Source organism: Constrictibacter sp. MBR-5 (assembly GCF_040549485.1).
GTDB lineage: Bacteria > Pseudomonadota > Alphaproteobacteria > JAJUGE01 > JAJUGE01 > Constrictibacter.
Genome location: NZ_JBEPTK010000014.1, coordinates 1 through 55,959, shown reverse-complemented (window position 1 = coordinate 55,959; position 55,959 = coordinate 1). Strand labels below are relative to the sequence as shown.

The 55,959-nt window shown below is 68.7% G+C and carries 54 protein-coding genes and 1 pseudogene (1 of these 55 only partly in view); 24 read left to right on the top strand and 31 right to left on the bottom strand.

Annotation, left to right across the window (positions count from 1 at the left end):
- Positions 1–7 carry the final stretch of an SDR family NAD(P)-dependent oxidoreductase gene (locus ABIE65_RS22355; protein ID WP_354080808.1) on the top strand. The gene continues 785 nt to the left of window position 1, outside the view, so only the last 7 of its 792 coding nucleotides appear in the window; the start codon falls outside the window, past its left edge; it ends in the stop codon at positions 5–7.
- Between the two features lie 21 nt (positions 8–28).
- Here the strand turns inward: ABIE65_RS22355 and ABIE65_RS22350 are convergent.
- A pseudogene (locus ABIE65_RS22350) lies at positions 29–235 on the bottom strand (NAD(P)/FAD-dependent oxidoreductase); the annotation flags it as partial.
- 47 nt (positions 236–282) lie between these two features.
- On the opposite strand from ABIE65_RS22350, the gene ABIE65_RS22345 reads away from it, so the two are divergent.
- The 4 genes from ABIE65_RS22345 to ABIE65_RS22330 all read left to right on the top strand — a co-directional run bounded on the left by ABIE65_RS22345 (position 283) and on the right by ABIE65_RS22330 (position 3,058).
- Positions 283–432, top strand: a complete 150-nt coding sequence (locus tag ABIE65_RS22345; protein ID WP_354080807.1) for a hypothetical protein — start codon at positions 283–285, stop codon at positions 430–432.
- 148 nt (positions 433–580) lie between these two features.
- Positions 581–865: a PqqD family protein gene (locus ABIE65_RS22340; RefSeq protein ID WP_354080806.1), complete on the top strand. Its 285-nt coding sequence runs from the start codon at positions 581–583 to the stop codon at positions 863–865.
- Between the two features lie 64 nt (positions 866–929).
- Positions 930–1,805, top strand: coding sequence for a hypothetical protein (locus ABIE65_RS22335; protein ID WP_354080805.1), 876 nt, complete (start codon positions 930–932; stop codon positions 1,803–1,805).
- Complete coding sequence (locus tag ABIE65_RS22330) at positions 1,802–3,058, top strand: hypothetical protein (protein ID WP_354080804.1); 1,257 nt, start codon at positions 1,802–1,804, stop codon at positions 3,056–3,058. Before ABIE65_RS22335 ends, ABIE65_RS22330 begins: the two co-directional genes overlap by 4 nt.
- 123 nt (positions 3,059–3,181) lie before the next feature.
- Here ABIE65_RS22330 and ABIE65_RS22325 read toward each other — a convergent pair whose 3' ends face one another.
- The 4 genes from ABIE65_RS22325 to ABIE65_RS22310 form a co-directional block, all read right to left on the bottom strand.
- Positions 3,182–4,006, bottom strand: coding sequence for an N-acyl homoserine lactonase family protein (locus ABIE65_RS22325; protein WP_354080803.1), 825 nt, complete (start codon positions 4,004–4,006; stop codon positions 3,182–3,184).
- A gap of 112 nt (positions 4,007–4,118) precedes the next feature.
- Positions 4,119–5,264: an osmoprotectant NAGGN system M42 family peptidase gene (locus ABIE65_RS22320; protein ID WP_354080802.1), complete on the bottom strand. Its 1,146-nt coding sequence runs from the start codon at positions 5,262–5,264 to the stop codon at positions 4,119–4,121.
- A 17-nt stretch (positions 5,265–5,281) separates the two neighbouring features.
- On the bottom strand, positions 5,282–7,036 hold the full coding sequence (gene ngg / locus ABIE65_RS22315) for an N-acetylglutaminylglutamine synthetase (RefSeq protein ID WP_354080801.1): 1,755 nt from the start codon (positions 7,034–7,036) through the stop codon (positions 5,282–5,284).
- 10 nt (positions 7,037–7,046) lie between these two features.
- A complete protein-coding gene (locus ABIE65_RS22310) occupies positions 7,047–8,834 on the bottom strand; it encodes an N-acetylglutaminylglutamine amidotransferase (protein ID WP_354080800.1) in 1,788 nt (595 codons plus the stop codon).
- Positions 8,835–9,195: 361 nt separating this feature from the next.
- Between ABIE65_RS22310 and ABIE65_RS22305 the strand changes: the two genes are divergently transcribed.
- Positions 9,196–11,031, top strand: coding sequence for a potassium/proton antiporter (locus ABIE65_RS22305; protein ID WP_354080799.1), 1,836 nt, complete (start codon positions 9,196–9,198; stop codon positions 11,029–11,031).
- A 21-nt stretch (positions 11,032–11,052) separates the two neighbouring features.
- Here ABIE65_RS22305 and ABIE65_RS22300 read toward each other — a convergent pair whose 3' ends face one another.
- On the bottom strand, positions 11,053–11,496 hold the full coding sequence (locus tag ABIE65_RS22300; RefSeq protein ID WP_354080798.1) for a response regulator: 444 nt from the start codon (positions 11,494–11,496) through the stop codon (positions 11,053–11,055).
- A 203-nt stretch (positions 11,497–11,699) separates the two neighbouring features.
- On the opposite strand from ABIE65_RS22300, the gene ABIE65_RS22295 reads away from it, so the two are divergent.
- Positions 11,700–13,328 carry a sensor histidine kinase gene (locus ABIE65_RS22295; protein ID WP_354080797.1) on the top strand — a complete coding sequence of 543 codons (1,629 nt, stop codon included), beginning with the start codon at positions 11,700–11,702 and terminating at the stop codon, positions 13,326–13,328.
- Positions 13,329–13,345: 17 nt separating this feature from the next.
- On the opposite strand, the gene purH is transcribed toward ABIE65_RS22295, so the two are convergent.
- From purH to rpe, 3 genes are read right to left on the bottom strand one after another with little or no spacing between them, the layout of a single operon-like run.
- On the bottom strand, positions 13,346–14,944 hold the full coding sequence (gene purH, locus ABIE65_RS22290) for a bifunctional phosphoribosylaminoimidazolecarboxamide formyltransferase/IMP cyclohydrolase (protein WP_354080796.1): 1,599 nt from the start codon (positions 14,942–14,944) through the stop codon (positions 13,346–13,348).
- A 31-nt stretch (positions 14,945–14,975) separates the two neighbouring features.
- Complete coding sequence (locus ABIE65_RS22285; protein WP_354080907.1) at positions 14,976–16,592, bottom strand: heparinase II/III family protein; 1,617 nt, start codon at positions 16,590–16,592, stop codon at positions 14,976–14,978.
- A gap of 2 nt (positions 16,593–16,594) precedes the next feature.
- On the bottom strand, positions 16,595–17,263 hold the full coding sequence (rpe, locus tag ABIE65_RS22280; RefSeq protein WP_354080795.1) for a ribulose-phosphate 3-epimerase: 669 nt from the start codon (positions 17,261–17,263) through the stop codon (positions 16,595–16,597).
- 217 nt (positions 17,264–17,480) lie between these two features.
- Here rpe and ABIE65_RS22275 point away from each other — a divergent pair, with 217 nt between their 5' ends.
- The 3 genes from ABIE65_RS22275 to ABIE65_RS22265 all read left to right on the top strand — a co-directional run bounded on the left by ABIE65_RS22275 (position 17,481) and on the right by ABIE65_RS22265 (position 18,693).
- Entirely contained in the window at positions 17,481–17,882 is a 402-nt protein-coding gene (locus ABIE65_RS22275) for a hypothetical protein (RefSeq protein ID WP_354080793.1), read from the top strand.
- 212 nt (positions 17,883–18,094) lie between these two features.
- The gene (locus ABIE65_RS22270; RefSeq protein WP_354080791.1) at positions 18,095–18,475 is read left to right on the top strand and encodes a hypothetical protein; all 381 of its coding nucleotides are present in this window, start codon (positions 18,095–18,097) and stop codon (positions 18,473–18,475) included.
- Positions 18,472–18,693, top strand: a complete 222-nt coding sequence (locus ABIE65_RS22265) for a hypothetical protein (protein ID WP_354080790.1) — start codon at positions 18,472–18,474, stop codon at positions 18,691–18,693. Before ABIE65_RS22270 ends, ABIE65_RS22265 begins: the two co-directional genes overlap by 4 nt.
- A gap of 28 nt (positions 18,694–18,721) precedes the next feature.
- Here the strand turns inward: ABIE65_RS22265 and ABIE65_RS22260 are convergent, their stop codons facing one another.
- The 4 genes from ABIE65_RS22260 to ABIE65_RS22245 form a co-directional block, all read right to left on the bottom strand.
- Positions 18,722–19,831 carry a COX15/CtaA family protein gene (locus ABIE65_RS22260; protein WP_354080788.1) on the bottom strand — a complete coding sequence of 370 codons (1,110 nt, stop codon included), beginning with the start codon at positions 19,829–19,831 and terminating at the stop codon, positions 18,722–18,724.
- Between the two features lie 108 nt (positions 19,832–19,939).
- Positions 19,940–20,824: an MBL fold metallo-hydrolase gene (locus ABIE65_RS22255; protein WP_354080786.1), complete on the bottom strand. Its 885-nt coding sequence runs from the start codon at positions 20,822–20,824 to the stop codon at positions 19,940–19,942.
- Positions 20,825–20,898: 74 nt separating this feature from the next.
- Positions 20,899–21,762, bottom strand: a complete 864-nt coding sequence (bla, locus tag ABIE65_RS22250; protein ID WP_502918561.1) for a class A beta-lactamase — start codon at positions 21,760–21,762, stop codon at positions 20,899–20,901.
- A gap of 88 nt (positions 21,763–21,850) precedes the next feature.
- Positions 21,851–24,148, bottom strand: coding sequence for a molybdopterin guanine dinucleotide-containing S/N-oxide reductase (locus ABIE65_RS22245; protein WP_354080782.1), 2,298 nt, complete (start codon positions 24,146–24,148; stop codon positions 21,851–21,853).
- 154 nt (positions 24,149–24,302) lie between these two features.
- Between ABIE65_RS22245 and ABIE65_RS22240 the strand changes: the two genes are divergently transcribed.
- Together ABIE65_RS22240 and ABIE65_RS22235 are read left to right on the top strand one after the other, a co-directional pair.
- Complete coding sequence (locus tag ABIE65_RS22240; RefSeq protein ID WP_354080780.1) at positions 24,303–25,073, top strand: adenylyl-sulfate kinase; 771 nt, start codon at positions 24,303–24,305, stop codon at positions 25,071–25,073.
- A 24-nt stretch (positions 25,074–25,097) separates the two neighbouring features.
- Positions 25,098–25,583, top strand: coding sequence for a YajQ family cyclic di-GMP-binding protein (locus ABIE65_RS22235; protein ID WP_354080778.1), 486 nt, complete (start codon positions 25,098–25,100; stop codon positions 25,581–25,583).
- A gap of 34 nt (positions 25,584–25,617) precedes the next feature.
- Here ABIE65_RS22235 and ABIE65_RS22230 read toward each other — a convergent pair whose 3' ends face one another.
- The gene (locus ABIE65_RS22230; RefSeq protein ID WP_354080776.1) at positions 25,618–25,860 is read right to left on the bottom strand and encodes an HP1242/YdcH family protein; all 243 of its coding nucleotides are present in this window, start codon (positions 25,858–25,860) and stop codon (positions 25,618–25,620) included.
- A 135-nt stretch (positions 25,861–25,995) separates the two neighbouring features.
- On the opposite strand from ABIE65_RS22230, the gene ABIE65_RS22225 reads away from it, so the two are divergent.
- Together ABIE65_RS22225 and ABIE65_RS22220 are read left to right on the top strand one after the other, a co-directional pair.
- Complete coding sequence (locus tag ABIE65_RS22225) at positions 25,996–26,316, top strand: TraR/DksA family transcriptional regulator (RefSeq protein ID WP_354080774.1); 321 nt, start codon at positions 25,996–25,998, stop codon at positions 26,314–26,316.
- Between the two features lie 86 nt (positions 26,317–26,402).
- Positions 26,403–27,389 (top strand): DMT family transporter, encoded by a 987-nt coding sequence (locus ABIE65_RS22220; RefSeq protein WP_354080772.1) that lies wholly within the window; start codon positions 26,403–26,405, stop codon positions 27,387–27,389.
- A gap of 19 nt (positions 27,390–27,408) precedes the next feature.
- On the opposite strand, the gene mntR is transcribed toward ABIE65_RS22220, so the two are convergent.
- A complete protein-coding gene (gene mntR, locus ABIE65_RS22215) occupies positions 27,409–27,873 on the bottom strand; it encodes a manganese-binding transcriptional regulator MntR (protein WP_354080770.1) in 465 nt (154 codons plus the stop codon).
- 235 nt (positions 27,874–28,108) lie between these two features.
- Here mntR and ABIE65_RS22210 point away from each other — a divergent pair, with 235 nt between their 5' ends.
- From ABIE65_RS22210 to ABIE65_RS22195, 4 genes are all read left to right on the top strand, one after another.
- Complete coding sequence (locus tag ABIE65_RS22210; RefSeq protein ID WP_354080768.1) at positions 28,109–29,032, top strand: metal ABC transporter substrate-binding protein; 924 nt, start codon at positions 28,109–28,111, stop codon at positions 29,030–29,032.
- Between the two features lie 91 nt (positions 29,033–29,123).
- Complete coding sequence (locus ABIE65_RS22205) at positions 29,124–30,053, top strand: manganese/iron ABC transporter ATP-binding protein (RefSeq protein ID WP_354080767.1); 930 nt, start codon at positions 29,124–29,126, stop codon at positions 30,051–30,053.
- Positions 30,050–30,943, top strand: coding sequence for a metal ABC transporter permease (locus ABIE65_RS22200; RefSeq protein WP_354080766.1), 894 nt, complete (start codon positions 30,050–30,052; stop codon positions 30,941–30,943). The genes ABIE65_RS22205 and ABIE65_RS22200 overlap by 4 nt, the downstream gene beginning before the upstream one ends.
- Positions 30,940–31,800 (top strand): metal ABC transporter permease, encoded by an 861-nt coding sequence (locus tag ABIE65_RS22195; protein ID WP_354080765.1) that lies wholly within the window; start codon positions 30,940–30,942, stop codon positions 31,798–31,800. The genes ABIE65_RS22200 and ABIE65_RS22195 overlap by 4 nt, the downstream gene beginning before the upstream one ends.
- 42 nt (positions 31,801–31,842) lie before the next feature.
- Here ABIE65_RS22195 and ABIE65_RS22190 read toward each other — a convergent pair whose 3' ends face one another.
- The 4 genes from ABIE65_RS22190 to ABIE65_RS22175 all read right to left on the bottom strand — a co-directional run bounded on the left by ABIE65_RS22190 (position 31,843) and on the right by ABIE65_RS22175 (position 36,763).
- Positions 31,843–32,499, bottom strand: a complete 657-nt coding sequence (locus ABIE65_RS22190; RefSeq protein WP_354080764.1) for a hypothetical protein — start codon at positions 32,497–32,499, stop codon at positions 31,843–31,845.
- 53 nt (positions 32,500–32,552) lie between these two features.
- Positions 32,553–34,940 (bottom strand): TonB-dependent siderophore receptor, encoded by a 2,388-nt coding sequence (locus tag ABIE65_RS22185; protein WP_354080762.1) that lies wholly within the window; start codon positions 34,938–34,940, stop codon positions 32,553–32,555.
- 197 nt (positions 34,941–35,137) lie between these two features.
- The gene (locus tag ABIE65_RS22180) at positions 35,138–36,157 is read right to left on the bottom strand and encodes a FecR family protein (RefSeq protein ID WP_354080761.1); all 1,020 of its coding nucleotides are present in this window, start codon (positions 36,155–36,157) and stop codon (positions 35,138–35,140) included.
- Positions 36,158–36,256: 99 nt separating this feature from the next.
- Positions 36,257–36,763 carry an RNA polymerase sigma factor gene (locus tag ABIE65_RS22175; RefSeq protein WP_354080760.1) on the bottom strand — a complete coding sequence of 169 codons (507 nt, stop codon included), beginning with the start codon at positions 36,761–36,763 and terminating at the stop codon, positions 36,257–36,259.
- 198 nt (positions 36,764–36,961) lie between these two features.
- Between ABIE65_RS22175 and ABIE65_RS22170 the strand changes: the two genes are divergently transcribed.
- The 3 genes from ABIE65_RS22170 to ABIE65_RS22160 all read left to right on the top strand — a co-directional run bounded on the left by ABIE65_RS22170 (position 36,962) and on the right by ABIE65_RS22160 (position 39,507).
- Positions 36,962–37,810, top strand: coding sequence for an SDR family NAD(P)-dependent oxidoreductase (locus tag ABIE65_RS22170; protein WP_354080759.1), 849 nt, complete (start codon positions 36,962–36,964; stop codon positions 37,808–37,810).
- 105 nt (positions 37,811–37,915) lie between these two features.
- Entirely contained in the window at positions 37,916–39,202 is a 1,287-nt protein-coding gene (locus ABIE65_RS22165) for an HlyC/CorC family transporter (protein ID WP_354080757.1), read from the top strand.
- A 119-nt stretch (positions 39,203–39,321) separates the two neighbouring features.
- On the top strand, positions 39,322–39,507 hold the full coding sequence (locus ABIE65_RS22160; protein ID WP_354080756.1) for a hypothetical protein: 186 nt from the start codon (positions 39,322–39,324) through the stop codon (positions 39,505–39,507).
- A 3-nt stretch (positions 39,508–39,510) separates the two neighbouring features.
- On the opposite strand, the gene ABIE65_RS22155 is transcribed toward ABIE65_RS22160, so the two are convergent.
- The 10 genes from ABIE65_RS22155 to ABIE65_RS22110 form a co-directional block, all read right to left on the bottom strand.
- Positions 39,511–40,179, bottom strand: coding sequence for a Crp/Fnr family transcriptional regulator (locus ABIE65_RS22155; protein ID WP_354080755.1), 669 nt, complete (start codon positions 40,177–40,179; stop codon positions 39,511–39,513).
- A gap of 205 nt (positions 40,180–40,384) precedes the next feature.
- Positions 40,385–41,131, bottom strand: coding sequence for a 2-amino-5-chloromuconate deaminase CnbZ (gene cnbZ, locus ABIE65_RS22150; RefSeq protein WP_354080753.1), 747 nt, complete (start codon positions 41,129–41,131; stop codon positions 40,385–40,387).
- A 137-nt stretch (positions 41,132–41,268) separates the two neighbouring features.
- Positions 41,269–42,366, bottom strand: a complete 1,098-nt coding sequence (arsB, locus tag ABIE65_RS22145; protein WP_354080752.1) for an ACR3 family arsenite efflux transporter — start codon at positions 42,364–42,366, stop codon at positions 41,269–41,271.
- A complete protein-coding gene (locus tag ABIE65_RS22140) occupies positions 42,363–42,887 on the bottom strand; it encodes an ArsI/CadI family heavy metal resistance metalloenzyme (protein WP_354080751.1) in 525 nt (174 codons plus the stop codon). Before ABIE65_RS22140 ends, arsB begins: the two co-directional genes overlap by 4 nt.
- Positions 42,884–43,258, bottom strand: a complete 375-nt coding sequence (locus ABIE65_RS22135; RefSeq protein ID WP_354080749.1) for an ArsR/SmtB family transcription factor — start codon at positions 43,256–43,258, stop codon at positions 42,884–42,886. The genes ABIE65_RS22140 and ABIE65_RS22135 overlap by 4 nt, the downstream gene beginning before the upstream one ends.
- A gap of 51 nt (positions 43,259–43,309) precedes the next feature.
- Positions 43,310–43,819 (bottom strand): GNAT family N-acetyltransferase, encoded by a 510-nt coding sequence (locus tag ABIE65_RS22130; protein ID WP_354080748.1) that lies wholly within the window; start codon positions 43,817–43,819, stop codon positions 43,310–43,312.
- Between the two features lie 3 nt (positions 43,820–43,822).
- Entirely contained in the window at positions 43,823–44,125 is a 303-nt protein-coding gene (locus ABIE65_RS22125) for a type II toxin-antitoxin system TacA family antitoxin (protein WP_354080747.1), read from the bottom strand.
- A gap of 148 nt (positions 44,126–44,273) precedes the next feature.
- Positions 44,274–44,801: a DUF4844 domain-containing protein gene (locus ABIE65_RS22120; protein ID WP_354080746.1), complete on the bottom strand. Its 528-nt coding sequence runs from the start codon at positions 44,799–44,801 to the stop codon at positions 44,274–44,276.
- Positions 44,802–44,898: 97 nt separating this feature from the next.
- A complete protein-coding gene (locus ABIE65_RS22115; protein ID WP_354080744.1) occupies positions 44,899–46,254 on the bottom strand; it encodes an LLM class flavin-dependent oxidoreductase in 1,356 nt (451 codons plus the stop codon).
- A gap of 87 nt (positions 46,255–46,341) precedes the next feature.
- The gene (locus tag ABIE65_RS22110) at positions 46,342–47,658 is read right to left on the bottom strand and encodes a methyltransferase domain-containing protein (protein ID WP_354080742.1); all 1,317 of its coding nucleotides are present in this window, start codon (positions 47,656–47,658) and stop codon (positions 46,342–46,344) included.
- Between the two features lie 108 nt (positions 47,659–47,766).
- Between ABIE65_RS22110 and ABIE65_RS22105 the strand changes: the two genes are divergently transcribed.
- Positions 47,767–48,720, top strand: coding sequence for a glycine/sarcosine/betaine reductase selenoprotein B family protein (locus tag ABIE65_RS22105; RefSeq protein WP_354080741.1), 954 nt, complete (start codon positions 47,767–47,769; stop codon positions 48,718–48,720).
- Between the two features lie 10 nt (positions 48,721–48,730).
- Here ABIE65_RS22105 and ABIE65_RS22100 read toward each other — a convergent pair whose 3' ends face one another.
- Both ABIE65_RS22100 and ABIE65_RS22095 read right to left on the bottom strand, forming a co-directional pair.
- A complete protein-coding gene (locus ABIE65_RS22100) occupies positions 48,731–51,379 on the bottom strand; it encodes an AMP-binding protein (protein WP_354080739.1) in 2,649 nt (882 codons plus the stop codon).
- Positions 51,380–51,734: 355 nt separating this feature from the next.
- Positions 51,735–52,481 (bottom strand): aldolase, encoded by a 747-nt coding sequence (locus tag ABIE65_RS22095; RefSeq protein WP_354080738.1) that lies wholly within the window; start codon positions 52,479–52,481, stop codon positions 51,735–51,737.
- A 174-nt stretch (positions 52,482–52,655) separates the two neighbouring features.
- On the opposite strand from ABIE65_RS22095, the gene ABIE65_RS22090 reads away from it, so the two are divergent.
- Together ABIE65_RS22090 and ABIE65_RS22085 are read left to right on the top strand one after the other, a co-directional pair.
- Positions 52,656–53,510 (top strand): HEPN domain-containing protein, encoded by an 855-nt coding sequence (locus ABIE65_RS22090; RefSeq protein WP_354080737.1) that lies wholly within the window; start codon positions 52,656–52,658, stop codon positions 53,508–53,510.
- A 351-nt stretch (positions 53,511–53,861) separates the two neighbouring features.
- Positions 53,862–55,959: hypothetical protein (locus ABIE65_RS22085; protein WP_354080736.1), on the top strand; the 2,098-nt coding region annotated here is incomplete at its 3' end.

Here is a 55,959-nt window from a genome sequence, read left to right as displayed (position 1 = left end):
CGCCTGATACGGCGCCGGAGCGACGCCCTTCGTTCCGCCGGAGGCCGACGCTGCGCGCGGTGATGCCGGCCGGACCGTCCGCCCCGATCACGAAGGCCGCGTCGAAGGTGCGGCCGGGATCGGCGCATTCGACCAGGACGCGTTCGCCCGCCGGTCGGACCGCCGTTACGCGCACGCCCTGATGCAGATCCACCCGGCCGCTCGCCACGGCGGATTGTCGTTCGAGCGGGGTCACGCTACAGTGCGTGAGCGACACAAATGTAGCGAGGGTTGGAGTCCGATATGATGGACGTGGCGAACGCAGCCGATCGAAATACCGCGCACGAAACGGTTGCGTTCGAGCCTCCCGTCATCGTGGATTATGGCGACGTGGCGAAAGAAACACGCAGCGATCAAGGCGCTGGGACGTATGACGGGTTCGGCTACAGCTGAGGCCGGGTCGGTCGAGATTCCAAACCGACGTCCCCGATCGAAAAGTCATCGGCAGGCGGGTGTCGACGTGGTCTGCAGAGCCGCGACGGTGCGGGAGTCGGGCTTTATGCGGCGTAGTATCCGCTTTTCAATCAGGAATTGAGCGACGGTGACGAGTCTCGCGTATCGACAGGCCGACGGCGTACTCTCAGCCGAACTCGACGGCGAGACCGTCATGATCAGTCAGGAGACCGGCAGGTATCACGGTCTGCGCGGTTCCGCCGGGTTGCTCTGGGATCGGCTCGAAACGCCATGCGGTATCGGCGATCTGGCCGACGCTCTGGTGCGGCGCTATGGGTTGCAGGAAGGCGAGGCGCTCGATCATTCGAAACGTTTCGTCGATGGTCTCCTGCAACGTCGGCTGATTGTTCGGGTTTCGGGTGCGGCGGACTAGCTGCACTCCCGCGTCTGTCCGTTCCGGTCGAGATTTTCCCTTTCATGGCGAGGCCCTTTCTGACGTGAAGCCAGTCTATGGCCTTCACGGCCTGTCGGTTCGAAGCGCGTTCGCATGGCCGGATCTGTTCGAGCCGTTGCGCATCGGAGGTCCGGGCGATTTCGACTTCACGGCCGGGGCCTCGGCAGGGGCGCCGAACGGCGGGGCGGTCGTGCGTTTCAGCGAACCGGATCGCGATCTCGCCTATACGATCGCCGAGGGCGATCGCTCCGTACACGCCGTTTGGCAGGGGGACGTTCCGCCGGTGGACGTGGTGTCGATCTTCGCCAATACGGTGCTGCGGCAGCTCGCCGCCCGCACAGGCCGGATCGCCCTCCACGCCGCCGCGGTCGGCCATCGGGATGAGGCGATCCTGTTCGTCGGCCCGAAGGGCGCCGGAAAGTCGAGCCTGTTCGCCGCGGGCTGCGCCGCCGGCCTCGTCCCGCTGGCCGACGATCTGGCGATTCCCTACGAGGCCGACGGCGGGTGGCGGATGAAGCCGGGCATGCCGCTCGGCCGTCTGCGCGACGATACCGCGAGGCGGTTCGGCCTTTCGGGGTCGCCCAGCCTGCCGCTGGCTCCCGCTTCGGCCGGCAAGCGGCTCTACCGCATGTCGGACCGCTCCGCCGATCCGCTGCGCGAATACCGCATCCGCGCGGTCCACGTGCTGGCGCCGCGCGGCGGCGAAGGCGGCCCGGTCCGCCGCGAACCTCTGCCGGCGCCGGCGGCCTTCGCCGCCCTGCTCGGCGAGACGCACGCGCCGACCCCGGCCGCCGCGCGTGCCGTCGGGCGTCTCGTGACGCGGGTGCCGGTCGTCGGCCTGCGCCGCTCCGACGATCTCGACATGCTGCCGGCGACGGTGCTGTCCGTCGCCGCCGACGCCGGATGGAGCCTGCCGTGAGGGATGCGCTGCGGGTCGCGCTGTCGTCCGGTGTCGATGAGGCCCTGTCGGCCGTCCTGCACCCGGCGGAGGCCGGCCGGCTGGAGCGCTTCGCCGGCCGGCTGCCGACGGTCGGAGAGGGTATCGTCGAGATTCCCCTCGGGCCGGCGCGCGCCGGTGCGGGGCCGGATTTCCACCTGATGCCGCACGCGGTGGACGACAGGCTCCGTCTCGCCGGCGTGCTGCGCCGCATGCCGGAGGCGGCCGGCGCGGACCGGGACGATGCCATGGCGATGGCGGACCTGATCGAAAGCTGGCCCACCGATGCCGGCCTGGTCTGCGAATACGACGTCGATACGGACGCGGCCGTGCGGCTGCCGAGCCTCTTCCTCAATTTTCCCGCCGCCTGGACCGAGGTCGAGCACGGTGCGGCCCGCGACCTGCTGTTCGGGCGGCTGCCGGACTGGCAGCCCTGCCGGGCCGGCATCGAGGCCCTCGCCGCCGCGGCCGGGGCGGGCAGCAGGGTCAGCTGGATCGGCGTCATGCTGCCGCGGCGCCCCCGTGTCCTGCGCGTCAATCTCGCCTTCGTCCGCGATGAGCGGATCGGCGCGATCCTCGAAGGCCGGTTGCCGCCCGACCGGGTCGGGCGGGCGTGCGACGCGTTGGGCTGGGCCGCCGCCGCCGCCGAGCGCGCCGTGCTCGCCGTCGACCTGTCGGCCGACGGCCTCGGCGCCGACGTCGGTCTCGAGTGCTTCGTCGACGACCGAAGCGGCGAGGATGTAGACTGCTGGTCCGGCTTCCTGGATGCGGCCCGCCGCCGCGGCCTGATCTCCGAGGCGGAGAGCGTGGCGCTGTGTTCGTGGCCGGGACGAACCATGCCCGCCTCGCGCGCCGTCCCGCCGTGGCCGGACGCCTGGATCGTCGCAGACCTGTTCGGCGACGGCCGGTTGCCCCAGTGCCTGCGGGAGGTCAACCATCTGAAGGTCACCGCCAAGGCCTCCGGTCGGACGACGCTCAAGGCGTATCTGCGTTTCCTTCTCGACTGGACGGCGGTCGAGACGGGCGAGCGGCCGGTCCAGCCGCAGCCCCCCGAGGGGGCCGACTTCCTCGCAGCCGTGCGCCACGGCGATACGGTGCGCGAGGCCGTCCGGCGGGCATTTTCGGATCCCTACCCGCCGCGCCTCGCGGATGTCGCGCAGTGTGCCGGGTTCACCTTCGACGGTTCGGACTACCGATCGGACTGGATGGCCCGGCGCCTCGGCTCTACCGACTGAGGCGTCGGCGCGGAGCGAGCCGCCGTCGCTTCGTCTGCGGGGATCGGGGGCCGGGCGGGGGGCCTTGCGAGAGGCGTTCGTTCGTCCTCTGCAACGTGCCGCCCCGCTGCCCGGTTCTCCGGCTCAGGCGGGCTTCGGCGCCAGATCCAGCCGCACGACCACGTTCTCCAGGTCGGGTGCGGCCGCCGGGAAGCGCTTGGTCACCAGCTGGTCGTGGCCGGGGATGACATGGTCGGGGCTCGCCGCCAGGGCGTTGAGCTTGCGGTAGCCCTCGATCATCACCTGCAGGTCGTGGAAGATCGCGAACGGCCGCTCCGCCGCCGCTTCCTCGTAGAGGTGGATCGCGTCGGAGGCCAGGATCACCCAGCCGCGCTCGGTCCAGACGCTGAGCGCCATCTGGCCACGCGCGTGGCCGCCGATCAGGTGCCAGCGGATGCCCGGGGCATACTCGCCGTCCTCGTCGTAGAAGCGCATCCGCCCGCCATGCGCCAGCCGCACGAGGTTGCAGACGTCGTCGGCGTCATAGGCGGCGCGGAAGAAGGGGTGGGTCATGTCGCGGCCGGTGATGGAGAACATCTCCCGGTCGGGCATCCAGAAGGTCGCCTTCGGGAAGTCCTCCAGCGTGCCGACATGGTCGAAATGGGCGTGGGTGAGGATGACCTCCTCGACCTTCGACGTGTCGATGCCGATGCGGGCGAGGCCGTCCTTCGGCCGGAACAGCCACTCGCGGCCCGGCCGCTTCTCGTTGGTCTCGCGGCTGAAGCCCGTGTCGACGACGATGGTCCGGCCGTTGCCCTCGATCGCCCACATGAAGAAGTCGAGGCCGGCGATCATCTTGCCGTGCTCGCCGCCCAGATAGGTGTGCCCCTCGTCCCGCAGCGGCTGCTGGGCATAGCGGATCGCGTAGATCCTATAGGTCGGCAGGGCGGTCGGCGTTGCGTCCGTCATGGCGCGCGGGTCCTCGCTGTTGCGGTCGGCCCCGTTCCCGCGGGGCCGCGTTGCGCGCAGTATGCCGGCGGGCGGCCGCGGCCGGAAGTGCGGCCCGCCTCGGGGCGGCGGGTCAGCCGCGGACCACGCTCTCGAACTCGGGCTCGGGCTCGCCCTGGCCTTCCGGGAAGCCCTCGACGGGGCCGATGACGGCCTCGTCGCGCTGGGTGATCGGCGGCGACTGCATGTAGAGCGCGGTCAGCTCGGCGAGGCTGGCGAGCGCGTCGACGTGGATGCGCTCGTAGCCGTGGCTGGCGTCGATGCCGAAGCAGACGAGCGCGGTGCGGATGTCGTTGCCCGCGTCGAGTGCCGAGGCGCTGTCGCTGCGATAGTAGCGGAAGACGTCACGCTGGTGCGGGATGGCGAAGCGCCGGCACAGGTCGAGCAGCCGGTGCGTCAGGTGATAGTCGAACGGCCCGACCATGTCCTTCATGGCGACCGTCACGCCGGTCTCGCGCGAGTTCTGCCCGGGCGCGCTGGTGCCGTTGTCGATGGTGACCATCTCCGCCACGTCGCCGTGCAGGACGGCGGAGGCGCCGGACCCGACCTCCTCGGAAATCGTGAACAGCATGTGGCAGTCGATCGGCAGCTCCAGGCCGCCGTCGCGGATCGCCTTGATCGCGGCGAACATGACGGCCGCACCGGCCTTGTTGTCGAGGTAGCGCGAGTTGACGAAGCCGGTGTCGGTCAGCTCGTAGCCCGGATCCACGGCGACGAAATCGCCGACATTGAACCCCAGCCGCTCCAGGTCGCCGCGGCTGTCGGCGAAGGCGTCGGGCCGGATCTCGACATTGTCCCAGCTGACCGGCTGGGTGTCGATCTCCTCGTTGAAGGTGTGGCCGGAGGCCTTCAGCGGCAGGATGCTGCCGCGAAAGACGTTCCCGTCGGTGAAGATCGTGACGCGGGCGCCCTCGGCGAAGCGCGACGACCAGTGGCCGATCGGCACGAGCTCCAGGCGGCCATTGTCCTTCAGGCGCTTCACCATCGCGCCCAGCGTGTCCAGGTGCGACACCACCGCCCGGTCGGGCGTGTGCTGGCGGCCCGGCAGGTCGGCCCGGATGGCCCCCCGCCGGGTCAGTTCGAACCGCACGTCGAGCTGTTCGAGCTCGGCGCACGCGCGCATCACGACCCGGTCGGTGAAACCCGTCGGGCTCGGGATGGCCAGGAGTTCGCGCAGGATGTGCAGCAGATAGTCGGTATCGATCTCGGGTTTCTTCACGGCACTCTCTCGGGCATTCACCCGGCGGTCTGGGGAAACAGCAGGTCGACGAAACGCTGGGCCGTCGGCTGCGGTTCATGGTTCGCGAGGCCGGGCCGCTCGTTCGCTTCGATGATCACATAGTCGGGGCCGTCGAGCTTCGGCACCAGCAGGTCCAGGCCGACGACGGGGATCTCGATCGCCCGGGCGGCCCGCACCGCGGCGTCGACGAGCGCCGGATGCATGATGTCGGTGACGTCGTGGATCGTCCCGCCGGTGTGCAGGTTGGCGGTCTTCCGCACCTGGAGAACCTGGCCTTCCGGCAGGATGTCGGTCATCTGCAGCCCGGCCTGCTGCACGCAGCGCTCGGTCTCGCCGTCGAGCGGGATGCTGCTTTCGCCGCCCGTCGCCGCCCGCCGCCGCCGGCTCTGGGATTCGATCAGCTTCTCGATCGAGTGTCGTCCGGTGCCGACGACCTCGGCGGGCTTGCGGACGGCACCGGCGACGACCTTGTAGCCGATCACGATGATCCGCAGGTCCTGGCCCTCGCAATACTGTTCCAGCAGCACGGTCTCGCACTGGTGGCGCGCACGCTGGATGGCGGGCTCCAGGTCGGCGGGGTCGCGGATGTCGACGCTGATGCCGCGTCCCTGCTCGCCGCGCGCCGGCTTGACCACGACGGAGCCGTGGGTCGCGAGGAAGGCGGCGTTCGCCTCGGGCTCGCCCGCCACGGCCTGACCCGGCACGCACAGGTCGCTGCGTTCGAGCAGGCGGCGCGTGACCGCCTTGTCGTCGCAGCGGCTCATGGCGATCGAATCGGTGAGCTGCGAGAGCGATTCCCGGCAGGTGATCGAGCGGCCGCCGTGCGTCAGGCGGAAGAAGCCGCCCTCGGCGTCCAGGACCTCGACCGCGATGCCGCGCCGCCGCGCCTCGTCGACGAGGATGCGGGCATAGATGTTGAGGCCTTCTTCGGGCGCCGGCCCGGTGAAGAGCGGCTCGTTGATGACGTTCTTGCGCTTGACCGCGAACACCGGCACGCGCTGGAAGCCGAGCTTCTCGTAGAGGGCGATCGCCTGTTCGTTGTCGTGCATGACGGACAGGTCGACGAACAGCCGGCCACGGGCGGCGTAGTGTTCGACCAACTGGCGCACCAGCGCCTCGCCGATGCCGGGGTGCTGGGCGTCCGGATGGACCGCCAGGCACCACAGGCTCGACCCGCATTCGGGGTCCTCGAACGCCTCGACATGGTCGACGCCTGTCACTGTCCCCAGGATCCGCCCCGTCGCCTCGTCCTCGGCGACATAGTAGGTCAGCGTCTTGCGCGCCCGGTGCGACCAGAAGAACGACGTCTCGACGCGCACCATGTGGCGCTTGGCGTAGATCTCGTTGACGCCCTCGGCGTCCTGGTGCGTCTGCAGGCGCCGCACGCGAAAGCCCATTGGCCGCTCCCGGCGGGGGCGGTAATTGGTCATTCGCAGGCGGTAGGTGTTCGACGGGTCGAGGAACAGGTCGAGCGGCGCCTGCGCCAGCACGACGTGCGGATCGACGACGTAGAGCGCGATGTCGCGTTCGCCGTTGCGCTCCTGCCGGATCGCCTCCGCCAGTTCGGCCGGGTCGTCGAACGTATGGCCGAAGATCAGGCGGCCCCAGCCGCAGTCCGCGGTGACGTTGCGCGCATGCTCGCGCAGCATCCATTCCGCGGCATCGCTCCATCCGCTGATCGACGGCGACACCTGGCGGTCCTGGCGCTGGCGGAGGCGCTGGTCGCTCTGCCGTGCGGGACGTTCGCTCATACGACTACCCTCAGACGCCGTTGGTCTGCAGCCAGCTCTCCAGCAGCGCCACCTGCCAGAGCTTCGAGCCCCGGAGCGGCGTCAGGCTGTCGTTCGGCGCCTTCAGCAGCCCGTCGATGAAGGGCCGCTGGAAGAGGCCGCGCTCGCGTGCCGCCTGCGCGTTCAGCGTGTCGGTCACCATGTCCAGATAGGGGCCCTCGAGGTGCTTCAGCGCGGGCACCGGGAAGTAACCTTTCGGCCGGTCGATGACCTCGCTCGGGATGACGCGCCGCGCCGCTTCCTTCAGAACCCACTTGCCGTCACCGCGGACCTTCAGTTCCGGCGGGATGCGGCCCGCCAATTCGACCAGCTCATGGTCGAGGAACGGTACGCGGGCTTCCAGGCCCCAAGCCATCGTCATGTTGTCGACGCGCTTCACCGGATCGTCGACGAGCATGATCGTGGTGTCGATGCGCAGCGCCTTGTCGGCGCCGGTGTCCGCGCCGGCGCGGGCGAAATGCTCCTCGACGAACTGCCGGCTGTAGTCGGGGCCGACGAACCGCGGGTCGACCGACTGCGCATACTCGGCGTGGGTGCGGTCGAAGAAGACCCGTGCATAGTCCCCGACCGGGTCCGTGCTCTCCAGCATCGGCGGATACCAGTGATAGCCGCCGAACACCTCGTCGGCGCCCTGGCCGCTCTGCACGACCGTAAGGTTCTTTGAGACCTCCTCCGACAGCAGGAAGAAGCCGACCGCGTCGTGGCTGACCATCGGCTCCGACATCGCCGCGATGCACTTGCCCAGGGCGGGCAGGGCGCGGCGGGAGTCGATAAAGATCCGGTGGTGCTTGGTGCCGAAATGTTCGGCGATCACGTCGGAATATTCGAACTCGTCGCCGCGCTCGGTGCCGACGGTCTCGAAGCCGATCGAGAAGGTCTCCAGGCCCGTCTGGCCGAGGGCGGAGAGCAGGCCGACGATCAGGCTGGAGTCGAGGCCACCGGACAGCAGGACGCCGACCGGCACGTCGGCGACGAGGCGCCGCTCCACGGCGGTGGTCAGCGCCGAGAGCACCCGGGCTTCCCAGTCGGCCTCGCTCAGGCCGGCATCCTCGGGCAGGCGGGTAAAGGGCGGCTCCCAGTAGCGCCGCTCGCTCTTCGTGCCGTCCGCCTCGATCGTCATGACCGTCGCCGGCGGAAGCTTGCGGATCCCTTTCAGGATCGTCATCGGCGCGGGCACCACTGCGTGGAACGTCATGTAGTGGTGTAGCGCCTGCGGATCGATGTCGGTGTCGATCCCCAGCGGCTCGGCCCGCTCGGCGTCGAGCAGGCCCGGCAGGGTGGAGGCGAAGCGCATCCGTCCGCCGGCCTCGGCAAAGTAGAGCGGCTTGATGCCCAGGCGGTCACGGGCGAACGTCACGCGGCCGCTGGCGCGGTCCCAGACGGCGAAGGCGAACATGCCGTGGAAGCGCTCGACGCAGGCCGCGCCCCAGGCGTGGAACGCCTTGAGGACCACCTCGGTATCGCCGCCGGAGAAGAAGCGGTAGCCGCGCCCCTCGAGCGTCTTCTTCAGTTCCTTGTAATTGTAGATGATGCCGTTGAAGACGAGCGCCAGACCCAGATCGGAATCCACCATGGGCTGCCGGGCGCGGTCGGAGAGGTCGATGATGCGGAGCCGGCGGTGGCCGAGGGCGATGCCGTCCTGCTGGTAGAGGCCTTCGCCGTCCGGCCCGCGCACCGCCTGCCTGCCGTTGATCGCCGCCACTGCACGCGCCGACGCAGGCCCCCCGCCGAACCTGATTTCACCCGCAATACCGCACATAGTCAGAGTCCCTTAGTCACCCACCGGAGTCGGCGCATAGAACGGTCGTGGGCCCAAAAAGGTCCGCACAGTCATGCACCACGCCGCGTCGGCGCACTCAATTGACGTGCGCCGCCTGATATCGCGACACGTGCATGGTATCCGCATATCCACGACTTTGCCAGGGCTGCCAAATTATCAAGATGTGATGTATGACGAATACTGGTATGCTGCGTCATTTATCTTTCTTTTCGTTTTCGATCTGGGATTTCTCGGTGAATCTACATACTGCCGCGCGAGTTGCCGGGGTGAAGGCTCGTCTTTCGTCGGCTTTGGCATTAAGGTCGATGTCCGGTGATCGGAGTGGAGGTGCGACGAAGGCATGGAGGCGATTGGGGCAATCATCCTCGTCGGCGCAGCTCTCCTGCTCGTCAGCATCCTCACCAGCCTGGTTTCATCCCGCATCGGTGCCCCGCTGCTGCTGGTGTTCCTGGTCGTAGGCCTGCTCGCCGGGGAGAGCGGCCTCGGAATCCAGTTCGACGATGCTCCCTCGGCCTTCCTCATCGGCAGCGTTGCGCTGGCCGTCATCCTTTTCGACAGCGGTTTCAATACGAAGTGGGCGAGCTACCGCATGGCGGCCGCACCGTCGCTGGTCCTCGCGACGGTGGGGGTCGTTTTGACGGCGGTCGGAGTCGGCGCCGCCGCCCGGTTCCTCTTCGGCCTCGGCTGGCCGGAGGCGCTGCTCATCGGGGCGATCCTCGGCTCGACGGATGCAGCCGCGGTCTTCTTCCTGCTGCGCGTCGGCGGGATCACGCTGCGCGACCGCGTCCGCTCGACGCTGGAGATCGAATCGGGGGCCAACGACCCGATCGCGATCTTCCTGACGCTGGGCCTCGCGACCGCGATCGGTCAGCAGGAGATGGCATCCGGCGTGGACCTGGCGCTCGCCTTCCTGCTCCAGATCGGCCTGGGCGGCATCTGCGGCTTCCTCGGCGGTCATCTGATCGTGCTCACGCTCAACAACTTGCGTTTGGAGACCAGCCTCTATCCGATCTTTTCGATCGGGGCGGCGCTCGCCCTGTTCGCTGCCACGGGCGTGGCCGGCGGCAGCGGATTTCTCGCGGTCTATGTCGCGGGATTGGTGGCCGGCAACGCGCGCGTACGCGCCGGTCTCAGCCTTCGGCGTTTCCAGGATGGCCTCGCCTGGCTCGCCCAGATCGTGATGTTCGTGATGCTGGGGTTGCTGGCCAGCCCGTCGCAGTTCCCTGCCGTGGCCCTCTCGGCACTGGCGCTGGCCCTCGTGCTCATCCTGCTTGCCCGGCCGCTCGCCGTCTGGCTCTGCCTCTTGCCCTTTCGCTTCTCCCGGAACGAGACGGCGTTCGTCGCGTGGGTGGGGCTGCGCGGCGCCGTATCCATCATGCTCGCGATCGTCCCCATGCTGGAGGGCGTTCCCGGAGCGACGGATTACTTCAACGTCGCCTTCCTGATCGTCCTGATTTCGCTGCTGCTGCAGGGATGGACGATCCGGCCGCTGGCCCGTTTTCTCGGCCTGATCGTGCCGCCGCGCATGGGACCGCTCGATCGGACGGAACTCGACCTGCCGGGCACGAGTGCGGTCGAACTGGTCACTTACCGCATCCACGCCCAGAGCCCCGTGGCGCGCGGACAGCGGTTGCCGCGCTGGGCGCGTCCGGCGCTGATCGTTCGCGACTCGCGCCCGCAGGACATCCACAGGGTCCGCAATCTGCGCGAGGGCGACATCGTCTACTTGTTCGCCTCGTCGCAGAAGGTCGGCCTGCTCGACCGGCTCTTTGCCGGCACGCACGAACTGCAGGACGACGATTCCGAATTCTGGGGGGATATGGGGCTGTCGCCCGACGTCACGGTTCAGGCGATGGCCGAGATGTACGGCCTGCCGCTCGACCTGAAACTGGCCGATCAGACGCTTGGCAGCCTTTTCGCCCGCGAGTATGGCGACAACGTCGATTACGGCGACCGGCTCCGCCTCGGCCCGATCGAACTGGTCGTGAGGCGGGTCGAGCACGGCGCGGCTACGGAACTGGGGCTGGCCTTCCAGCCGTCGGCGGCGTCGAGCCGGCGGATTCCCGTCTTTCAGACCCCAAGGGAGATCAGCGCCGGAGCGGGGCGCTTCCTGCGTGCCCTGGCACGGCGCATCAGAAACGCGCGGCGCTCGCTTCTCAGGCGCGAGGGTCGTTAACCGCCCATGGCACAGACAAGATCAGGCGGTGGGCTCCGGTGCGCGAACAGCCGCCGGGCAACGCCGAGCAAGAGCATGCTCGACGGCCCGCTCCAACTCGGGGGAACTGAACGGCTTCGTGACGTAACCCGCGGGCTTCGTCGCTTCCGCCCGCTCCCTGAGCGGCCCTTCGGTATAGGACGTGACGAACACGACCGGGATGCCGTCCTGTGCGCGGATCGCCTGGGCCGCTTCGATTCCGTCCATCGATCCTCGGATCGTGATGTCCATCAGGATCAGGTCGGGATGCTCGCGCGCAGCCGTCATCACGGCCCGCTTGCCGTTGTCGACGACGTCGACCACCTCGTAGCCGCGTTCCTCCAGCATGCAGGCGATGTCCAGCCCGACGAGCAGTTCATCCTCGACGACCAGGATGCGCCCGCCGTTGGCCGGCTGGCAGTTTCCGTTTCCCTTGGTATAAGCCACGACCTGCACGCTCCAATCTGTGCCGGCACCGGAATCTGGCCTCGCAGTCTCGCCTCGTACGCGGGCTGGCGAGAGAGTAACAGCGGGCGGACGATTTTGTTCGCCTTCATAATGCGGCCCGGAATCGTTTAGCGATGGGCGGGCTCGGAAATCACAGTGAGCAGGCGGTGGAGGCTGCGGTCTCTTGTCCTCCCCGCCGGTCCATGGCGTCCGTTCAGCGACTGTTCGGCGGCGTTTTCCTGCTGATCATGGCGATTCTTCTCTCTACAGTCGCTTGGTGGACCTACAGGGGCGCCGTCCGCGACGGCGTGGACGCGGCGAGTTCCTTTGCACGCCTCGCCGCGAATCAGTCTGCCCGGATGGTGGAATCCGCCGATCTCCTGCTGATCGACATGCAGCGGATCGGCAGGGTGGCCGACTGGGGCTCGCCTGCGATCGTGCGCGTGGCAGGGGAGGAACTGCAGTTCCTGTCGTCCGAGCTTCCTCATGTGAAGCGCCTGACGGTGTTCGGTCCGGATGGGCGGGTCAGGGCATCGAGCGCGCCGAGCGACGAGCGCGACCGGCCGGTAGATGCAGAAGCCTTCTTCAGCTTTCATGCTGGCGGCGGCGAGGGTCTCTACATCAGTCCGCTCCTGCCCGGCAGCGCGGCGCAAGGCGAGATTGTCTTGAGCCGGCCCGTGACGGGCCCGCGGAACGCGTTCGACGGGATCGTCGCGGTGGTGCTGGACCCGGCGGCCTTCGCCACGTTCTTCCGGTCGCTCGACATTCCGCTCCGGGCGATCTTCTACCTCGTCCACGACGACATGAGCATCGTGCTGCGGGAGCCCCCGGCAGACGACGACCTGCCGGGAACGGTGGGCGAGGTCCTTCATCCGGACCTGCGCCGGCATCTCGCTCTCCGCCTCTCGAAGACGTCCTTCGAGTTCGACGATGCAACCGGCCGGCTTTGGCTTGCGGCCGCGCACGAGGTGGAGCGTTACCCCCTGCAGGTTGTCCTCGGCATCGAGCACGACGCGATTACCGAGCGCTGGATTGCGGACACGCTGCCCTATCTCACCTTCGGCTGTTTGGCCCTTCTCGCCCTCAGCTTCCTGGTCTCCGTCTCGATCCGGCAGGGGCATCGGGAGGACATGTTCCGCACGGCGCTGATTCGCTCCAACGAGATGCTCGAGCACCGCGTGCAGGAACGGACCCAGTCCCTGGAGGATGCGCTCGAGCAGAAGGACACGCTCTTCCGCGAGCTCAACCACCGCGTGAAGAACAACCTGCAGATCGTCGCGAGTCTTCTCAGGCTTCAGTCGGCGCGCTTCAAGGATCCGTCGGTGACGGCGGGGTTCACGAGCTGCCTCGGGCGGATCCAGTCGATGAGCGCGGTGCACGAGATGCTGTACCGCAAGGACGACGTCGCCCGCGTCGACTTCCGCGACTATCTCGGCGGGCTGACGCGCCGCCTCGGCGAAAGCTACGGCGGCGCCGACCGGATCCGGATCGAGGTTTCGGCGGACGACGATCTGCTGGATGTGCGGACGGCCGTCCCGCTGGCGCTCTTCGTCAACGAGGTCGTCTCGAACAGCTTCAAGCACGCCTTTCCCGATGGGCGGCACGGTACGATCGCGATCGAGTACCGCGTCGAGGGCGAGATGCGCCGCCTGACCGCGCGCGACGACGGCATCGGCATCGCGGCGGAAGGGGCGGGTAGGGCGGGCTCACTGGGGATGCAGCTGGCCAGGGCGCTGGCAGGCCAGCTCGGCGGGACGTTCCGTCAGGGGCCGGGAAACCCCGGAACGGTCACCGTCATCGAGTTCGACCTGGGCAAGGTCGCCGACGACTAGGCCGCCGTCCACGAGCCTCAGTGCCGGAAGTGGCGCATGCCGGTCAGGACCATGGCGAGGCCCTTCTCGTCGGCTGCCGCGATGACCTCCGCATCCCGCATCGATCCACCCGGCTGGATGACGGCGGTGGCACCCGCCTCCGCCGCGGCCAGAAGCCCGTCGGCGAAGGGGAAGAAGGCGTCCGACGCGACGACAGAGCCGACCGTCAGCGGCTGGGGAAGGCCGGCGGCCTCGGCCGCATCCGCCGCCTTGCGCGCCGCCGTCCGGGCGGAATCGACCCGGCTCATCTGGCCGGCGCCGATTCCGACTGTGGCGCCGTTCTTCACATAGATGATGGCGTTCGACTTCACGTGCTTGCAGACGGTGAAGGCCAGCAGCAGGTCCGCCATCTCCTGTTCCGTCGGCACCCGCTTCGACACGACCTTGAGGTCTGCCGCGCCGATGCGGCCATTGTCGCGCGACTGCAGCAGCAGACCGCCGGCGACCGACCGGAACGTCATGCCGGGCGCCGCCGGATCGGGCATGCCCCCGGTCAGCAGGACGCGCAGGTTCTTCTTGGCCGCGAAGATGCGGCGTGCGTCCGCGTCGGCATCCGGCGCGATGACGACCTCGGTGAAGATCGCGGCGATCTTTTCCGCGGCAGCCGCGTCGAGCGGCCGGTTGACCGCGACGATGCCGCCGAAGGCGCTGACCGGATCGCACTGCAGCGCCCGGTCCCACGCCTCGGCGAGGCTGCCGGCCGTGGCGACGCCGCAGGGGTTCGCATGCTTGATGATCGCCACTGTCGGCTTTTCGAACTCCGAGACGAGCTCGAACGCCGCGTCGGTGTCGTTGAGATTGTTGTAGCTGAGTTCCTTGCCCTGGAGCTGTTCCGCCGTGGCGAGGCCGCGGATCGGTGCCGCCGTCAGACGCGGCAGCGTGTAGAACGCCGCCGCCTGATGCGGATTCTCGCCGTAGCGGAGCGTCTGCTGCAGGTTTCCGGCGATGGTGATGCGCTTCGGGAACGCTTCCCCGACCTGGCCGGCGAACCAACCGGAGATCGCCGCGTCATAGGCTGCGGTGCGGGCGTAGGCGCCGGCCGCCAGACGCCGGCGCAGCGCCAGCGCCGTCGCGCCGTCGTTCGCGTCGAGTTCGGCGGTGAGATCGCCATAGTCGGCCGTATCGGTGACGACCGCCACGAAATCGTGGTTCTTGGCCGCGGCGCGGATCAGGGCCGGGCCGCCGATGTCGATGTTCTCGATGCAGTCGTCGAACGGCCGCCCGGCCGCGACCGTCGCCTCGAACGGATACAGGTTGACGACGAGCAGGTCGATCGGCGCGATTCCGTGGGCGGCCATCGCGTCGGTGTGGGCGGGGAGGTCCCGCCGCCCGAGCAGTCCGCCGTGAATGGCGGGATGCAGGGTCTTGACCCGACCGTCGAGCATCTCGGGGAAGCCGGTATGGTCGGAGACCTCCTTCACCGGCACGCCCGCATCGGCCAGGGCCTTCGCCGAGCCGCCCGTCGACAGGATCTCCACCCCGCGGGCGGCCAGCGCCTTGCCCAGTTCGACGAGGCCGGTCTTGTCGGAAACGGAAATCAGCGCCCGGCGAACCGGTACGAGATCGTGGGAGGTCATCGGCGTTCTCGCCTGCTGTTTGAGAGAAGCGCTAGCGTTTCGGCAGCGCCTGGAAAGCCCATTTCACCTGGGTGCCGCCAGCGGCGATCTCGCCTTCGACGGTGATCTGCTCGGTCCGCTTCTGGATGCCGCGTTCGCCGAGATAGATGCTCTCGGCCAGTCCGATCTTGCCGCCGGTCGCCCTGACCCGCCAGCCGGCGCCGCTCGGCAGTCTGACCATGACGGCCGCACCTTCCTGGATCAACGAGGCGGTGACGCGCGGATGGAGGTGGAAGCGGACGACGAACGGTGTCCCCGCGCCGCCGATCAGTGTGTCGGCGCCGCGGAAATCGTCGCCCGCCGCCGAGAGCCAAAGGCGCCGGCGGTGAATCACGCCATGGGTGTCGCGCCAGCCGTCGTGGCTCGCTTCGACCCAGATGTTGCCGCCTTCCTCCTGGCGCATCACGCTCACGTCGAGCGGGCGCCGGCCGAGCCCGCCTTCGGGAAAGGCCTCGGCCGAACTCGTGTCCGCGATCGTCACGGTCGAATGCGCCGCGGTCGCACGCTGCGCCTGCCGCCAGGCCGTGCCGCCCAGCCGGTTGACGCCGCAATTCACGATGAGCCGCTCCTTGCCGACGCTCATCTCGAAGGCGAGCGTCCCGGCATGCGCGGCGGCGTCGACGCCCGCAGGCGCCGGCGGGCCGGCGTCCATGATGACGATGGTCCGGTTCGCCACCAGGCGTTCGAAGCCCGTTTCCGGTGCGCTCACCCCGGGGCGGCCCTTGGCGTCCGCCTGAGTCAGCACCAGGTCGATCGCCCAGCCTTCCTCCTCGACGCTGTCGTTGAACAGCGCCAGGCCGCCGTCGCCGTGCCGGAAGAAGCGCAGCATCGGCGCCATCCGCTCGATGGCCGCATCGAGGGCATCGGGCACGTCGCGCCGGCCGGCGCGCAGCATCGTCCGGATCTCGATCAGCCGTCGCAGCGCTTCGAGCTGGACCCGCGGGCTGCGCTCGATGTGCCCGCCGTCGGCCAGCACCTGGAGCGGCAGCTCGCGCACGAGCAGCTTGAGCGCCTGGCCGAGCCGGCTTTCGCCGTCCGGAAAGGCGACCCCGGCCGCGAGCATGCCGTGGATGGCGTTCAGCCTTGCCACCCCGGCGGGACTGCGGCGGATGCTGCGCGTGAGGTGGCGTGCCTGCCGGGCCAGGCTCTGGCGCAGTTCGCCGCGAAAGAAGTCGTCGGCGCTGGCGGCGAAGAAATCGTGGTTACCCAGCCAGGCGGTGATCCGGGCGCCGGTGACGTCCGGACGCCAGGGCACCTCGCTCCAGCGCTCGTGCTCCAGGATCCAGGTCGCGACCATCTCGCGCGCCGCCCGGCGCGCCTCGTCGCCGCCCACGGCCCGCAGGTCGCGCAGCCAGCCGAAGCCGTGCATCCAGGCGAGCCGCAGCGGATCGGTCTCGGCGCTACCCCGGAGGAAGGCGCTGCTCATGCCCGCTTCGTCGCGCAGCAGTTCCTCGCCGCGCGAGGATTCGCCGGGCCATGGATCGCGCGGCACCATGCGCAATTCGCGCGGCGCGGCCCCGGCGAGCGTCAGGCCATAGAGCGGACTGGCCAGGAAGTGTCGCCGCAGGGCCTGCCATGCCGAACCGCGCCCATACTGCGCCGTCGCCATCGTCACGGCTTTTCGACGCGCAGCCGGCCGATGTTGGCCGCATAGCCGGTGGGGCCGTCCCGAAACACCGCCGTCCCCGCGACCAGGACGTCCGCCCCGGCCGCCACGGCGCGCGGCGCCGTCTTCGCGTCGACACCGCCGTCGACCTGCAGGTCGATATGGCGGCCCGTCGCGTCGATACGCTTCCGCAGGGCCTCGATCTTGCGCAGCTGCGATTCGATGAAGGACTGGCCGCCGAAGCCCGGATTGACGCTCATCACGAGCACGAGATCCAGGTCGTCGATCAGGTAGTCCACCACTTCGACCGGTGTCGCGGGGTTGATCGCGATCCCGGCACGCATCTCGCGCTGGCGGATGCGCTGGATCGTGCGATGGACGTGCGGCCCAGCCTCGGGATGGACGGTCAGCACGTCTGCGCCGGCGTCGGCGAAGGCGTCGATGAACGGGTCGACCGGCGAGATCATCAGGTGGACGTCGAGCGGCTTCGTCGTATGCGGCCGCAAGGCCTTCACGACGGCGGGGCCGATCGTCAGGTTGGGCACGAAATGCCCGTCCATGACGTCCACATGGACCCAGTCTGCGCCGGCCGCATCGATCGCCCGAACCTCCTCGCCCAGGCGCGCGAAGTCCGCCGACAGGATGGACGGTGCTATACGAACGGGGTGCTGCATGGGGGTGTAGGTACCAGCTTGATCGGGGGGCTGCAACGTTCGCCGACGCGGCATCGACAAAGTCCTTGGCGCGGTGAGGCGGCACCACCACGTCACTTTTCTGCGGCCTCGATGGGGCCGCCGGAGCGTACCATGACGACCTTCGCCATCGTCCTGAATATCCTCCCCATCGGCGCCTGTGGGACGCCGACGCCCTGTCCGTCGCCGGCCGGTGGCGATGGAGACTGATCGGCACGCGGAAGACCGCAAGCCGGGCTGTCTCGCGGCCGCCCGCACAGTCGCGTGGCTGATCGCCGCCGCTTTCATCCTGTGCACCCAGGCGCTCTCCGCCTTCGAAGGGACGACCCTCCGCTCGACCGATCCGGCGCCGGCCCGTGCCGATGCCTTCGGCAAGGCCGCGGTACCCGTCTCGTTGACGGCGAAGGCCGGAGTCCTCCGGGCGGAGCACGGCGGTGCCGGTGGCGACGATGCCTGGGCGATGCATGTCGATGCCGCTCGCGTAGCCTTCGGTGATCATCACGGGGCGGCGCGACTGTTGCGCCCCTCGGCGCCTGTCGCGAACGCCGCCCTCGTCGCGGGCGCACGCACACCAACCGGCCCTCCCGGCCCGGCCGTCTGATCCGAAGAGATCGGCCGTCGGCCGGCGTCGTCGCCCCTTCGGGCGCGGCGCCTGCGGCGGTCATGGCTGAACCGTCAGGCCCACTGCCCCGCGCCGCGCGGTGTGAACAGTGCCGGCCTATTCGAGGGCATCCTTATGAAAGATTTGAAGCGCGCCGGGCTCGGCGCTTCGCGTGCCTGTATGCGTCCGACCCGCGAGCAGGGAGCCGTGCCATGCAGGTGATGAGCGGACTCTTCTTGATCTGCGTCTCGTTCGGGCTGCTCGTCTGGGGCGCCGTCACCATGCGTTCGGCCGGTGGATCCGACTGGGCCCGCAAGCCGTTCGCGGCGGAGATGCTGGCGATATTCCTGATCGCGATGTTCGCGGCCGGCGCCGGGGTCCTCATCGACTTCGTCACCGGCCTGCCGCGGGCGACGGCCTATGCCTGGGCGGGCGGCCTCGTCGTCGGCATTCCGCTGGTATTGGTCGTCGCGTGGCGGGTTGCGGGCGTTTCGGACCGTATGGCGCGGCCGGCGCTGCCCGGTGGCGTGGCGCCGCCGGCGAACGACGCGCGCGCTCCCCGCGGCGCTTCCGCACGCAAGAGGGCGGCATGATAATGGGCAGGACCTTCTCCGGCTCCCGTCGGGGCCGATCGTTGCTCGGCCCCAAGCTGATCTGGCGCGCCTCGCTCGTCTTCCTCGCCGCGACGGCGCTGGCACTGCCGTTCCTTCATGCGCAGTTCGCCGCGGTGCTCTTCCTCTTCGCGCTCCTGGTGGTGTTCCTCCAGGTGGTCTTCCGCTCCACGGCGGCGGAGGACCGCCGGCCCCTCTGATGTTCGGCCGTTCTGACCGTCGGCCGGACTAACCGTGCGCCGGCCGAGGCCGGGTGGGCATCTCTCGCCCGCCCGCTTCGGCTGCCGCCCGGCGCGGCAGCATCGCGTGTGCCGCCCACAGTGCACAGGCCAGCACGACCACCGCGCCGCCCTGGTGCACGGCGGCGAGCGGGATCGGCACGACCAGTATGAGCGTTGTGATGCCGGTGGCGGCCTGGACCGTGACGGCCGCCATCAGCGAAGTGACCGCGGTCCGAACCGCGCGCGGCGCCTCCGCCTGGACCGTCCGCCACCAGAGCAGCCCCACCAGCAGGAACGTCGCGACGGCCAGGACCCGATGGTGGAACTGCACCGCGGCGGGGTTCTCGAAGGTGTTGTGAAGCAGTGACGGCAGCGCCGCATAGTCCGGCGGGATGATCCGTCCGTCCATCAGCGGGAAGGTGTTGTAGACCAGCCCGGCGCGGTTGCCGGCGACGAACGCCCCCGCGAGCACCGTCACGCCGACCGCCCCCAGCACGATCCACACCAGGCGCCGCAGCGACGGAGGAACCCCGCCAGCCGTCGCCCGCTCCCCGCGCAGGCCGAGCGCGATCCAGAACATCAGTCCGAACAGGACGAGCGCCAGCCCCAGATGCACGGTGAGCCTGTAGGGGCTGACCGTCGTTCGGTCGACCAGGCCGCTCTTCACCATCCACCAGCCGATCGCCCCCTGCACCCCGCCGAGCGCGAACACGGCGACCAGCTTCAGCCCCAGTCCGCGTCGCAGCATCCCGCGCCAGGCGAAGAAGATGAGCGGCAGGATGAAGACGACGCCGATCAGCCGGCCCCAGAGCCTGTGGATATACTCCCACCAGAAGATCGTCTTGAAGTCGGCGATCGTCATCCAGGAATTCTCGAGCCTGTACTCGCTCGTCTGCTGGTACAGGCCGAACAGTCTCTGCCACTCGGCTTCGGACAGGGGCGGCAGCGCACCGACCAGCGGCTGCCACTCGGTGATCGACAGTCCGGATTCCGTCAGGCGCGTGATACCGCCGATGACGACCATCGCGAGGACGGCGGCGCAGCAGGCGAACAGCCAGTTGGATACGATCCGGTCGTCCCGCGTCGCCGGGCGGTCGATGCCAGCATCCATGACCATTGACGTCTCTCGTTCGCGCTCGACGGCTGTCTCCGTTGCGCTACCTGCCGGCTTCGGGCCGGTCAGGCAAGCGTCGGTGGCGTTTTGCCGCAAGCCGACGCCCGGCCGTCATCCCGCCGGCTTGAAGCGGAAGCCCTCGTCCCAGCGCGTGAACCGGCCTACCGACTGGCCGGGGAAGTGCGCGGTGCAGACCAGCGTGTCGGTGTCGCAGTAGCGTTCGAGGAAGTTCCGGCGCGTACGGGCCGCCAGCGCGCGGTCGAAGTCCGAACGCATCGACACTTCCGGATAGCGGGCCTGGAGCGGCGAATGGATCAGGTCGCCGCCGAACACCGCGCCACCGCCCTCGCGGCCGACCCGGACGGCGAAATGGTCCGGCGTGTGGCCGGGCGTCGGCTCCAGCCGGACATGGTCGTCGATGGCGTGGTCGCTGCACACCAGTTCGGCGCGGTCCGCGGCGACGATCGGCAGCACGCTGTCGGTCATGTAGTGGATCGGCGCCTTCGCGTGCTTCTCCTGCCAGTAGGCCAATTCCTTGGCCGAGAAGAGATAGCGCGCGTTCGGGAAGGTCGGCACCCACCGCCCGTCGAGCAGCTTCGTGTTCCAGCCGACGTGGTCCGCGTGCAGGTGCGTGCACATGACGAAGTCGATGTCGTCCACCGTCAGGCCGGCGGCCGCCAGCGCGTTCATGTAGGTCGCGTCGGTCTTGCCGTGCCAGTGCGGCCGCGTCGGGTGGTTCTTCTCATTGCCGATGCAGGTGTCGATCAGCACCGTGTGGTGCGGCGTGCGCACGATGTAGGTCTGGTAGCAGAGCAGGACGTTGCCGTAGATCGGGTCCAGTCCGTTCCCGGTCAGCCAGCCGCGGTTCGCCTCCAGCATCTCGTCGGTCAGGTCGGGGAAGAAGACCTGCGGCCGGTACGCCTCGTCCGGCGACGGCGTTTCCTGCTCGACGATGCGGTGGATGGTCAGGTCGTCGACGGCGAAGCGGGTGGTCATCTTCGGCTCCTCCATGTTTTGGCGGAGCGTAGCACGCGCAGGAGCGTCCCGTTATAGGGGCACTCCGTCACCCGTCAGCCCTCCCGCAGCGTCTCGGCGAGGGCGCGGGCGACGTGGGCGATGGCGGCGTTGCGGTCGGCGAAGCTCGCCTCGCTCTCGGTGACGTAGACCGCGGCGATCACCGGGCGGCGCCCCGGCGGCCAGATGATCCCGACGTCGTTGTTCGTGCCGTGGCCGCCGCCACCGGTCTTGTCGCCGACGCGCCACCCCTCCGGCAGGCCCGCCCGCAGTTTGGCGTCGCCCGTCCTGCAGCCGATCAGCCAGCCGAGCAGGATGTCGCGCGAGGCGGGCGACAGTGCCTCGCCGGTGGCCAGGATGCGCAGGTTCCCGGCCATCGCGTCCGGCGTCGTGGTGTCGCGCGGATCGCGCGGCGCCGCCTCGTTCAGCGCCGTCTCCCAGCGGTCGAGCCGGGTGACGTCGTCGCCCAGCGTGCGGGCGTAGGCGGTGATCCCGCCGGGACCGCCGAGGGTGCGCAGGATCAGGTTGGCCGCGGGATTGTCGCTCAGCGTCACCGTGGCCTCGCACAGCTCGGCGAGGCTCATCGGCTCGCCGCCGACCCGTTTCTCGGTGACCGGGGCGTGGGCGACGATGTCGTCGGCGGTCACCGGTATCCGCCGTCCCAGATCCTCGCGGCCGGCGTCGACCCGTGCCAGCACGGCGGCGGCGGCCAGCATCTTGAACGTGCTGCACATCGGGAAGCGCTCGTCGGCCCGGTGTGCCCAGCGCCGCCCCGATTCCGTATCGACGATCGACACGCCGAGCCGGCAGCGGATGGCCGCCTCGATATCGGCGAAAGCCTCGGGCAGGCCCTTGGCCGGCGCGGCGAAGCCGCTCGCCGGCCGCAGCCATGCCGCGGCGGCCGTCGCCGCCAGGGACAGTCCGAAGCGGCGGCGCGACAGAATCGAGTGCACTGACTTCTCCAAGGAAACCGTGAGATCCGCACCCGCCAGGGCGGGTGCGCGTTTCTCAGATCTCGCCAGCGAAAGTCGGCAAGACGAAGGCGGTGACCGGCGGCGCCTCGTTGACCGGTCCGCGCACCTGCACCAGGCAGGTCTGCGCCGAGCAGCCCTGGGACAGGCCGGAGGCGCCCTGGTCGAGGGTCAGCGCGTTCGGGTTGCCGTGCTTCTCCAGGCCCGTCTCGGGATCCGGGTCGAACCAGGCGCCGGTGGCGAGCCGTGCCACGCCGGGCGCCAGGTCGTCGGTCAGGATCGCCGCCGCGAGGCAGCGGCCGCGCGCGTTGAACAGTTCGACGATGTCGCCCGGCCCGATGCCGCGGTCGACGGCGTCCTGCCGGTTCAGATAGACCGGCTCGCGCCCCGCGATCTTGCCGGCGCGGCTGTGCGCGCTGCCGTCGAGCTGGCTGTGCAGGCGGCGCACCGGTTGGTCCGACAGCAGGTGCAGCGGATGCTCCGCCGCCTTCGGCGACCCCAGCCATTCGACCGGCTCGCGCCACACCGGATAGCCGGGGCAGTCGGCCAGGCCGAAGCCCATGATCGTCTCCGATGCGATCTCGATCTTCCCCGACGGCGTCCGCAGCGGGTTCGCCTCCGGATCGGCGCGGAAGGCGTCCAGCATGACCACCGGCTTGTCGTGCTCGGCCAGCCGGATCAGGCCCTGCTCCCAGAAGTCCGCGAAGGGCGGCAGGTGGATGCCGATGCCGACGGCCTTGGAGCGGCTGTCCTCGTAGATGTGCTCCAGCCAGGCGCGGGTGTTGCGGCCCTCGGTGAAGGCTTCGGCCACGCCGAGCCGTTCGGCGAGTGCCGTGAAGATCGCATAGTCGTCGCGCGCCTCGCCGACCGGCGGGATGATCTGGCGCATGGCGACGTAGTGGCCTTCGCGCGTCGCGAAGCCGATGTCGTCGCGCTCCATGCTGGTCGTCGCCGGCAGGACCACGTCGGCGAGCTTCGCCGTCGGCGTCCAGAACTGCTCGTGCACGACGATGGAGTCCGGCTTCCGCCAGGCGCGCAGCAGCTTGTTCAGGTCCTGGTGGTGATGAAAGGGATTGCCGCCGGCCCAGTAGACCATGTGGATGTCGGGGTAGGCGTAGGTGCCGCCGTTGTAGGTGAAGCCGGCGCCGGGGTTCAGCAGCATGTCGGCGATGCGCGCCACCGGGATGAAGGCCGAGACGGCGTTGGTCCCCTGCGACAGGGTGGGCCCCGGCACGCGCGGGTGCGGGCTGCCCATGATGTTGGTGGCCCCGTAGCCGACGCCGAAGCCGCCGCCCGGGATGCCGACCTGTCCCAGCATCGCCGCCACGCTGACCAGCGCCCAGAACGGCTGCTCGCCGTGCGAGGCGCGCTGCAGCGACCAGGCGATGTTCAGCATCGTCCGGTTCGACGCCATCTCGCGCGCCAGCGACACGATCCGCGCGGCCGGCGCGCCGCAGATATTCTCGGCCCACTCCGGCGTCTTGGCGATGCCGTCCTCGCCGCCGGTGATGTAGCGCTCGAAGATCTCGTAGCCGACGCAGTAGCGCGCCAGGAATGCCTTGTCGTGCAGCCCCTTGTCGCGCAGCACCCAGGCAATCGCCAGCAGCATCGCCGTATCGGTGTTCGGCCGCGTCGGGATCCACTCGACCTCGCCGCCGGTGTCGAGGTTGTCGCGCACCGGGCCGATGTTGACGAAGCGGCAGCCCGCCTCGGCCATCGCGCGCAGGCCGCGCGGGATGCGGTGCTCGCCGACGCCGCCGTTGGTGATCTCGGAATTCTTCGCCGGCACGCCGCCGAAGGTGACGAACAGCTTGGTGTGCGCCGCCATCACGTCCCACGAGGTGTGCGACGCGTTCAGCTCGTCCATCGAGGCGACGATGTGCGGCATCAGCGTCCGCGCGGCACCCAGGCTGTAGGAGTCCTGGTGGCGGACATAGCCGCCGGTCATGTTGAGGAAGCGATGGATCTGGCTCTGAGCGTGGTGGAAGCGCCCGGCGCTGGCCCAGCCGTAGGACCCACCGAAGATCGCCGCGTTGCCGTGCGTCTTGCGCACGCGGTCGACCTCGGCCGCGACGAGATCCAGCGCGCGCTCCCACTCCACCTCGACGAAGGGCTCGCGGCCGCGCAGTTCCGGCGCGGCACCCGGTCCGTCGCGCAGCCAGCTCTGCCGCACCGCCGGCCGGCGCACCCGCAGCCGCATCAGGTCGTCGTCGAGCTGGTGCAGCCCAATGCGCGAATAGTCGGGATCGCCGGAATAGGGCTTCAGCGAGGGCGCGCCGCTCGCGTCGCGCTCGACCTCGTAGATGCCCCAGTGGGAGGCGGTGTAATGGTTCATTGTCGGTCCTCGTACCTTCGCGATCCGCCGCCAGTGTGCGCGCGGTCGCCCGTGCCTTCAAGGCGGCCAGCCTGCCCCGTCCGCCGCGCCGCTGGCGGCGGTCCACAGGGGGCGCTATACGGGGCCCGGATATAAAGACAGGGGTATGGTGAAGGTGCGGCGGAAGATTCTGATCATGGGACTGCCGGGGGCCGGCAAGACGACGCTGGCGCGTGCGCTGGTGCCGCGGCTCAACGCCGTCCACTTCAACGCCGACGAGGTGCGCCAGCACATCAACAAGGACCTCGGCTTCTCCGAGGCCGACCGGATCGAGCAGGCGGGGCGCATGGGCTGGCTCTGCGACCGCGTCGTCGAGGCCGGCGGCTTCGCCGTGGCCGACTTCGTGTGCCCGACGCCGGAGGCGCGCGCGGCCTTCGGCGCGGCCTTCACGGTCTGGTGCGACCGCATCAAGGAGAGCCGGTTCGAGGACACGAACCGCCTGTTCGTCGCGCCGGAGCGGTTCGACGTGCGCGTCTCGGAAGAGGGCACGCCGGAGTACTGGGCGGACCAGGTGGCCCAGCAGGTGCGCCCGGTCTTCGATTCCAAGCGCCCGACCGCCCTGGTGATCGGCCGCTTCCAGCCGTTCCACGACGGTCACCGGCGTCTGATCGAGGAGAGCCTGGGCCGCGTCGGCCAGGTCTGCGTCGCGGTGCGCGACACGGGCGGGACGGATTCCAAGAACCCGTTCGGCTTCGAGCATGTGCGCGCCCGCATCGAGCATGCCCTGCGCGAGTATGAGGGCATGTTCACGGTGGTGCCGCTGCCCAACGTCACCCACGTATTCTATGGTCGCGACGTCGGCTACGTGGTGGAGAAGCTCGAACTCGGCGCCGAGTTCGAGGCGATCTCCGCCACCGAAGTGCGCCGCCGTCTCGGCCGAAGCTGAGCCCCCGCATCCGAGGAAGGACCGATGCCGACCTTCGATATCGTCTCGAAGACCGACCTCCACGAGGTCGACAACGCGATCGAGAACCTGCGGCGCGAGATCGGGCAGCGCTTCGACTTCAAGGGGTCGAAATGCTCGATCGAGCGGCAGGAGAGCGTGCTGACGATCCTCGCCGACGACAATCCGAAGCTCGGCCAGATGCAGGAACTGCTGCGCGGCCACGTTACGCGCCGCAAGATCGACGCCGCCGCCCTCGACTTCGGCACGCCGGAGCGCGCGGGCGGCGACATGATCCGCCAGACGGTCACGATCAAGCAGGGCATCGACCGGGACTTGTCGAAGCGGATCGTCAAGGGCCTGAAGGACAGCAAGCTGAAGGTCCAGGCCTCCATCCAGGGCGACGAACTGCGTGTCAGCGGCAAGAACCGCGACGACCTGCAGGCGGCGATCGCCACGGTTCGCGCCCTCGATATCGAACAGCCGCTGCAGTATCTGAACTTCCGCGACTGAGCGGCGGCCCGGCCGCGCTTGTGGTCGGCCCCTCTCAGGCCTTCGCGTTCAGGATGGCGGCGATCTCGTCCTTGAGGCGCAGCCGCTGCTTGCGCAGCTCCTCCTCGTACGCCTCGGATGCCGGCTCGACGCGCGTCTCGACCCGGTGCACGGCGCGGTTCACCTCGTGATAGGCGTCGGCCAGTTTCGCGAAATGCGCATCCGACAGCTTGAGCGCGTGGATGCGCTCGGCATGCTCGGGAAAGTCGTCGGCGAGTTCGTGCGGAACGTGCGACACTGGCGTGTCTCCCTGGTGCGGCTGTGACGGTGTAACCGGTAACACGTGTGCCGGCGCCGGGTATTGATACCGATCAATGCGTTCGGCTGGCGCCGCTGTTCCTCTGGCGCCAACAACGAACCATTGGGTGGGCGTATGGCTGCGAATCGCGATGTCGAAGCGAGACTGACCGAGAGGCTGAAGCAACTCGAGGACCGTGTCGTCCGCCTGGACGAGGCGTTGCGCGAACCCCTGGATCCCCGCTTCTCGGAGCAGGCGACCGAGCTCGAGAGCGGCGAGGCCGACGCGGCGCTGGAGCAGGCCGCGCGGACCGAGATCGCCATGATCCAGGCGGCGCTCGACCGCATCGCCGACGGCAGCTACGGCATCTGCACGGGCTGCGGCGCGCCCATCCCGCCGGCGCGGCTGGCGGCACTTCCCTACGCGACCCGCTGCATCGCCTGCGCGGAGACCTGATCGCCGCCTGCATCGGGCACGACGCACCTTGACGCTTCCCGCCCTTGGCGGCCTTCTGCTCACGTCGCCGCGTGTGAGTGAGCCCCTTGGAAGCCAGCGTCCGGACCACGTCGCCCGCCACCGCCCCGGCGCCCGCCGGCGTATTTGAGGCGCCCGCCGGCGCGGCTGAGGCGCCCGCCGGCAACGGCCGGGGCATCGCGCTTATGATCGTCGCGATGCTCACCTTCGCCAGCATGGATGCCCTGTCGAAGCTGGCGATGGAACGGCACGACGTGGCGCAGGTGCTCTGCGTCCGCTTCTGGATCTTCCTGGCCTTCGCGCTGGTGCTGACGCGCCGGCGCGGCCTGCGGGCCAGCCTCGCCTCGCGCCGGCCCGTTTTCCAGATCGGCCGCTCGCTGCTGCTGATCGTCGAGATGGGCGCCTTCATGCTCGCCTTCCGGGCGATGCACCTGGCCGACGTCCACGCCATCGCGGCGGTGGCGCCGCTGATCGCGATGCTGATGGCGGCCCTGCTCCTCGGCGAACGGATCGGCCCGCATCGCAAGGCGGCGGCGGCGATCGGCTTCTTGGGCGTCCTGGTGATCGTGCGGCCGGGGACCGGCGTGTTCGAGGGGGCGGCGCTGTGGCCGCTGATCGGCGCTACCCTGTGGGGGCTCTACCAGGTCCTCGTGCGGAAGATGGCCGGGGTCGATCCGGTCGGCACCACGGTGCTCTACACGGCCCTGGTCGGCGTCGTCTCCTATTCCTTTCTCGCACCCTTCGTCTGGACGCCGCCGGCGCCGGAGACCTGGGCCATGCTGGTCGGGGTCGGCATCCTGGGTGCCTTCGGGCACGCCACCCTGGTCGCCGCCCTCGACAGCGCGCCGGCCGGCGTGCTGCAGCCCTTCGGCTACGTGCTGCCGGTGTGGGCGACGGTGATGGGCTATCTCGTCTGGGATCACGTGCCGGACCGGTGGACGGTGGCCGGATGCCTGCTCGTGATCGCTGGCGGGCTCTACGCCCTCTGGCGCGAGCGGCGATCGGCGCGTGTGCCGCAGGGGACGGGTGAGGGGCCAGGAACGCCGGCCGGTTGATCAACCAAGGGGTCGCCTGTCAGTCGCCGCTCCGGCTGCCGGACATGACGCGCCGGAACGCGTCCAGCGTCTCGGCGCTGACATGATGCTCGATGCCTTCGGCGTCGATCCGGGCGGTTTCCGCGCTGACGCCGATGGACAGGAGGAAGGCCTCGACCGTCTGGTGGCGCGCCCGGCTCTCGTGGGCGACGGCACGGCCGGCTTCCGTCAGGAACACGCCCCGATAGGGCTTGCGCGACACGAGGCCGTCCGCCGCCAGCCGCGACAGCATCTTCGCCACGGTCGGCTGTGCGACGCCCAGCCGTGCCGCGATGTCGACCTGCCGCGCCTCATTGCCGTCCTCGATCAGGTCGGCGATCAGTTCGACATAGTCCTCGACGAGCGCGCTGCGGCGCGCCTCGCGGGTCTGGCGGAATCCCTCGGAATGGACTTCGGCGTCGGGCAGCGGTGCGTAGCGGGCGATCGGGCGCCTCTGGCGCGACACTTGCTCCTCCCTGTCGGTTCGGCCCGGATCCTCCGGTCCGACCGCTTATAGCAGACTGATCCGGCGGTGCCGGTGCTTCATGCGAACGCACCGCGACGACGGGCTGCCGAGCGCCGACCGAGAATAAGCCTTGCGCCACTAGTATAGCATAATGCATATTGTTGTGACCGAGCCGTCGCGGACACGATCGGTCCGCAGCGGCGGAATCGTCGACGGATCAGGTGGAGACGGACGGATGCGACTGGTGAAGGCGACGGGCCTGTCGATGCTTGCCGCGGCCTCGCTGTTCTGGGCGGCTACGGCCGCTGCCGCTGCCGAGAAATTGAAGGTCGTGACGACGTTCACGGTCATCGCCGACATGGCGCGGAACGTCGCCGGTGACGCCGCCGAGGTGGTGTCGATCACCAAGCCGGGGGCGGAGATCCACGGATACGAGCCGACGCCCCAGGACATCGTCCGGGCCAGCGGCGCCGGCCTCATCCTCTGGAACGGCCTCAACCTGGAGCGGTGGTTCGAGCAGTTCGTCGCCAATCTGGGCGATATTCCGTCGGCCACGGTCACCGAAGGCGTCGAGCAGATCGCGATCTCGGAAGGTGACTACAGCGGAAAGGCCAATCCGCACGCCTGGATGAGCCTCAGCAACGCGATGATCTATGTCGACAACATCCGGGACGCGTTGTCGCGGCACGATCCGGCGAATGCCGATGCCTACGCGAAGAATGCGGAGGCCTACAAGCGGAGCATCCGCGAGACGATCGGCCCGCTGCGCGAGCGGATCGCGCGCATTCCCGAGGACAAGCGCTGGCTGGTCACGTGCGAAGGCGCGTTCAGCTATCTGGCGCGCGACTTCGGCATGAAGGAACTCTACCTCTGGCCGATCAACGCGGACCAGATCGGCACCCCGCAGCAGGTGCGCAAGGTCATCGACGGCGTCAGGAAGCACGATATCCCCGCCGTCTTCTGCGAGAGCACCGTCAGCAATGCGCCGGCACGGCAGGTCGCCCGCGAAACCGGGGCGGTCTATGGCGGCGTTCTCTACGTCGATTCCCTGTCCGACCGTGACGGGCCGGTGCCGACCTATCTCGATCTGCTGCGCGTGACGTCGCGGACGATTGCCGAGGGACTGGTTGCCGAGGGTCCGGGTGCCGGCAAGAACTGACGAGGCCTCTCAGACGTATCTTCAGGGTGTCGGCGCTGTCGGCGAAGGCGCCGGGGTGACGCGGCGCAGGTTGCAGTGGGAAGGACGACGCATGCCGGACATGGCGATCGGAACGGCTGACCATGATGCGACGACGCGGGGCGCAGCGACGCGGGGCGCGGCGGAGACGGCCGGCGACGGCATCTCCGTGCACAACGTGACGGTGACCTACCGCAACGGCCTCACCGCGCTCCACGACGCCAGCTTCGACATCCCGCGCGGCACGATCACGGCACTGGTCGGCGTCAATGGTGCCGGCAAGTCCACCCTGTTCAAGGCGATGATGGGCTTCGTGCCCATAGCCCGGGGCGAGATCCGGCTCCTCGGCCGCACCGTCCGCGAAGCGCTGCGGGAGCATCTGGTCGCCTACGTCCCGCAGTCCGAGGAGGTCGACTGGGCCTTCCCGGTGCTCGTCGAGGACGTCGTCATGATGGGCCGGTTCGGCCATATGGGCTTCCTGCGCCGCGCCGGGCCCGCCGACCGTGCGGCCGTCGACGGGGCGCTGCGGCGCGTCGGCATGCAGGATTTCCGGCACCGGCAGATCGGCGAACTGTCCGGCGGCCAGCGCAAGCGCGTCTTCCTCGCCCGCGCCCTGGCGCAGGACGGCCGCGTCATCCTGCTGGACGAACCCTTCACCGGCGTCGACGTGAAGACCGAGGCGCAGATCGTGGCGCTGCTGCGCGAGCTTCGCGACGAAGGCCGCGTCATGCTCGTTTCGACGCACAATCTCGGCTCCGTCACGGAATTCTGCGACCGCACCGTCCTGGTCAAGGGAACGGTCCTGGCCTACGGGCCGACCGAGACGACCTTCACCCGGGAGAACCTGGAGCGGGCGTTTGGCGGCGTGCTGCGCCACTTCACGCTGGGCGGCGCCGAACTGCACGACGACGACGACCCGCGCGAGGTGCGCATCATCACCGACGACGAGCGTCCGCTCGTGCATTACGGCCAGCGCATCAGCCGGACAGGGGAGGTCGAATGACCGACCTGCTCCTGGCGCCCTTCGGCTACGCCTACATGACCAACGCGATGTGGGTCTCCGCCCTCGTCGGCGGGGTCTGCGCCTTCCTGTCGTCCTACCTGATGCTCAAGGGCTGGTCGCTCATCGGCGACGCGTTGAGCCATTCGGTCGTGCCCGGCGTCGTCGGCGCCTTCGCGCTCGGTCTGCCGTTCGCCCTCGGCGCCTTCGTCGCGGGCGGCCTCGCCGCCGGTGCGATGCTGTTCCTCAGCGAGCGCTCGGGGCTGAAGATCGACGTCATCATCGGGATCATCTTCACGGCGTTCTTCGGAATCGGCCTGTTCATGGTGTCGGTCAGCCCGGTGCCGATCAACGTGCAGACGATCGTGATGGGCAACATCCTGGCGATCACCCCCGAAGACACGTTCCAGCTGGCCGCGATCGGCTTCGTCTCCCTGGCCGTGCTTCTGGCGAAGTGGAAGGACCTGATGGTCACCTTCTTCGACGAGAACCACGCCCGCTCGATCGGCCTGCGGCCGGACCTGCTCAAGATCGTCTTCTTCACGCTCCTGTCGGCGTCGGTCGTCGCGGCGATGATGACCGTCGGCGCGTTCCTGGTCATCGCCATGGTCGTGACGCCCGGCGCCACCGCCTACCTGCTGTGCGATCGGTTCCCCCGGCTCATCGCGCTGTCGGTCGCGATCGGCGCCGCCACGAGCTTCATCGGCGCCTATGTCAGCTACTTCCTCGACGGTGCCACCGGCGGCGTCATCGTCACGCTCCAGACGCTGATCTTCCTGCTGGCCTTCGTCTTCGCGCCGAAGCACGGCGTGTTGGCCGCCCGCCGCAAGGCCTCGGCGGTCCTGCGCGCGCCGCGCGCCCCGGAGACCCTGCCGAGCGGAGGTGTCCGGTGACGCTGCTCGATACGCTGCTCCTGCCGTTCCAGTTTCCGTTCATGCGCAACGCCTTCCTGATCGCCGCGATGGTGGCGGTACCGACGGGATTGCTGTCCTGCTTCCTGGTCCTGAAGGGCTGGGCGCTGATGGGCGACGCGATCAGCCATGCGACGCTGCCCGGCATCGTGCTCGCGTGGATCCTGAACATCCCGCTGATCGTCGGCGCCTTCTGTGCCGGCATGGCGTGCGCGCTGCTGACCGGTTACCTGTCGCACAACAGCCGGGTGAAGCAGGACACCGTGATGGGCGTCGTCTTTTCCGGCATGTTCGGGATCGGCATCGTCCTCTACACGTCGGTGAGCACGAACGAGCACCTCGACCATGTGCTGTTCGGGAACATGCTCGGCGTCGGCGGCCGCGACCTGCTGACCTCCGGGGTGATCTCCTTCGCCGTGTCGCTGCTGCTGCTGCTGAAGTGGAAGGACCTGCTCCTGCAGGCCTTCGACCCGGCGCAGGCCAGGGTGTCGGGGCTGAAGACCGGCCTGCTGCACTACGGCCTGCTCGCCGGGCTGTCTCTGACGATCGTCGCCACGCTGACGTCGGTCGGACTGATCCTGGCGATCGCCCTGCTGGTCACGCCCGGCGCCATCGCCTTCCTGGTCGTCAGGAGCTTCGGGCGGATGCTGCTGGTCTCGGTCGCGGCCTGTCTCTGCGCCTCGCTGACGGGCACCTATCTCAGCTTCTTCCTGGACAGCGCCCCCGCCCCCACGGTGGTCCTGGTCCTCACCGCACTCTTCTGCCTCGCCTTCGCCTGGCGCCTGCGGGCGACCCGCCGGAATTCCATGCGGGCCTCCGCGGACCGCCTCGCCGCCTGACGATATCGGCCCCCGCCGCCGACCGGCGAAGGGGCCGCTCTGTCACCGGCGGAATTCGGCACCGGTCAGCAGTTCCCATTTGACCCACTGTTCCGGGCTGACCGCCTGCCGCGCCTGCGACATCGCCTCGAGGCGGATCTTGCCGGTCGCCTCCTTCTTCTCGGCGGCGCTCAGGTCCGACGACCTATGGACGGCGGCAAGGCGGTCGCCCATCGCATTCCCGATCTTGTCCAGCCGCTCACGCTGCGCGGCGGTCAGGTCCAGATACTCGACCACCGCCGGGCGCCCGAAGGCACGCACCCCGAAGGTCTGCACCTCGATCTGCTCGAGCCGTTCGATCCGGTGGACGCCGACCACCTTTTCCAGCCGCCCGAAGGTCTCCGCGTTGACGGATATGAACACGTCCTTCACCAGGGGCACCCGCTCCGCCTTCGTCTCGGGCTTCAGTGCCGTCTCGAACGCCGCGCGATGGCTTTCGAGGACTTCGTTGGAGACGGCCTGGGCCGTGCGGGCCTGCTCGTCCGTCAGCCCCAGATACGCGACCACGGCCGGATCGTGCAGCAGGCGGTTCAGGTGCCCGCGATTGCCGTCGGGGCCCGGAGGTGCCGCGGCCGCCGGCTGCGCCAGCAGGACTGCCGAAGCGAACAGCACTGCGGCAGCCGTCCGAAATCGAGAGATGTACACGCGGTTCGATGTCATCGTCCGCTCCTTCCGAAGAGTGGTTGTGGTGTGGGATTCCGTTTGCCCGCGTCTCAGAACGTCACGCGGGCGTTCAGGAAGACCGAGCGCGGCAGCCCCTGATTCATGAAGATTCCGCTGGAGCCGGAGACGTAGTTCTTGTCGAAGATGTTCTCGGCGCGCAGGCGCAGCTCGACGCCCTCGTGCTGCCAGCCGAAGCTGAGGTCGACGCGCGAGTAGTCGGGCAGGGAATAGGAGTTGTCGTTGTCGCCCTCCCGGCCGCGGACGTAGATGTAGCCGAGGCCGGCATCCCAAACGCCCAAATCGGTCGGGAAGCTGTAGTTCACCATCGCCGTGGCCTTGTGCTTGGGCACGTTGGCGGGCGTGTTGCCCTCGTACTGGACCGACTTGGTGTATTCGGCATCCAGATAGCTATAGCCGCCGACGATGCTCACGTGATCGGTCACCCGGCCGACCACTTCCAGCTCAACGCCCCGCACCTCCTGGTCGCCGGCGATGATCGACAGCGAGCGATCGTTGGGGTCCGTCTCGACCCGGTTGGTCTGCTCGATCTGGAAGATGGACAGCGTCGAGGCGACCCGGTCGCCCAGCCACTGGCTCTTCACGCCGATCTCGAACTGCTCGCCCTCGGAGAAGGGCACGGGCTCGCCCGTATTCAGCGTACCGACCTGCGGGGTGAGGGAGGTCGAATAGCTGACGAACGGGTTGAACCAGCTGTTCTGGTTGAAGATGGCGCCGATCGAGTAGTCGAGCGCCTTATCGTTGCCGCCGCTGTCGTTGAAGACGGTTTCCACGTCCGTGTAGCGGAGGCCGCCGAACAGTTTCAGCTTCGGGCCGACCTCGGCGAAATTCTGGACGTAGATCCCCTTCTCCTTGATGGTCCAGTCGACGGTGCCGGTATAGGGGCCGAGGTCGCCCACCGGGGCGAACACCGGGTCCCGGGGGTCGATCGATCCCCGGATCGTTCGCTGGACGCGATCGCTGTCATATTCCTCGCGGCGATGCGAGACGCCGATCGTGGTCGTGTTCGCGACGGCCCCGATCCGGTAGTCGCCCTGCAGCCCGGCCCGCGCCTCCTTGTGCTCGAACTCCGTCTCGAACCGGATGATGTCCCGGTCGATCAGCGCCGTCTTGGACGGAGCGGTGCGCGTATTCGCGGAGTCCCAGAGGGCGTCGATGTCGTTCTTGCCGTAGCTGCCGTCCAGCCAAGCCGACCATTGGTCGGTGATCGGCTGCGCGATCCGTGCGGTGACGATGTGGTTCGTCTGGTCCGAGACGCTGTCGTCGCCGACCAGGGACGGCCCGTTGAACCCGAAACTCCCGTCGCTGAAGCGGAGGATGCCGGGGTCCGCCACGCTCTTCTGCTCGCTGTATTCGTAGGCGAGATCGACCCTCGTCCCGGAATCGTTCCGCCAGGCGATCTGCGGCTTCACGATGTAGCGGTCGTCGTAACTGTTCCCGTGATTCTTGCCGGTGTACGTCTGGTTCGCCTCCTGGACCGTGCCGATCAGGCGGTAGGCGACGCCGTCGAGCGCGTCGACCGGTCCGGTCAGGTCGAAGGAGCCGCGGAGCGTGTCGAAGCTCCCGACGGTTCCGGCGATCTGGTTCCGGGCGTCGAACATCGGCTTCTTGGAGGTGTAGCTCACGATGCCGCCGGGCGACGCGGTGCCGTAGAGAAGGGAAGACGTGCCCTTCAGCACCTCGACGCGGTCGTAGAGCGACCGGTCATAGTGGTAGTGGCGCCCGGCCGGGCGGTGGCCGTCGATGTAGACGGAATTCGCCCGCGACCCCAGGCTGCCGCCCCTGGTCGTGGAGGACTCGAACCCACGGATCGTGAAGGTGTTGGTCATCGAACTGCCCGACGCCCCCGGCGCCGTGCCCGGTATGTACTGGAGGATGTCGTCGAGCCGCTGGGCGTTGATCCGCTCCAGGGTTTCCGCCGACATCACGTTCACCGTCGCCGGGGTCTCGATCAGCGGCACCGGGACGTTCGTGGCACTGCCGGAGTCGTAGGCGCGGAAGCCTTCGAAGCCGGTGTCGTTCCGGGCCTCGACGGTGATCGGCGCGAGTTCCAGAGCCGCACCGTCTTCCTGCGTCGCGGCACGGTCGAGCGTCACCGTGTCGGCACCCGTGAACCGGTAGGTGACGCCGGTGCCGGCGAGCAGCAGCCGCAAGGCCTGTTCGGCGCCGTAGCGGCCGCGCACCCCCCGGGTCCTGAGCCCGCGCAGCTTCTCCACGTCGTAGAAGACCTGGATCCCGGCCCCGTCGGCGAAGGCGAGTATGGCGCTGTTCAGGTCCTGCGGCGGGATCGAGACGGTCCGCTCGGCCTGGGCGACCTGCAGCCCCTCCCGGGCGACCGCATCCTGCGCGGCTGCACCCGAGACGCCGGCCCCCGTCGCCGCGGCGGCCATCAGCGGCGCCGCGAGGGCGAGCCGCCGCATCTTCACTCTGTTACGGGCGCAGCGCCCCCTTGCCGGATCCGACATCCCGTCCCCCTGTCGGTTGCGTCATGGTCGTGCGGCTGCATCTGCTGGTGCTTCGCATTCGCATTCACACGGGGGATGACGCGCGAGCGGCGGGGAGTCGGTAAAGGCAGGACCAATTTTCTTGGAGTCCTCGGAGGCGGCCGCGCCGCAGTTCAATACAGCGCGGTCAGGAAGGGCGGCAGCGCCACGGCTCGGGCGCCGAGTTCGGCGGCGATCATCGCCACGGCCCCGTCGACGTCGTCGATGCGGAAGACGCCGCTGACCCGGCGGGCGGCCAGGGCGGGATCGAGCACCAGAATGCGGCCGCGGCGATAGCGGCTGAGCTCGGCCACGGCTTCGACGAGCGGTGCGCCGTCGAAGACGATTCTGCCTCGCCGCCAGGCCGCCACGCGCGCCGGATCGACCGACCGCACCGGGCCAAGGCCGCTACGCGAATAGCCGACCGCCTGACCTTCCGTCAGTACCACGGCGTGGCCGCTGCCGGCCGTCTCCGGCGGTGCCACCGCGACGCTGTGCAGGAGCACCGCCACATCCGCCCCGTCGTCCTCCGTCCTCACCAGGAAGCGTGTCCCCAGGGCGCGCGCTTCCCCGCCGGCGGCGGTGACGGCAAAGGCGCTGGTGTCGGGGGCGGCGGCGACCGTGAAGACCGCCTCGCCGCGCAGCAGCCGCACCGTACGCCGCCTGTCGTCGAAGGCGACGGCGATGGCGGTGTCGGAGCCGAGTTCCGCGGTGCTGCCGTCGGGCAGCGATACGCTGCGGATCTCGCCCGGCGCGGTGCTGTGGTCGGCGCGCAGCGCGGTGAGCGGATCGGCCACCTCCACGGCGCCGAGCCCCGCCGCCAGCAGCACCGAGGCGGCTGCGGCGCGCCAGACCCAGCGGCGCGAGACCCGGCGGCGCGAGACCGCGCGGGCCCGGGCCCCCGGCACGGTCGGCGCGACCGCGCTGCCGTCGCCTCTCGCCGCGGCACCGTCCGCGACCAGCGGGCCCAGTTCCGCCATCGCGTCCCAGGTCTGCCGGGCGTAGGCCAGCGCCGCCTCGTGCGCAGGGCCGCGGCGGCGCCATGCTTCGAAGCTGCGGCGCTCCGCCCTATCGAGCGGCCCGGCCTCCAGCCGCACCACCCATTCGGCGGCTTCCGCCTCGATCTTCCGCTGGGCGTCCTGGGTTTCGGTCACACCGCCCTCGATCGGCGCCGGCGCATCGCGCGCGACGCTCTTCCGCTTCCTGACATGTAGGACGTTCCGGACGGGGGCGTACCGTACTCTGCCGCGACGCTAAAGGTCCTTCAGCCGCTGCATGGCATGGCTCAGGGCCCGGGCGAGGTGCTTCTGGACCGAGCTCTCCGAGATGCCGAGCCGGCGCGCGACCTCGAGGTGGGTGAGGCCCTCGACGCGGTTGAGCACGAAGATCTCCTGCGTGCGCGGCGGCAGTTCGGCCACGGCGCGCAGCAGCAGGGCGAGGCGCTGGCGCGAAGCCGTCGCGCGTTCGACCGGCGGCGCCTCGTCGGGCATCGCGGCCAGATCCTCGGCCGGCACCAGTCGGGTCTGGCGGCGCTCGTCCTGGCGGAAATGGTCGATCGCCAGGTTGCGGGCGATCCGGTAGAGATAGGCCCGCGCGTTCGCCGCTCCGGCCTCCACTGGCTGCTGGGCGAGCCGCAGGAAGGCCTCCTGCGTCAGGTCGGCGGCGGTATGGGCACAGCGCACCCGCCGGGAGAGGTATTCCTCCAACTCCCGGCCGTGCGCCAGAAACAGCCCCTTCAGGTTCCGCGCCGTCAATCCCATGCCCTCGTGTTCCCGGAGCGCGCCGCACTCTATCGATTTTGCGACTCATTCTCAATATCGCGCATGCTGCCGCGCGCGGCGAGCCTGTGGCGCGGCCGTGCGAAACACCGGCCGCGCCGTGCGTTCTTTCCTAAACGGCGGCGGACCTGCACTCTGGCGGCAGACCGTGTCCGCACGGCAGGCGCAGGAGGAAGAGCCATGGGCAAGTTGGATGGAAAGGTCGCGATCGTCACCGGGGCGAGCCGTGGGATCGGGCAGGCGATCGCCGAACTGTTCGCCGGGGAGGGCGCGCGGGTTGTCTGCGCGGCGCGCACGCTGAAGGAGGGCGACCACGCCCTGCCCGGGTCGCTGGAGAAGACCGTGGCCGACATCAAGGCCAAGGGCGGCGAGGCGACGGCGGTGACGGCCGAGGTGTCCCGGGAGGAGGAGTGCACTTCGCTGGTCGCCGCGGCGCGCGCCGCCTACGGGCCGATCGACATCCTGGTGAACAATGCGGCGCTGAACTATTACGTGCCGATCACCGACTATGCGACGAACCGCTGGATCCGGGCCTTCGCGGTCAACGTCCACGCGCCCTTCATGCTGTCAAAGGCCGTCCTCGAGGACATGGTGCCGCGCGGCACCGGTGCGATCGTGAACATCAGTTCCGGCGCCGCGATCGGTCCCGGGCGCGGCCCCTACGAGGACAAGAAGGTCCGTGGCGGCACCATGTACGGCGCCAGCAAGGCGGCGCTCGAACGCTTCACCCAGGGACTGGCGCAGGAGATGGCCCAGTTCGGCGGCATCGCCGTCAGCGCGGTCTCGCCGTCGCGCGTCGTGCCGACGCCGGGCACGATCTTCCACAAGCTGGTCAGCGGCATGGACGATCCGCGCGGCGAGCCGCCGGAATACATGGCGCGGGCCGCCCTGCTGCTGGCGAGCGAGCCGGCGGACAAGGTCAACGGCCGCGTCTGCTACAGCCAGCAGATCCTGGCCGAGTTCGGCTGGATCGAGAAGGCCGCCGGGCGCGGCGTGGAGACGCGCGGCAGCGGCTATTCCGAGGTCTGAACCGTTCCGTCGGGGCGCGTCGGCTGCTATGTGTGCGCCGACGCCTCCCGAACCGGTCGACGCTTCGGCGCGGGCGATTCCGGCGCCCGCCTCCACAGGACGGACATGGATCAGACCCTCTGGATAACGCTCGCAGGCATTCTCGTCCTGCTGCTGTTCTCGGCCTTCTTCTCGGGCTCGGAAACCGCGCTGACGGCCGTCTCGCGCGCCCGGATGCATCACCTCGAGCGCAAGGGCAACCGCAACGCCGCGCTGGTGCGGCGCCTGCGCGAGGACAAGGAGATGCTGATCGGGGCGATCCTGCTCGGCAACAATCTGGTCAACATCCTGGCGGCGTCGCTCGCCACCAGCGCGCTGATCGTCATCTTCGGCGAGACCGGCGTCGTCTACGCGACCGTCGTGATGACGCTGATGATCCTGATCTTCTCCGAGGTCCTGCCGAAAACTTTCGCCTTCAACCATTCCGACCGGCTCGCCCTCGTCGTCGCGCCGGTCCTGGTCCAACTCGTCCGGGTACTGCGTCCGGCGGTCGTCGCGATCCAGTTCGTCGTCCGCATCGCCCTGCGGCTCCTCGGCGAGCGGGCGGAGGCGCCCTACAGCCACTCCACCCACGAGGAGGAGCTGCGCGGCGCCATCGAGCTGCACCGCGGCGAAACCCGCGAGATCCGCGACGAGCGGCGGATGCTGCGCAGCGTGCTGGACCTGGGCGACGTCTGGGTCAGCGAGATCATGACCCATCGGCGCAACACCGTGATGATCGATGCCGGCATTCCGCCGCGCGAGATCGTCGAGCAGGTGTTGGCCAGCCCCTTCACCCGCCTTCCCCTGTGGCGCGACACGCCCGACAACATCGTCGGGGTGCTGCACGCCAAGGGTCTGCTGCGCGCCGTGCACGGCCTCGGCGGCGACTACGACAAGCTGGACGTGCAGAGCCTCGCCAGCCCGGCCTGGTTCATCCCCGATTCCACGACGCTGCTCGACCAGCTCCAGGCGTTCCGCCGCCGGCGCGAGCATTTCGCCATGGTCGTCGATGAATACGGCACGCTGATGGGCACCGTGACGCTCGAAGATATCCTGGAGGAAATCGTCGGCGAGATATCCGACGAGCACGACATCGCCGTTCCCGGCGTCCGGCCGCAGCCGGACGGGTCCTACGTGGTGGCCGGCACCGTGACGATCCGCGACCTCAACCGCGAGTTCGAATGGAACCTGCCCGAGGAGGACGCATCGACCATCGCCGGGCTGCTGCTGCGCGAGGCACGGCAGATCCCGGATGCGGGGCAGACCTTCGATTTCTACGGCTTCCGCTTCCACATCCTGCGCCGCGTCCGCAACCAGATCTCGTCGGTGCGGATCACGCCGCCGAAGCGGCGGCTGCGCGCCGCCGGCTGACCCCGCCTCCTGCTGCGGCGCCGGCAGCGCCTGCGTGTTTCTTGATCCAGATCAATGTCCGCTTCACCGGTCCGTGCGACCTTCGCGATACGCCGATGAGTTATGGCGCGGAGAGGCCGATGACCTGCCACATCCAGTATGATTTCATCGCGCAGACGCGCACCGTGGTCGACGCGGTGGTGCCCTGTGCCGGCGGACGACCCGCGGCGCCCGACGTCCTGCGTCCGAACGTCGCGGCGGAAAACCTCGTGGAGCGGCATCTCGCGATGCTGGCCGCTCTCGCCACCGACCGGCTGGCCGCCTGAGGGTCAGTCCGGTTCGCCCTCGGCGACGGCGAGCAGTGCCTCGCGGTCCTTGACGGCGATGCGGTGCGTGGTCACCGCCCGGATGACGCCGCGCTGGATGAGTTGCGAGAAGGTCCGGCTCACCGTCTCGATGGTCAGGCCCAGATAGTCGGCGATGTCGGTTCGATTCATCGGCAGATCGATCGGATCGGCCGGCTCGCCCAGCCGCTCCGCCCGCTCGGACAGCTTGAGCAGGAACGACGCGAGGCGCTCGCGCGCATGCTTCCGCCCGAGCAGGAGCATCTGATCCTGCGCCAGTTCCAGTTCGTTCGATGCGAAGGAGAGCATCCGCCGCTCCAGCTTCGGATGCGCATCGAACAGGGCGGTCAGCTTCGGCCGGGGAAAGCGGCACAGCCGCAGGTCCGTCACGGCCTCCGCGGTGTAGGCATAGGCCTCGTGGAACGCGAAGCCCAGGAAATCGCCGGGATAGAGGAAGCCGGTGATCTGCCGCCGCCCGTCCGGAAGCATCTTCGAGAGGCGCGCGACGCCGCGGGTGACGCTGAACGCATAGACCGCCGGGTCGCCCTCGTAGAAGACCGCCTGCTGCGGCTCCAGATGCACCTCGCTGACGATCGCATTGAGTTCGGCGAGTTCGTGCGGCGCCAATGCGGCGCAGATCGCGCGCGATCGCACGTCGCAGTCGCGACATGGGAACTCGTCCGATGCGGCCGTCGCGGGGCGCTGATGGGACGATCTGTTCATTCTGCGGCTGGCTTTCTCGGGTGCCGACGACTTCGACTATACACGTCGTGGCACCCGCCGCCATATGCGAAGGCGGTGGATCCGTGCGGCGGGTGGACGCTGTCGGCGTCCATGCCTGCCGCACAGGCCCGGCGCGTCAGTCGATCACATGCTCCGCCCGGACGCCGCGGCAGTCCATCTCGTACTCCAGGCCGATCACCGGCGGCCGGCAGAGATGCCAGGTGACGCCGGCACGCGCGGCCCCCCGGCGGACGATGTCCTCGCCCAGGAAAGGGTGGATGTCGTGCACCGTGTAGATCTGCGTTGCGGTGCAGTCCGGCCAGGATACGCCGAGCACGTTCATCCGCCGTTCCATCTCGACGTGGACGTGCCTGGCCTTCGCCGCCATGGCGTCCGGGCTCGTCTCGCCGTAGCGGACGATCCGCTCCTTGTAGGAGGCACCGCCCTCCTGCGCCTCGCCGCTGCCGGCGATGACGAAGGTCGGCGGCGCATTGTCGGCCGGCCGGGTGAAGGAGAAGGCGTGGAACGACGGCCCGGCCGGCGGGTCGATCTCCGGACAGACGTTGCTGCGGGCCACCGGGTTGACCTCGTCCTTGAACAGGCCCCAGCGCTCCAGCGTGCCGACATACTGGCGGTTGAAGTCGATGAAGCCCTGGTCGGTGAACGGCGCGGGAGAGCGCAGCTCGCAGGCGCAGAAGGCCGTCATCGGCCGGCCTGCCGCCGTGATGTAGGCCTCGATCCGCTTGAAGCCCTCGTCCAGGGGCACGGGGCGGTGGAAGCGGACCCGCTCGATGGCGAAGCCCGGCTCCGCCGCGGCGCCGCCCGAATACTGGAACATGCCGGGCACGAAGCGGAAGCCGCCGGGAAGGAAACTGGTGCTCATCTGGTCGGACCTCGCGCTGCGCGGGGAAGTGGCGTCACCGCCCGGACAAGTAGAGCGTAACGCCGGTCGGCTGCGGGAGACAATGCGCCGTCGAAGCGGCGCGCCGCCTCGCGACGCGGCTTCCGCACGCCGGGCCGTCAGCGCGCCGACTCCGTCTTCGGGAAGTGGTGCCGGGTGCGGTTGGCGAAGGCGACCAGCGACAGCATCACAGGCACCTCGACCAGCACGCCGACGACCGTCGCCAGCGCCGCCCCGCTGTTCAGGCCGAACAGGCTGATCGCCACCGCCACCGCCAGTTCGAAGAAGTTCGACGTGCCGATCAGCGCGCAGGGTGCCGCCACGTTGAACGGCACCCGCCACGCCCAGGCCGCCGCATAGGCGATCGCGAAGATCGCATAGGACTGGATCAGCAGCGGCACCGCGATCAGCGCGATCAGCAGCGGCCGGTCCAGGATCGTCTGGCCCTGGAACCCGAACAGCAGCACGACCGTCGCCAGCAGGCCCAGCACCGAGAAGGGCTTCACCGCCGCGGTGAACCGCGCCACGGCCGCCTCGCCGCCCTCCCTGCGGTTTGCGCGCGCCACCAGCCGCTGCCGCGTCAAAGCACCCGCGGCGAGCGGGATCACGACATAGAGCCCGACCGAGAGGAGCAGCGTCTCCCACGGCACGCTGATGTCGGTGACGCCCAGCAGCAATGCCACCAGCGGCGCGAAGGCGAAGATCATCACGACGTCGTTCACCGACACCTGCACCAGCGTGTAGGTCGGGTCGCCGCGGGTCAGCTGCGACCAGACGAACACCATCGCCGTGCAGGGCGCGGCACCCAGCAGGATCAGGCCGGCGATATATTGCTGCGCGTCGGCCGGCGCGATCAGGTCGGCGAACAGGACCTCGAAGAACAGCACGCCCAGGGCCGCCATGGTGAAGGGCTTGACCAGCCAGTTGACGACCAGCGTCAGGATCAGCCCCTTCGGCCGGTCGCCGATATGGCTCAGGCTGGCGAAGTCGACCGCCACCATCATCGGATAGACCATCGCCCAGATCAGCACCGCCACGGCCAGGTTGACCGAGGCGTACTCCCAGGAGGCGACCGTCTCGAACAGGCCGGGCACCAGGTTGCCCAGCGCGACACCCGCGACGATGCAGAGCGCCACCCAGACGGACAGCCACTTCTCGAAGACGCCGATGCCGCCGGGTGGTGCGAGTTCGGCCGACGCGGCCGTCGCTTCACTCATACGCGCGCGCTCTCCACAGTGTCGCAGCAGGTCGGGGCGGGGAGGGCCGAGGCCGGTGCAACGCGCTCCGCGCAGCAGGCGACACCGGCAGGCGGCGGCGCGCAGCAGATCGCCGACGCGCGCGCCGGATCGGCCGCCTCCGGTCCGGCGCGATACACCGTGCTCTCGCCGCTGGTCAGGAAGGTCTCCCAGGACACGCCCTGCGGGTCGCTGATCCACGACTTCTCCGAGCGGTGATAGCAGCAGACCGTCTCGCCCTCCTCCAGCACGGGGCCGTCGGCGGCGCGCAGGCGGCCGTAGACCTCGCGCAGTTCTTCCGGCGTCTCGACCTGGATGCCCAGATGCTCGATTCCGGGTGCGCCGCCGCGCTGCGAGATCGCGAAGTTCACGCGCGGATCGTCCAGCATCCACTTGGCATAGTCGGGTTTCAGCACGGTCGGCTCCGCCGCGAACAGCGTGCTGTAGAAACCGACGGACCGGCTCAGGTCCTCGACCGCGACATGGACGTGCAGGCGCTTCATCGCCGGATCCTCTTCGCTTCGGGTGGGGCCGCCGCGGCGGGCTCGCAGGCCGGAACGTTGCAGGCGGGGATGGTGCAGGCCGAGACGTCGCCGCGGCAGCAATTCTCGGTCAGATAGGCCAGCAGCCGGTTCATCGTGTCGTACTCGGCCACATAGATCAGCGACCGCCCCTCGCGGGTGAAGGCGACCAGCCCGGCGTGGCGAAGCTGGCTCAGGTGAAACGACAGCGTCGCCGCCGGTAATCCCAGCCGCTCCCCGATCTGCCCCGCCGGCATCCCCTCGGTCCCCGCCTGCACCAGCAGCCGGTAGATATCGAGCCGACTCTCCTGCGCGAGCGCCCCGAGGGCGTCTATGGCGGCCGTCTTATCCATATTTCCAGAATAATGGATATGTGGGGCGCGTCAAGGGTGCGCGGCGGTTGCTCATCTGAACAGCTGCCGGATGTCCGCCATCGGTCGAAACAGCTTCATGGGCTGATCCGGAAACGGCAGAAAACTCTCGCGCTCATAGAAGATGCGGGCATTCTCGTCCTTCGCGTCGACGATCACCGCGAACGAGGCGATTTCACTCCGGGCCGCCCGGTAGAGAGCATCCGCCAGGAGAAACCGGCCATAGCCCTTCCCCTGCTGTCGCCGATCGACAGCGAGACGGCCCAGCAGTGTCGCCGGCACTAGCGGATATCGCGGCAGTTTCCGCGCCGTCCGCTCCGGCAATTCGCCCAGGCGCACGGACGCCGACGAGAGCGTGTAGTAGCCGGCGACCGTGCCGTCCGGCAGCACCAGGACGAAAGGAGCGGCCAGGTTCTTCCGCGCGTCCTGCCCCGCTTGCGTTCGGAAATAGCGGTCCAGCGGCTCTACGCCGCTCTCGAACCCCGATCGGTCATGCGAGCCCAACGCCTCGACCCTGAGTCCTTCATCGGCTTCACCGGCCACGCGTCAGACGCCGGCTTTCTCGCGATAGCGGCGCACCGTGTCGCGAAGGCGATCATTGACCGGCTGCGGATTCATCAGCGCGTCGACGAACGCCTCGCTGTCGCGGACGGAGAGCGCAAGCTGGTGATGTTCCTCGATCGCCCGCCGGGCCGCGTCCTGCACGCTCGTCAGCACGAAGTCGGTCAGGGTCCGCCCCTGAAGGGCAGCCGCCCGCTCGATCAGATTCTTCTGCTCGGCCGTGACACGCGCCTCCAGGCGCTCCCCTCGGGTGCGCCCGCCGGCTGATTTCGGTGCTGCATTGGCCATGGCTCTTCTCCTGGCCAAATGTACGGCCAATGCCCGGCCACTTCAAGGGGCGGGCTTGAACGCGATCAACGGGTCATCGCCTGACGCGCTTCGTTTCGGCCGGCGCCGCGGCGGCCGGGTCGCACACTGGCATGCTTGCCGCCGAACTCTAACTCTGGCCGATCGGACGCGGTTCCGTCGGTGATTTCGATCCAGGCGGCAAAGGTTCTCCGAAGCCATTAGGCTGCGGGGGTGGCCCTCCATGAGCAAACTGACCAGTGGCGCCCCTAAATCCAAGTATGTGCCAGATCTCGATCGTGTATTCGATTGTGCGATATCGGTCTTCCGTTTCGAGGCGGCGGACACGCTTCATGTTTTGTCCGATTAAACCGGAGACTGTTTTTGCAGCGATCGGGCCATCATTTTGCGATAGAATCGATTCTATCACATCATTTACAGCCGCTCGGGCGGCGAGGCCGTCTTCGGGTGTCGCAGTGCCCGTATAGCCGAGCGGGGGGTATGCATGCGGCTCGAATTTCCGTTCTCCTTTCAAGCGCATCAGCACCTGGCGCTTTTCCGGGTTCAGCTGAACGATCTCTTGGGACGGGCTGGGGAATAAACGCGATTGTCTCCAGTAAATCGTGAGGACTATTGAGGCGAGGAAGGCAATAGCCAACAGGACAACGAAGATTTGCATTCGCCCCAGCATCGTAGCTCGCCGTGTATCGATCCTTGGCCATCCCGTCGCCCGTTGCGCGGGATGACAGCGAAGAGCGCGCGTTTCGAAGAGACTCTTAAATCGCCGTCCGTCTCCGCCATTCCCCCACCGCCGGGCGCTCCAGCCCCATATTCTCCCGCAGCGTCGCCCCCATGTATTCCTTCCGGAAGATCCCGCGCCGCTGGAGTTCCGGCACCACCAGGTTCACGAAATCCTCATACGCGCCGGGAATGTGCGTCGCACCCACCACATAGCCGTCGCAGCCGCGCTCGACGAACCACTGCTCCATCTTGTCGGCCACCTGCTTCGGCGTGCCCACCGTCGGGTGGCGCATCAGGCCGCGGCCGGTCGCCTGGATGAAGTCGCGCGGCGTCGGGTTCTTCTTGCCGCTGACCTGCAGCACGCGGTCGCGCATCGTCTGCATGCCGGAAATGCCGGCGACCTCCTCGTCGGTGAAGGGCTCGTCCATGCCCTTGGTGGCGAAGTCGAAGTTCAGCGCCTCGGACAGCAGCGACAGCGAGTCGATCTCCAGCGCCAGCGCCTGGATCTTCGCGCACTTGTCCTCGGCCTCGCCCTGGGTGGGCGCCACGATGGCGTGCAGGACGTTGCACATCTTGAACTGCTCGGGGTCGCGGCCGGCCGCCGCCACGGCGGCCTTCTGCGCCGCATATTCGCGCTTGGCCTGCTCCAGGTCGCGATAGGCCACGAAGATCACCTCGCCCCACATGGCCGCGAACCGCCGGCCGCGGCCGCTCGATCCGGCCTGGATGATGACCGGGTGGCCCTGTTCCGAGCGCGGCACGGTGAACGGCCCGCGCGAGGTGAAGAAGCGGCCCTTGTGGTCCAGCCGGTGCACCTTCTCGGGGATCGCGAAGACGCCGCTCTCGCGGTCCTGCACGATGGAATCGTCCTCCCACGTGTCCCAGTGGCCGAGCACCACCTCCATGAACTCGTCGGCGCGGTCGTAGCGCAGGTCGTGCTCCATGTGGCGCGCCTGGCCCATATTCTCCGCCTCGCCGTCGTTGACCGAGGTCACGACGTTCCAGGCCGCCCGGCCGTGCGTCATCAGGTCGAGCGTGCCGAAGGTGCGGGCGACGTCGAACGGCTCGAAGTAGGTGGTCGACGCGGTCGAACCGAGGCCGAGCCGCGTCGTCGCCATGCCCATGACGGTCAGAATGGTCAGCGGGTCCATCTTCACGCAGCGGATGCCGTGCTTGACGGTGTGCGCATGGTCGCGGCCGTACATGTCCGGCATCGACAGGCGGTCGTCGAAAAAGCCCAGGTCGAACTTGCCCGCCTCCAGCACGCGCGCGATGTGCTGGTAATATTCCGGCGACCAGGAATCCCGCCGCGCCTCCGGGTGCCGCCAGGATGCGGCGAAGTCGCTGCAGTTCTGCGCCTGAAGGAACGCCACCAACGCCATCTGCCGCATGAAACTCTCCCGCGTGTTGTCCGGACAGCAGACTAAGGCCTCCGGCGCGTTCGCGCTACGCGGCGGCGAAGCCTACGGCCAGGGGCGCTACGGCCGCACGCCGACCGCACAGTGCATCGGGTGCGCCATGAACAGCAGCCCGTCCGCCGCCGCGGCGTCGCGCGCCGCCTGCCAGATGCGCGTTTCCGCCGCATCGAGCTGCGCCAGGACGTGGTCCTCGCGATAGCGCCAGATCGGCCCCTGCGGGTGGTCGAGCGTCACCAGCGACGGGAAGCAGACGAGGTCCACCAGCCCCTGCGCGCGCATCCTGCGGTAGAGGCTGCCGTCGGCCACCCCCGCCGGCGACACCGACTGCGGCGGCGTCTCGATGCGCGCGCGCAGGCCCTCCGGCACGGCGACGTGCCACCATTGCGGCAGGTCGATCGAGCGGACGATCACGCCCACCCGGCCGCCCGGCTTCACCACCCGCTTCAGCTCGGCGATGGCGCGGTCGGCGTCGCATTCCTCCAGGACGGTGATCGAGAAGGCGCAGCCGAAGGTCGCGTCCGGGAAGGGCAGGGCCTCGGCGTTGCCGTCGCCGAAGCGGATCCGCCCGTCGAGCCCGTCGGCGGCCGCCAGCGCCGCCGCCTCGCGCAGCAGGAACGGGTTGGCGTCGACGGCGGTGATGGGGTTGGCCGTGCCCAGCCGCCGCGCCAGCATCCGGTCGAGCGAGCCGGCGCCGCAGCCCACGTCCAGGATCGCCTCGCCCGGCTGCGGGTCCATCACGTCGATCAGCGTGCGGAACATGGCGGCATAGGTCGGCGCCTTCGCCCGGTCCTCGAGTGCCGCCACGCCGCCCAGATGCGGCCCGCCCAGCACGATCACCGTGAAGCGCTCGGCGAGGGCGGGGATCGCCGGGTCCCACTGCGACGGCGCCAGGAAGAAGGGCAGCAGGACCAGCGCCGGCCCGCTGCCGGTCATCCGGTAGGTGATGCCGGCGACCGTCCCTTCACGCGCCGCGCCGTGCGGCTCGTCCGCCTCGCGCCGGCCGAGGAAGCCCGTCATCCATCCCGCCACCGCCGCGGTCCGGTCGGCCACGACGTCGGCCCATCCCGGTGCCGCATAGTCCGGCAGGACCTCGCGCGCGGCCCCCGCCAGCCGCTCCGCCGCCCGCGCCGTCACCGCATGGGTCAGCCCCTCCGACCCCGCGATCATCAGCAGCCGGCCGCCGAGCCCCGCGAACGGCGCCGGGTCGAGCCGGCTCGGGGTGCAGAGGACGAGGCCGCCGATCCGCCCGGCATGGTCGGCGGCGAGGCCGGCGATGTCGCCCGGCATCTGCGCCGCCACGTGCGCCGTCCGCAGCCCGAGATGATCGAGCAGCGCCAGCAGCCGTTCCGTGGTGCTCTGGCCGTCCGCTTTCGGCATACGCTATACCTCCCCGATGCGGGCCGTTCGCTCGCGGGCCCTTGCGCCGTGTCTCCGGCCGACCGGACAATAGGGCCGAAACTTCTCCCGCACGAGACAGGCTGCACGATGACCCAGGACGAGGAATTCGGCTTCGCGCCCGACTACGACGCGCCGATCCCCTACATGAAGCGGACGCGCGACTACTACGTCACCCTGGGCTACGGCACGCCCTATCGCTGGGCGCACTATCTCGACGTGCCGTTCACGCCGCTGGCGAAGCCGCTGTCGGAATGCCGCGTCGGCCTGATCACCACGGCGGCCCCCTACGACCCGGCGAAGGGCGACCAGGGTCCGGGCGCGCCGTACAATTCCGCGGCCAAGTTCTACACGGTCTATTCCGGCGACACGGCGCAGGAGCACGACCTGCGCATCTCGCACATCGGCTACGACCGCGTGCACACCAGGGCCGAGGACAGCCGCGCCTGGTTCCCGCTGCAGGCGATGCGCGACGCGGCGGCCGCCGGCCGCATCGGCTCGTTGGCACCCCGCTTCCATGGCGCCCCGACCAACCGCAGCCACCGCACCACCATCGACCAGGACCTGCCGGAGCTGCTGAAGCGCTGCCGGGAGGACCAGGTCGACGCCATGGTGCTGGTGCCGAACTGCCCGGTCTGCCACCAGACGGTCAGCATGGCGGCGCGCTATCTCGAGGAGAACGGCATCCCGACGGTCGTCATGGCCTGCGCGCGCGACATCGTCGAGCATTGCGGCGTGCCGCGCCTGATGTTCAGCGACTTCCCGCTCGGCAACGCCGCCGGCAAGCCGCACGACCCGAAGTCCCAGGCCGACAGCCTCGAACTGGCGCTGAAGGTCCTGGAGAGCGCCCCCGGCCCGCGCACCACCGTCCAGTCGCCCCAGCGCTGGAGCGAGAGCGGCGAGTGGAAGCTCGACTATTCGAACATCGAGCGCCTCAGCGACGAGGAAATCGCCAAGCGCCGCGCCGAGTTCGACCGCCAGAAGGAAATCGCCAAGAACATCCGCGTCGAGACCCTCCCCGAGAAGGAAAAGGTTTCGGCCTGAGGCGGAGCCGCTACGGCTTCAGCTTCGCCACCTCGTCCCGCAACGCCGCGGCGATCCGCGTGTAGGGATTGTCGCCGTCGCCCCGCGCCTCCAGGGCCGCCGCATCGAGCGGCGGCCCGATGCGTATCCGCACCTTCGTCGGCCGCGGCAGGGAGCGGCCGCGCGGCATGGCGGCGAAGGTGCCGTCGATCCAGACCGGCAGGACCGGCGCACCCGTCTCCGACAGCAGCCGCCCGATGCCCGGCAGGAAGCGCTGGATCTCGCCGTCCGGCGAGCGCCAGGATTCCGGGAACCAGATCAGCGCGTTGCCGCGCTTCAGCGCCTCCGTCCCCATGGCCAGCGCCGCCGCCGGCGTGCGCTCGTCGACCGGGAAGACGTGCAGCGGCCGCATGAGCGCGCGGCGGATCGGCCCGCCGTGCAGGCGCTGCGCGTCGCCGCCCCAATAGACCCGGCGCATGAAGTCGAGCGGCAGCGCCGCCCCCATCACCGGCGGGTCCAGGTCGCTCGCATGGTTGGCGGCCAGCACGCACGGGCCCTCCGCCGGCAGATGCTCCAGCCCTTCCACCTCGACCCGGAACAGCAGGCGCATCAGCGCCCGGTTCGTCGCGAACGCCGCCGTGCCGAACGCCCGGCCGGCCGGGCCCACCGGCTCGAACCAGCGCAGGTCCTCGGCCGACACCGCGGCCACGGCGGGCCGGTCGGCCGCCGTGCCGACCCGGCCCAGCAGGTCGCGCACCGTCTCCGACGCGGCCAGGTCCTCCTCGGTCAGCGCCACCCCCGCGCGCTGTTCGACGTCGAGCGCCAGCGTCATCCACTCCAGCGAGTCGATGCCCAGGTCGAGCGTCGGGCTGGCGTCCATCGACAGGCCGCGCTCGGCATAGCGCTCGGTCAGGATCTTCCACACCTCGGCCGCCGGCCCGCCGGCGATCAGGCCGCGGTCCTCGGGCGACGGCGCGACGGCGCGCGGCCGCGTCTCGCCGCGCCGCGCCCGCTCGTACAGGTCGCCCAGGCGGAAGCGCTGATACTTGCCCAGGCGCGTGCGCGGCAGGGGCTCGCGGCTGACGGCGAAGCCGGACAGGCGCTGGTAGGACGGCAGGCCGCGTGCCTTGTCGGCCAGCGTGATCCGCACCACGTCCTCGGCGCGCGTATAGCCCGACGCCCGCATCGCCTCGGCGTCCGGCACGACGATCGCGACCAGGGCGCCGTTGCGCTCCAGCACGGCCAGTTCGCGGAAATACGGGCTGTCGCCGTAGACCTTCTCCAGCTCGTCCGGGAAGACGTTCTTGCCGCCGCCCAGGACGATCAGCTCCTTCGACCGGCCGGTGACGTAGACGAAGCCCTTGTCGTCCAGCCGCCCCAGGTCGCCGGTACGGAACCAGCCGTCCTCGGTGAAGGCCGTCGCGTTCGCCTCGGGATTGTCGCGATAGCCCGCGAACACGCTGGCGCCGCGCAGCAGGATCTCGCCTTCGCCGGCGCCCTCGGACCCGGTCTCCCCCGCCAGGGGCGGCGCGATGCGGATCTCGCCGCCCTTCAGCGGCCGTCCCTCGCTGCCGATGATCTTGGCGCCCGGCACGTTGCCGGTGAAGATCGACGCCGTCTCCGCCAGGCCGTAGCCGCTCAGCACCTCCCAGCCCAGCGCCTCCAGCCGGTGGAACACCGCCGGCTCCAGCTGCGCCCCGCCGGAGATCATCACCCGCAGCTCGGGTCCGATCTGCCGGTGCAGGCCGGCCAGCAGGACGCGCCCCGCCTTGATCCCGAACCGCCGCCGCAGCACGTCCGACAGGGCGACCAGCGCCCGGAACAGCGTCTTCGCGACCTTGCCGCGCGCCGCGACCCGCCCCTCCAGCCCGCCGACCAGCGCGGTATAAAGCCGCGGCACGCCGATCATGATGGCGACCCCGGCCGCCTGCAGCGCCCTGATGATCTGCGGCCCGGCCACCGCTTCCGGGAAGACCACCGCGCCGCCGCCCGACAGCGGCGTGAACAGGCCCACGACCAGCGGATAGACGTGGTGCAGCGGCAGCGGCAGCAGCACCCGGTCGCCCGGCCGCACGATGTCCAGCGACACCATCGCCTCGACGTTGGCCGCGATGTTCGCCCAGGTCAGATAGAAGCTCTTCGGGGCACCTGTGGTGCCGGACGTGTAGACCAGCGTCGCCCGGTCCTCGGGCCTAAGCTCCGGCAGCCCCGCGATCTCCTCCGCGAAGACCAGCCGCCACGACCGCTCGTGCCGCTCCGCCGCACCATCGTCCAGCACCAGCGCGTCGATGCCGAGCCGCTCCGCCACGGGCAGGTGCGCCGGCGACACGAACACCAGCCGGCAGCCGGCGTCCTTCAGGTATGTCGCCGCCTCCTCCTCGCCGGCCAGGTCGTCCAGCGCCACGCCGACGCATCCCGCCGCCGCGATCCCCAGCCGCGCGACGGCCCAGTCCGGCCCGTTCGGCGCGATCAGCCCGACATGCTCGCCCCGCGCCGCGCCGGCGGCGACCAGCCCGGCCGCGAGCCGCCGCGCGTCCCCGGCCAACTCCGCGGCGCTCGTCGCGGTCAGGGCATCGCCCGCCACCGTCACCAGCGCCGCCTCACCCCCCCGCGCCGCCAGCGCGTCGAGCAGGGCGGTCAGCGACCAGTTCTCCGACAGGTTCCGCGTTCCGGGCGTCATTCGGGCTCCTGGCTGGTTCGCACGGCCGTCGCTGCGAACTTAGCCCTTCCCCCCATGATTACGAGGCCGGCCCCGCTTCACTGTCGTCCCCGGCCCCAGCGACCCCCCTCACTGTCATCCCCGGACGCAGCGAAGCGGAGATCCGGGGATCCAGGCCACGCGCTCAGGCTGTCCTTGGATCCCCGGGTCGCCGGGGCTCCGCCCCTTGCCCGGGGATGACAGGCAGGGATTATCCCCAAACCGTCATTGCGAGGCGCGCAGCGCCGAAGCAACCCAGGGCGAGCGCTCAGGCCGCCGGTGCGCGGGTCCTGGATTGCTTCGCCTTCGGCTCGCAATGACGGAAGCAATGGCGGCCTCACCCCCGATATCCCGGCTCCTCCCGATCCAGAATCCGCCGGATCGCCGCCAGATGCCGGTGCGCCTGTGACCCGCTCTCGCTCACCATCTGCTGCGCCGTGCGCTGCACCACCGCGTCGGGCAGGCGGCGCAGGGGCAGGCCGGTCGACCGCGCCAGCACCTGCGCCTTCGCCGCCCGCTCCAGGTAATAGAGGTCGTCGAAGGCCTGGGCGATCGTCGGCCCGGTCACGATGACGCCGTGTGCGGCCAGGAAGGCCACCGACCGGTTGCCCAGCGCCGCGGCCAGCCTGTCGCCCTCCGAATTGTCCAGGGCGAGGCCGCCATACTCGTCCTCATAGGCGATGCGGTCGTGAAAGCGCAGGGCGTTCTGCTCCACCATCTCCAGCCGCCCGCCCTCAACCAGGCACAGGGACAGGGCGTAGGGCATGTGCGTATGCAGCACGCAGCGCGCCGCCGGGTTGCTCAGGTGGATGCGCGAATGGATGAAGAAGGCCGTCGCCTCCACCGCCAGCGGCCCGTCCGGCCCCGCCTTGGCCTCCAGCACGTTGCCCGCGGCATCGGCCAGCACCAGGTCGCTCGCCGTCATCTCCGCCCAGTGGATGCCCAGCGGATTGACCAGGAAGCGGTCGCCGCGCGCGTCCACGGCGACGCTGAAATGATTGCAGATCCCCTCATGCAGCCCCAGCCGCGCCGCCCAGCGCAGCGTGGCGGCCAGGTCGACGCGCAGTTCGGTGAGGTCGGTCATGTGTGCCCGTTCCGTCGGATGGTGTGGACGGGAGTATGGCACGGGTGGGGCGGGAGGTGCAGGGTGCGGGGGCGACTAGGCACGTATCCATGCTATCGAAGCGCGCAGGTACCGTTAGTGGCAGACGACCTGATACTTAGGTAAACTACGTCCACTAAAATTCAGAGGTGTTGGATGATGGAGGGAATGCAAGCTTCTGTGCAAGCTTGGCTAAGCGAGCGGCAGCGACCGGGTAACTGGTTGGATGTCACTCCCGAGGACGAAATTCCGCCAGAGCTTCCAGATTGGATGCGCACATTTGTCCACATGCAGCAGATTTGCTTTGCCCCGGAGATTCGGCGTCGGAGAGATGCTGGTGAGTTGCCCGATGGTTTTCTTCTTTGGGGAGCTCAGCTGATACAGCCCCATGAAGGGGGACGTATAATTCGCCTTAATGAGGAGGTCAGAGGTGTGCCGTATTTGCGACTTGGTCGCGATGTAGAGAAAGGCGGGGGAGTTACGATCGGCGACCTAGATGGACTGGAATATTTTGACTTAAATGACGACGAGCTCGATAGTGGTCACTTCACGATGTTTTGGACCGGTCTGCGTTGGATATTAACGTTTGATTTCCGTTCTGGGCGCGCCAAGTGCGTTTCATTGATAGAAAAGTCGATGAAATTTCTGGCCGCCAGTAAGCTTTCCGCTAGCAACGGCTTGGCAGAGCCAGCTATCGATACGCTTCACACGGCGTGCGAGTTGCTCGCAAAGTCCAGATTGATTTTGACGCATGCGCCTGCGCACAAGTGGAGGTCTCATGGAAGTATAAATAGTGCCATTAATCGCGAAGGCCGATTGGGTAATATTGATTCGAGTTTTGTAGACTTATTTAACAAATTGTGCAACATACGTAGCAATGCTAAGTACGCTACCGGGTACGAGGTTGACCCTCCCTCACAAGAAGAATTTGATGTGACCGAGGGCGTCGCGCTAGGTCTTCGGCTTGCGGTGCAAAAACATAAACCAATTGAAGGCGCGATTGTCGAATGATGATGCGGGTTTTGGTGCGTACGGTCCTGGACAGCGATCCTAATTTAGGCGGTTGCTGTCACTATGTAAAGTCTTTGTCAGATAAAATTCAATTATCATATCTGGAGTTTGCGGTGGTGGGCAATGTTCGAAATAACAACAAATGAAATTAGCGCCCTCGCAGACGCGGACTTAAGAACAATGGTCGCTCGTTTGGCGATCGCGGAATTGCGCAAACAGGGTTGTCCGATTTCCTCGGTGACTGCCGGCGGTAACCAGGACGCTCCCGATGGAGGGCTTGACGTTCGGGTGCAATGCCCAGCTTCGATCCCAGGCCCTGACTTCGTACCGCGTCCGGATACTGGCTTCCAGGTGAAGAAACCCGATATGCCGGCACGGGCCATCGCACAGGAGATGCGCCCTCAATCCAATGGAGAGAAGGGCGGTAAGCTTCGGCAAGTCATAAAGGACCTCGCCGACGCATCCGGCGCCTACATCATCGTCAGTTCGCAAGGGTCGGTCGCTGACAAGCCGCTCGCTGAGCGAAAAACGGCCATGCGGGATGCGCTCCACGATCTCCCCAATGCCGGCAACCTTCACACCGATTTTTACGACCGTGACCGGCTCGCCACCTGGGTGAATGAATATCCCGGAGTCGCAGCTTGGGTGCGCCGTCGGATCGGGCGTGCGCTGTCTGGCTGGGACACGATCGGCAATTGGGTCGATACCACGGTCACCGAAGCGACGCCTTACCTTATCGATGATCGAGCGTGCTTGACCGATTATCGCTCGCCCGAACGGGGCAGCGTGCCCATCAGCGAGGGTATTGCCCGGCTTCGCGAGGCTCTTCTTACGCCCCGGCAATGCGTCCGTCTGATCGGCTTGTCGGGCCTCGGCAAGACGCGCCTCGTACAGGCGCTGTTCGAGAGCGGCGTTGGCGAAAGCCCCCTCGATCCAGGTTTGGCCGTCTACAGCGATATTTCGTTCGGCACGGTTCCGACGGCGCGGGAGATGGCGAGGGAGCTCGTGGCGCGCGGTCACAGAACCATCTTGATCGTCGACAATTGCAACCCGACTACGCACACCGAGCTCGCGAAGATCTGCTCCGAAGGAGCGAGTAGCGTCAGCCTCCTAACAGTCGAGTACGACGTCCGCGATGAGGACGAACCTGAGCGCACCGACGTCTTTCGGTTACAACCGGCTTCGCCGGATCTGGTCGAAAGGTGGATAGGGCAGTCTTTCCCGCACATTTCTCAAATCGACCGCCGGACGATCGGCGAGTTCAGCGATGGGAATTTTCGGCTGGGACGCGCGCTGGCGGAAACGCTCGGTAAAGGCGATACCCTCGGGAAACTCAAGAGCCGCGAGTTGTTCGAGCGAATTTTCCAGCAACGTCAGCATCCGGACAAAGACCTCCTTACTGCCGCCGAGGACCTGTCGCTGCTATATTCCGTCGATGGCGAAGACACCTCGGCCGCGGGAGAACTGGCGCACATTGCTGCTATCCGAGGTGTCAGCGCGAACTCGCTTTACGCCGCGCTCGTCGAGCTTCGCCGCCGCGGCATCGCCCAGGCCCGTGGCCATTGGAGGGCGATCCTGCCGCACCCGATTGCCAATCGGCTTGCAGCATTCGCTCTTGAGCGCATCCCTCCCGGCGATTTGGATCGCTTCGCCGCGTCGCTGCCGCCGCGGATGCAAAAGTCGCTGTCGCGGCGGCTCGGCTACCTTCACGACAGCCGGGAAGCGCAGGCGGTCGTCGCCCGTTGGCTTCCGTCCGACGGCCCTCTCAGTGACCTGTTAGCGCGCGGCGCGGTTGGCATTGAGCTCCTTACCAATATCGCTCCCGTTGCGCCCGAGGCCGTACTAAGGAGAATCGAACGGGAGCTCGGAGATCCGAGCAGCGCCGAACTGTTGCTACCAACCCACCCGATCCGCTGGCGGCTGATCCGGCTGGTCAAAGCACTCAGCTACGAACCCCATATGTTCGAAGCGGCCGCAATATTGCTGGCGCGCTTTCTCGCCGCTGAACCAGCCGATCACAGACAGGGTTCCGCTCGCGATAGCTTTGCCGAGCTATTCCACCTATGGTTGTCGGGCACTCAAGCTCTACCTGACCAGCGGCGTGCCTTTGTGCGACGGTTGGCGAATTCTGAAGATGCGGAGTTGCGCCGCTGCGCTTCCGTAGCGCTCGACGCGCTCCTCGCCACTCGATTCAGCTCCTCAAGCAACTTCGATTTTGGTGCACGATCGCGGGATTGGGGATGGCAACCAAAGCTCAATAGCGACGAGTGGGACTGGTACCGCGCTGGGATCGATCTTGCTATCGAACTGGCGGCGGTCATGGACGATGCCCGCAACACACTCGCCCGCAACGTCTGTCAAACGGCGTTCAAAGCTGACCCCGTATCGGCTTGCAATATTGACCCCCTGAAGTGCTCGCTGCCGTCCTGGGTGATGCGGAGCCGTAGGC

Bases quoted from the DNA above. Each gene is read 5' to 3' on its own strand.
- ABIE65_RS22185 (WP_354080762.1), bottom strand. From the start codon at position 34,940: ATGCGGCGGCTCGCCCTCGCGGCGCCGCTGATGGCCGCCGCGGCGACG.
- ABIE65_RS22270 (WP_354080791.1), top strand. From the start codon at position 18,095: ATGCAGGTGATGAGCGGACTCTTCTTGATCTGCGTCTCGTTCGGGCTG.
- ABIE65_RS22135 (WP_354080749.1), bottom strand. From the start codon at position 43,258: ATGGATAAGACGGCCGCCATAGACGCCCTCGGGGCGCTCGCGCAGGAG.
- ABIE65_RS22095 (WP_354080738.1), bottom strand. From the start codon at position 52,481: ATGACCGACCTCACCGAACTGCGCGTCGACCTGGCCGCCACGCTGCGC.
- ABIE65_RS22310 (WP_354080800.1), bottom strand. From the start codon at position 8,834: ATGTGCGGTATTGCGGGTGAAATCAGGTTCGGCGGGGGGCCTGCGTCG.
- ABIE65_RS22225 (WP_354080774.1), top strand. From the start codon at position 25,996: ATGGCTGCGAATCGCGATGTCGAAGCGAGACTGACCGAGAGGCTGAAG.
- ABIE65_RS22115 (WP_354080744.1), bottom strand. From the start codon at position 46,254: ATGCGGCAGATGGCGTTGGTGGCGTTCCTTCAGGCGCAGAACTGCAGC.
- ABIE65_RS22160 (WP_354080756.1), top strand. From the start codon at position 39,322: ATGACCTGCCACATCCAGTATGATTTCATCGCGCAGACGCGCACCGTG.
- ABIE65_RS22165 (WP_354080757.1), top strand. From the start codon at position 37,916: ATGGATCAGACCCTCTGGATAACGCTCGCAGGCATTCTCGTCCTGCTG.
- ABIE65_RS22140 (WP_354080751.1), bottom strand. From the start codon at position 42,887: ATGAAGCGCCTGCACGTCCATGTCGCGGTCGAGGACCTGAGCCGGTCC.
- ABIE65_RS22260 (WP_354080788.1), bottom strand. From the start codon at position 19,831: ATGGTCATGGATGCTGGCATCGACCGCCCGGCGACGCGGGACGACCGG.
- ABIE65_RS22110 (WP_354080742.1), bottom strand. From the start codon at position 47,658: ATGCCGAAAGCGGACGGCCAGAGCACCACGGAACGGCTGCTGGCGCTG.
- ngg (WP_354080801.1), bottom strand. From the start codon at position 7,036: ATGAGCGAACGTCCCGCACGGCAGAGCGACCAGCGCCTCCGCCAGCGC.
- purH (WP_354080796.1), bottom strand. From the start codon at position 14,944: ATGACCTCCCACGATCTCGTACCGGTTCGCCGGGCGCTGATTTCCGTT.
- ABIE65_RS22265 (WP_354080790.1), top strand. From the start codon at position 18,472: ATGATAATGGGCAGGACCTTCTCCGGCTCCCGTCGGGGCCGATCGTTG.
- ABIE65_RS22345 (WP_354080807.1), top strand. From the start codon at position 283: ATGATGGACGTGGCGAACGCAGCCGATCGAAATACCGCGCACGAAACG.
- ABIE65_RS22105 (WP_354080741.1), top strand. From the start codon at position 47,767: ATGACCCAGGACGAGGAATTCGGCTTCGCGCCCGACTACGACGCGCCG.
- ABIE65_RS22305 (WP_354080799.1), top strand. From the start codon at position 9,196: ATGGAGGCGATTGGGGCAATCATCCTCGTCGGCGCAGCTCTCCTGCTC.
- ABIE65_RS22245 (WP_354080782.1), bottom strand. From the start codon at position 24,148: ATGAACCATTACACCGCCTCCCACTGGGGCATCTACGAGGTCGAGCGC.
- ABIE65_RS22175 (WP_354080760.1), bottom strand. From the start codon at position 36,763: ATGGGATTGACGGCGCGGAACCTGAAGGGGCTGTTTCTGGCGCACGGC.
- ABIE65_RS22235 (WP_354080778.1), top strand. From the start codon at position 25,098: ATGCCGACCTTCGATATCGTCTCGAAGACCGACCTCCACGAGGTCGAC.
- ABIE65_RS22170 (WP_354080759.1), top strand. From the start codon at position 36,962: ATGGGCAAGTTGGATGGAAAGGTCGCGATCGTCACCGGGGCGAGCCGT.
- ABIE65_RS22275 (WP_354080793.1), top strand. From the start codon at position 17,481: ATGGAGACTGATCGGCACGCGGAAGACCGCAAGCCGGGCTGTCTCGCG.
- ABIE65_RS22200 (WP_354080766.1), top strand. From the start codon at position 30,050: ATGACCGACCTGCTCCTGGCGCCCTTCGGCTACGCCTACATGACCAAC.
- ABIE65_RS22100 (WP_354080739.1), bottom strand. From the start codon at position 51,379: ATGACGCCCGGAACGCGGAACCTGTCGGAGAACTGGTCGCTGACCGCC.
- ABIE65_RS22120 (WP_354080746.1), bottom strand. From the start codon at position 44,801: ATGCAAATCTTCGTTGTCCTGTTGGCTATTGCCTTCCTCGCCTCAATA.
- ABIE65_RS22125 (WP_354080747.1), bottom strand. From the start codon at position 44,125: ATGGCCAATGCAGCACCGAAATCAGCCGGCGGGCGCACCCGAGGGGAG.
- ABIE65_RS22255 (WP_354080786.1), bottom strand. From the start codon at position 20,824: ATGACCACCCGCTTCGCCGTCGACGACCTGACCATCCACCGCATCGTC.
- ABIE65_RS22205 (WP_354080767.1), top strand. From the start codon at position 29,124: ATGCCGGACATGGCGATCGGAACGGCTGACCATGATGCGACGACGCGG.
- ABIE65_RS22190 (WP_354080764.1), bottom strand. From the start codon at position 32,499: ATGACATCGAACCGCGTGTACATCTCTCGATTTCGGACGGCTGCCGCA.
- ABIE65_RS22090 (WP_354080737.1), top strand. From the start codon at position 52,656: ATGATGGAGGGAATGCAAGCTTCTGTGCAAGCTTGGCTAAGCGAGCGG.
- ABIE65_RS22210 (WP_354080768.1), top strand. From the start codon at position 28,109: ATGCGACTGGTGAAGGCGACGGGCCTGTCGATGCTTGCCGCGGCCTCG.
- cnbZ (WP_354080753.1), bottom strand. From the start codon at position 41,131: ATGAGCACCAGTTTCCTTCCCGGCGGCTTCCGCTTCGTGCCCGGCATG.
- ABIE65_RS22325 (WP_354080803.1), bottom strand. From the start codon at position 4,006: ATGACGGACGCAACGCCGACCGCCCTGCCGACCTATAGGATCTACGCG.
- rpe (WP_354080795.1), bottom strand. From the start codon at position 17,263: ATGCAGCACCCCGTTCGTATAGCACCGTCCATCCTGTCGGCGGACTTC.
- ABIE65_RS22285 (WP_354080907.1), bottom strand. From the start codon at position 16,592: ATGGCGACGGCGCAGTATGGGCGCGGTTCGGCATGGCAGGCCCTGCGG.
- ABIE65_RS22295 (WP_354080797.1), top strand. From the start codon at position 11,700: ATGGCGTCCGTTCAGCGACTGTTCGGCGGCGTTTTCCTGCTGATCATG.
- arsB (WP_354080752.1), bottom strand. From the start codon at position 42,366: ATGAGTGAAGCGACGGCCGCGTCGGCCGAACTCGCACCACCCGGCGGC.